We start from the raw sequence: 56,606 nt of genomic DNA, 5'->3' as shown, positions 1-56,606 counted from the left end.
GCGGGCGCATCGCCAGCTCGTTGACGAGGAGGCGGCCGTCGCGGGTCTGGAACAGCTCGACGGCCAGGTGACCGACGACGCCGAGCTCCTTGGCGATCGTCAGGGCCATCTCCTCGGCCCTCAGCGCCAGCGCCTCGTCCAGATCGGGGGCGGGCGCGATCACGGTGTCGCAGACCCCGTCGACCTGCTGGGACTCCACGACCGGGTACGCAACCGCCTGTCCGTGCGGGGACCGCACGACGTTCGCGGCCAGCTCCCGCACGAAGTCGACCTTCTCCTCGGCGAGGACCGGGACGCCCGCCCGGAACGGCTCCGCGGCCTCCTCGGGCGACGTCACGACCCATACGCCCTTGCCGTCGTAGCCGCCGCGGACGGTCTTCAGGACGACGGGGAAACCGTCGCCCTCCGCCGCGAAGGCGACGACGTCCTGCGGATCGCTCACGATGCGGTGGCGCGGGCACGGCACCCCGATCGAGTCGAGCCTCGCCCGCATCACGCCCTTGTCCTGGGCGTGCACGAGCGCGTCCGGGCCGGGGCGGACGGGGATGCCGTCCGCCTCCAGGGCCCGCAGGTGCTCGGTGGGCACGTGCTCGTGATCGAAGGTGATCACGTCACAGCCCCGCGCGAAGGCACGCAGGGTCTCCAGGTCGCGATAGTCGCCGACGACGACATCGTGGACGACCTGCGCCGCGGAGTCCTGGGGGGTGTCACTGAGGAGCTTGAACCTGATGCCGAGCGGGATGCCCGCCTCGTGTGTCATACGAGCGAGCTGTCCACCGCCGACCATGCCGACTACCGGAAACGTCACGCACCCAGGGTATCGGCCACGCGGACACGGCCGGTTTCCGTCCCCGCGGGACGGCAGCCCGCGACCGGACGGCGTCCCGTCGGCCCGCTTCCCTGCTGCTTTCTTTCCGTCCTCATGAACCGGTCCACAGGCGGCGGCCACCTGCGCTGGTTAGCATGGCGGAGTTGACGGAACCGCTCGGCGCGTCCTGCCGGGCCGGCGCACTCGACCGACCGAATCGACGACAGGACCGACCCGACGGGGGCTGGCAACACCATGGGCAGTGGTTCCACAGGCCTCAAGAGCGAGCCCCCCGGTGCGATGCGCCGGCAGTTCGACCAGCTCATACGTGAGATCGCCAAGTTCGGCGCGGTCGGCGGTGCGGGGCTGCTGGTCAATCTGCTGGTCTTCAACCTCGTGCGGCACGCCACCGGGCTCCAGGTGGTCCGTGCCAGTGTCATCGCCACCGTCGTGGCGATCGTCTTCAACTACATCGGGTTCCGCTACTTCACCTACCGGGACCGCGACAAGAGCGGCAGCACCCGTGAGATATCGCTGTTCCTGCTGTTCAGCGCCGCGGGCCTGGTGATCGAGAACGGCGTCCTGTACATCGCGACGTACGGGTTCGGCTGGGACACCCCACTGCAGAGCAACATCTTCAAGTTCCTCGGGATCGGACTCGGCACGCTGTTCCGGTTCTGGTCCTACCGCTCCTGGGTCTTCCGGACGCTGCCGGCCGGTGAGGCCGTGGCAGGTGCGGAGTCCATCCTCGAGGCGGCCGAGCGGCAGCGCCGTCAGGGCCAGCACGTCAACCGCTGAGCCGGCTCCTCGTCCGACCCGGTGCCGCGGGCGGCCTCCGGCACCGGTCGGCCCGTCCCGGTTCCCGCCCGCGCCGGACACTCATCTGACCGTGGTCCCCGGCTCGTCCGGCTCGTCCCCCTGGGACGCCGTCTTCAGAGGCGTGCGGGACAGGAACAGGCCGAAGACCGGCGGCTGGGTCTGGAGCATCTCCAGCCGGCCGCCGTCCGCCTCGGCGAGATCGCGGGCGACCGCCAGCCCGATGCCCGTGGAGTTGCGGCCGCTGATCGTGCGCTCGAAGATGCGGGAACCCAGCTCCGCCGGCACGCCGGGTCCTTCGTCGGTCACCTCCACGACGGCCTGGTTGCCCGTGACACGGGTGCGCAGGGCGACGGTGCCGCCACCGTGCATGAGCGAGTTCTCGATCAGGGCGGCCAGCACCTGGGCGACGGCGCCCGGCGTGCCCACGGCCCGCAGATGCCGCTTGCCCGAGCTGACGATGGCCCGTCCCGCGCTGCGGTAGGCGGGGCGCCACTCGGCGAGCTGCTGCTGGATGACCTCGTCGAGGTCGAAGGAGACGGCGGAGCCGGTGCGTGGGTCGCGGGCGTTGGTCAGCAGCCGTTCGACGACGTCCGTGAGCCGTTCCACCTGCGTGAGCGCGATGGTCGCCTCCTCCTTCACCGTGTCCGGCTCGTCGGTGAGGGTGATCTCCTCCAGCCGCATGGAGAGCGCGGTGAGCGGTGTGCGCAGCTGGTGGGAGGCGTCGGCGGCCAGTCGGCGCTCGGCCGTGAGCATGCGCGCGATCCGCTCGGCGGAGGAGTCGAGGACATCGGCGACCCGGTCCAGTTCCGGGACTCCGTACCGCTTGTGGCGCGGCCGAGGATCGCCGGAACCGAGGCGTTCCGCCGTCTCGGCGAGGTCGGTGAGCGGGGAGGCGAGGCGGTTGGCCTGGCGTACGGCGAGCAGGACCGCGGCGATGATCGCGAGCAGTGCGACCAGGGCGATGATCAGCAGCGTGCGGCCCACTTCCCGGGTGACCGTGGAGCGGGGTTCCTCCACGCGGACCGTCTCACCCTCCTCGCCCTTGGCCGTGGAGTGGATGACGTCCCCCACGGGCTTGGTGCCCACCTCGATGGGAGGCTGGCCGGGGATGCCGATGACCGCGTACCGGTCGCCCGTGACCTGGGCCTTGAAGACCGCGGCGGTGACCTTCTCGTCGCCGAGGAGCCGGCTGTCCACGATGCTGGCGAGCCGCAGCGCCTCGGAGTCGACACGTTCCTGCGCGCTGTTGCTGATCGTCCGGGTCTCGACGATGACGAGGGAGATGCCGAAGACGGCGATCACCACGAGGACGACGGCGAGGGTGGACTGGATGAGACGACGACGCACGGGGCCCTCCGGGCAATGGCTCTACGACGACCAGTGTGCCCCGGGCACCGCCTGTGCCGCGGGCCGGGGCAGCGGCCTCGTGACGGGAGGGGCGCCCCCACGACCGGCCACGAGCGCCGCGGGCCCGCGCCCGCCGCGCGGCCATGAGCGCGGCAGCGGTCGGCGCGCACGACGGCCGGCCCGGCCGAGCCCGGCGGCGGCGACCGGGGTCCGTCGTCCGGATCGGGTCGGCTGAGAGGGACTGCGCCTTTCGGTCGACCCGAGCGGGGCGTGGCGACGCGGAGCGGCGGCGGCCGTCGACAACGCGGCAGCCGCGTGTGCCGCACCCCGCGGCGCCGGCCCGACCCGGACGACCGGCCCTAGCTCTTCTCGAAGCGGAAGCCCACTCCCCGTACCGTCGCGATGTAGCGCGGGTTGGCGGCGTCGTCCCCCAGCTTCTTGCGCAGCCAGGAGATGTGCATGTCCAGCGTCTTCGTGGACGACCACCACGTGGTGTCCCAGACCTCGCGCATCAGCTGGTCGCGCGTGACGACCCGGCCCGCGTCCCGGACGAGGACCCGCAGCAGATCGAACTCCTTGGCGGTGAGCTGGAGCTCCTCGTCACCCATCCACGCCCGGTGCGACTCGACGTCGATGCGCACCCCGTGCGTGGCGGGCGGCTGCGCGGGCTCGGCGGAGCCGCGCCGCAGCAGCGCCCGGACGCGGGCGAGCAGCTCGGCGAGCCGGAAGGGCTTGGTGACGTAGTCGTCGGCACCCGCGTCGAGACCGACGACGGTGTCCACCTCGTCGGCGCGTGCGGTCAGGATCAGGATGGGGACGGTGTGGCCCTCGGCACGCAGCCGGCGGGCCACCTCCAGGCCGTCCATGCCGGGCAGGCCGAGGTCCAGCACGACCAGGTCGACGCCGCCCTGCATTCCGGCGTCGAGCGCGGTGGGTCCGTCCTCGCGCACCTCGACCTCGTACCCCTCCCGGCGCAGGGCACGGGCCAGGGGCTCCGAGATGGACGCGTCGTCCTCGGCGAGCAGTACACGGGTCATGGGGTGATGGTAGTCCGCCTGGGACAAGAGCAAAGGTGTGATCCAGGGTGTGACCGGCAGGGGGTATTTCTTACCTTCGTGTGCAGACACGCACCGCCGTCGGCGCCGGTCACGGAGCGCAGTCGCGCCCGTTCGCCACGGGTGTCATTCCGTGTGGAGACCTTCGAATGGGCGCCCCCAGTTCCGGTCTCACCTGTGATCCCGGTCTCGGTCCTTCCGTTCGCGCCGCTCCGATGACGTATGGTGACCGGAACGCCTGTAGCACCACCCGGGACCTTTGGCGGGCACTTGACGCTGAAGGTCTCTTTTGCGTGCGAGCTGGTTCTCACCAGCCTCGAAAGGAATGACCTATGGCCGGGCCTTCGGCGCTCTGACGCGCGTAGAGGCGTGGATCCCGGTGGTCGCCGTCCACCGCTCCTCCGTGAGCGGACACCCCGTGGGCGTGGGGCGGACGGCCGATCCCGCCGGTGCCGGCCGCCAACCGGGCATGCGACCCCCGGGCTTCGGCCCCGCCCGATCCGGGGACCCCCACGCGCATGCCCCGACCAGCAAGGAACGACCATGGCGTCCAGCCTGACGAAGGACTCGGTCCGACCGGGCAATCCCGGTTCCGAGAAGACCTTCTTCGGCCACCCCCGCGGACTGGCCACACTCTTCATGACCGAGATGTGGGAGCGCTTCTCCTACTACGGCATGAGGGCCCTTCTCCCGCTGTACCTGGTCGCCCCCGGCGGCCTGCACCTGAGCGCGGCCAGTGCGACCGCGATCTACTCGGTGTACGTGTCGCTCGTATACCTGCTCGCCCTGCCGGGCGGCTGGTTCGCGGACCGTCTCCTCGGCCCGCGGAAGACGGTCGCCCTGGCCGGCTTCATCATCATGCTGGGTCACCTCACCCTGGCCCTGCCGTCCGCCGGCACGTTCTACGCCGGTCTCGGACTCGTCGCCATCGGCTCGGGTCTGCTGAAGGCCAACATCTCGACGATGGTCGGCCACCTCTACAACGGCCCGGACGACGCGCGCCGCGACGGTGGCTTCACGATCTTCTACGTCGGCATCAACCTGGGCGCCTTCGCCGCACCGCTGGTCATCGGCACCATCGGCGAGAACGTCAACTGGCACCTGGGCTTCGCGCTCGCCGCGCTCGGCATGGCGCTCGGCCTCGGCCAGTTCCTGCTCGGCGGCCGCCACCTGAGCGAGCGCTCCAGCCACGTCCCGACCCCGCTGACCGCCGAGGAGAAGGTCTCCACGCTGCGCAAGTCCGCGCTGTGGGCGGCCGTCGCGATCGTCTTCTACGCGATCGTCGGCTTCTCCGGTGCCTACACCCTGAACTGGCTGCTGGTCCCGATCACCGTCGCCGGCCTGGTGATCCCGGTCCTGGTGATCGCCCGGATCAAGCGGGACAAGGACCTCGACCGCACCGAGCAGTCCCGGATGACCGCGTACATCTGGTTCTTCGTGGCCGCGGCCGTGTTCTGGATGATCTACGACCAGGGTGGCTCCACCCTGTCGATCTTCGCCGACTCGTCGGCCAAGAACACGATCTTCGGCTGGGACTTCCCGGTCTCCTGGTACCAGTCGGTCAACCCGGTCATGATCATGGCGCTGGCCCCGGTCTTCGCGTGGCTGTGGCTGGCACTCAACCGCCGCGGCAAGGAGCCCGGCACCGCGGTGAAGTTCGCCTCCGGCCTGGTCCTGGTCGGCGCCTCCTTCTTCCTGTTCCTCGCCCCGCTCGGGATCGCCGACGGCGGTCACAAGGCCGCGGCGCTGTGGCTGGTCGCGATCTACTTCGTGCAGACCGTCGGTGAGCTGACGCTCTCCCCGGTGGGCCTCTCGGTCACCACGAAGATGGCCCCGGCGAAGTACGCCTCCCAGATGATGGGTGTCTGGTTCCTGGCCGTCACCGCCGGTGACGCCACGACCGGTCTGCTGTCCATCGCGGGCGTCGACCTGAACACGACGGGCATCGTGACCCTGGAAGCGGCGGTCGCCGTGGTCGCCGGTGTGGCGGTGCTGATGTACCGCAAGAAGGTCAAGGAGCTCATGGGCGACGTGCACTGACGTCGCTCCCGAGCCGGCGGAGGGCCGCCGCACCCGTGCGGGTGCGGCGGCCCTCCGCCGTTTCCGGGGTCAGCGGGCACGCCGGGCAGGACGGCACCGGCGTCTCCGTACGACCGCGGCCGCCCCCACGGCTGCGAGCAGCCCGGCGGCGGACGCGGCGGCCGTCCCCCAGGGCACGAACCGTGCCGACGCCGACGCCGAGCCGTGTGCCCCGCCCGCCGCCGTGACGGTGAGTGTCACGTCCACCGCGTCGAGCGCCGGCTGGTGCGGCCACGGCTCGGTGAGCCGGACCCTGCGGCCCGGCGGCAGTCGGAGGTGCAGGGCGTGCGGGGCGCGGTCCAGGACCCGTCCGAGCACTCCGTCGGCGCGCACCGCGAGCCGCGGGGCCAGCACCGTGGTGCCGCGGTTGACCAGCTCGTAGGTGACGCGTCCGGCGCGCACCCGCACGTGCTCCACCGTCAGCGCGGACAACGCGGGCCCCGTGACACGGAGCCGGACGCGTACGGCCGACGAGCGGGTGCCCGCGCTCGCCACGATCACGGCGGGGTGGTCGCCGGGTGCGGCTCCCGAGGGGACCGTCACACTGAACGGAACATCGGCACGGGTGCGGCCGGGCACCGTGACCAGGACCGCGTGCGCCGCGATCCTCCGCCCGCCCGTCGTCCGGGCGAATCCGATCCACGCGCCGCTGCCCGCCGGCACCGACCGGGCCGGGGAGCCGTCGTCCGCGGTGTCGTCGGCGCCGCTCAGCCGGACGGTCAGCGGTCCGCTGCCCGGATTGACCACCGACACCGCGTCCTGCATGACCGTGCCGGGCTCACCCTCCGCGTAGACGTACGGCCGCCCGCCCGCGCCCCCCGTCGCGGGCGCGAGGGACCAGCCGTCCTCGGCGGGTGCGGCGGCCAGCAGGCCCGAGGCGGCGGCGAGGGTGAGCGCGAGGCGGACGGACGGCATCGGCGGCTCCCGACGGAAAGGAGGCGTGTGGCGCCTCGGTGCGGGGCGGTGTGGTCGGGCGACGGGCCGGCGGCTCGTGCGGATCCCGGATACGCCTCAGCGGCGTACCGCCTGGTTGCGGCGCGTCAGCCAGAGCGCTCCGGCCGCTCCCGTGAGCAGGACCGTGCCGCCGAGGGTGCCCAGGGCGATCGCGGAGTCCTCGGGACCGGTCTGCGGCAGCCGTCCGCCCGCGCCGGTGCCGCTCCGGGCGGCGCCGGTCGAGCGGCCGCCCGCGGCGGTGACGTCCAGGGTGAGCGAGGGACCCGGGTTGCCGGCGGGTGTGCATGTGGTCGTCGTGCCGAGCGCCTTGATGGTCAGCACGCCCGCGGTGAAGGTGACCTTGCCGGTCTTCGTCGGCGTGTACGTACCGGTCAAGTCATTGATCTTGATGGGGGTGTTGGCGGGGATCGCGGCCTGGTTGGCCGGTCCCGTCACCGTCAGCGCCCCGCTCTCGGCGCCGCCCAGCTTGATGGTGGCGCTCGGGCTCATCGCGCCCTTGCCCAGCTCGACCGGGCTGGAGGAGACGCCCTTCTGCCAGGACACGGTGATCTTGTAGTTGCTGCCGCTCCTGACGCCCTTGATGTCGATGGGCGACACCGCGCTCTTGTCGCCGATCGGCGTCTTGCACTGGTAGTTGACGTCGACGACCTCGGCCCGGGCCGCCGGAGCCGCCATCAGCACCGCCGAGCCGGCCAGGGCGGACGCGAGCACAGCGCTTCGTTTGTGGTACGACACGGTCCCCTCGTTCCTGACGGCACATCAGATCGGCCGTCAAGGTACGCCCGGGCCCTTACGGAGGGAAGACACAGCGCACACCGGATCCATGGCGATCCGGCGCGAGGGAAGTGATGTGTGCGGCGTCGTACGAAGAAGGGTTCGAACTGTGTCCACCGAGGGTGAGCGGCAGACGGGTACGGACGGACGCTAGGCGGGAGCGCCGAGTTCCGCCCACACCCTCTTGCCGGCGACCCCCGGCGTGCGCGCGACCCCCCAGTCGAGGCAGAGTCGCTGCACGATGAACATCCCGTGTCCGCCGGGGCGTCCGGCGCGGTGCGGGTTGCGCGGCGCGGGCTGACCCGCCCCCCGGTCGGAGACCTCGATCCGCAGCACCTTGTTGTCGCACGCGATCCACAGCTCCTCCGGCCCCTCGGCGTGCAGACACGCGTTGGTGACGAGCTCGGAGACGACGAGCAGCACGTCCTCGGCGGCGGCCCGCTGATCGGCGCCGGCGGCCGGCAGCCAGCCCCACGCGTACAGCGCCTGGCGGGTGAAGTCGCGCGCGAGCGGGACGACACCGCTCTCGCCCGCGAGGCTCAGCCTGCGCACCCGCCGGCCGGGCGGCGGGACGCCCTGCTCGCGCGCAGCCGAGGACGCACCCCCGCCGGACGGACCCTCCACGGGCGTTCCGGAAGCGCCGCTGGGCTCGGGGCCGCGGTCGCCCGGCGAGTAGGGCCGGGTGGTGCTCATCAGCGCTTCACCTCACCGATTCGCCAGTTCACGATTCAAGACTCAGTACGTGGATGGACGGCATTACCGTCAGTTGTTCCTTGCGCCGTTCACGTAGAGGGACGCTTCCTGCGGCTTTGGTCCCGGCTGCCGACATATTCAGCATGTCTCCTGCCCGACCGCGCGGCCGGAACACCCATGGATTCAGCCCGGAACCTGTGACGCGCGTAACGCGCTGGTCACACAGTGACATCCGATGACCCCCCGGCCGCATCAGTCGGCCAAGGCCGTGTCCAGCGTGTCGTGGACGGTGAAGACGGCATCCGCGCCGGTGATCGCGAAGACTCGCGCCACCACGGGCTGCATCCCCACCAGATGGACCCCTCCACCCGCGGCCTCGGCCTTCAGCCGGGCGCCGAGCAGCACGTTCAGCCCGGTGGAGTCGCAGAACTCCAAACGTGAGCAGTCCACGACCAGGCGCGAGAACCCCTTGCCCAGGCAGTCCTCGAGTGGTTCACGCAACAGGTCGGCGGTGTGGTGATCCAACTCACCCGCCGGGGTCACGACAGCACTCGTGCCCTCCTGCCGCACCTCGACCAGAAGCCGGCCCGACTGTGCGCTGCCGACCGTCCCGCGGTCCATGCCGTCTCTCTCCCGACCGTCGTGACTGTTGATGGACGCCCTCGAACATTACGCCTTCCTCACGCCCCTTGACACCCGAACAACCCCACTAATTCGGACATTTACCAACAGAATGCACTTGCGGTGGGGTGACAAAAGCGGGTAGGGCTAGAGGTACAGCCATTCGACACGGCCGGCTTCGGAGGCGCCGCACACCGTAGTGCACGTATTGGCATCGGCAGCCATATGCCGAGAACGATGGAGGACATCATGTCACCCCGGCTCGACGCATCGCAGACCCAGAGGGCGACGTCGGCACTCCCCCTGGCACAACCGCACGACCACACCGACGACCTCGCCCAGCAGAACGGTCTCACCGAGCCCGAAGGCCTCGAGGGCCTTCCGGAGATCCCCCCGTACGACGAGGTGGGAGCGGTGGACGCGCGAGCCCTGTCCAAGACGCTCTTCCAGCGGCTGGAGTCGCTCGAGGAAGGCACGCACGAGTACTCGTACGTGCGCAACACGCTCGTCGAGCTGAACCTCGCCCTGGTGAAATTCGCCGCGTCGCGCTTCCGCTCGCGCAGCGAGCCGATGGAGGACATCATCCAGGTCGGCACGATCGGCCTGATCAAGGCCATCGACCGCTTCGAGCTCAGCCGCGGTGTGGAGTTCCCGACCTTCGCGATGCCGACGATCATCGGCGAGATCAAGCGCTTCTTCCGCGACACGTCGTGGTCCGTGCGGGTGCCGCGCCGGCTGCAGGAACTCCGCCTCGACCTCGCGAAGGCCGGCGACGATCTCGCCCAGAAGCTGGACCGCGCACCGACGGTCGCCGAGCTGGCCGAACGCCTCGGCATCTCGAACGACGAGGTCGTCGAGGGCATGGCGGCGTCGAACGCCTACACGGCGAGCTCCCTCGACGCGCAGCCCGAGGAGAACGACTCCGAGGGCACGCTCGCGGACCGCATCGGTTACGAGGACCACGGGCTCGAAGGCATCGAGTACGTCGAGTCGTTGAAGCCGCTGATCGCCGAACTGGCGCCGCGCGACCGCAAGATCCTCTCGCTGCGCTTCTACGCCAACATGACGCAGTCGGAGATCGGCGACGAACTGGGCATCTCCCAGATGCACGTGTCGCGATTGCTGTCCCGGACACTGGTGCGTCTGCGCAAGGGACTCACCGTCGAGGAGTGACGGCCTCCACGTGACCGCCTCCGTCCGGTGTCCGCAAGGGCACCGGACGGACTGCTGTCCGCGCCCGGACGTCCCGCGCCGCATCCCGTCGGCACGCCCCCTGTTACCCGGGGAAACCTCTTTCCCCACGGGCCTCGGTCCACCACTATGGTCACCCCCAAACTGGTCGGTAGGTCAGGAGCGCGGCGAGCGGCGTCGCCTGGGTGCGAGGAGGCGGGCGGATGACTCGGGCCGACGGGACGGACAGCGGCGCCGGGGCCGGGACGTCCGCAGCGGACACCGCGGGCGCCGGGGCCTTCGGCCCGTCCGACGCACGGCTCACCGAGTTGCTCCGCGCCGACACCGCGACCTCGTACCAGTCACTGCAGGAACTGCGCACCCGTCACCGGCACTCGGTCCTCGCCTACGCGCGACTGTGCACCACGAGCGAACCGGCCGCGCGGCAACTGGCCGGACAGGCCTTCACCCTCGCGGCCCGCGAGACGGCGCGCGGTATCGACCCGGGCCTGCCCTGGCGGCACCGACTCCTGCTGCTCACCGTCCGGTCCGCCCTGTCGTGGGCCACGGACGAGCGGGCCGCCGGCCTCGACGCCGGTCTGCTCCTGGTGATGAACACGGCCGGCCCCGGCGGCCCGGTCCCGCCCCTGCTCCCCGCGTTCCAGTCCCTGGCCTCCCGCACCCAGGGCCTGATCTGGTACGGCGTCGTGGAGGGGGAGAGCGCGGACAGGACGGCGGGATTCCTCGGACTCGGAATGGAGGACGTGGAGTACGGCACCGAACAGGCGCTCAACGCCATGGGCCAGGCCTGTCTGAGGTCCCGTCTCGCCGCCTCGGACGATCCGCGTTGCGGGGACTTCCGGCGGCTGATCGAGGAGTCGGTACGGCCCGACAACCCCCGGTTCAGCGGCGACCTGCACGCCCATATGGTCCGGTGCGCGCACTGCACGGCCGCCTACGAGGAACTCACCGCGCTGCGGGACGCCCCGCGCACCGCGCTGGCCGAGGGACTGCTGCCGTGGGGCGGCACGGCCTACGTAGAGCTCGGCACGAGTGAGCCGCCCGCCCATCCGCGAGCGGCGCAGGCGACCTGGCCCCCGGGCCGCCGGCTGGCCCTGGCCTCGGCGGCCCTCGGCCTGGCCCTGGCACCACTGCTGGTCTTCCTGCTGTCCTCGCAGGGCTCGCCCGGCCGGCACGCGGCGGACGCCTCCGTCGGCACCCCGCCGCAGCCTCCCGCGGTGACCGTCACCGCGACGGTCTCGGTGCACCCCCCGGCCTCGCCGACGCCGTCGCCCTCGTCCTCGGTGGCCTCCGAGCACCCGTCGCCGACGCGGAGTTCCAGGCCGCCGAAGCCGACGCCGAAACCCACTCCCACGGCACACGCGCCCGACGGCTCCTTCGCACAGGTCGTGAACGCCGCCTCGGGTCTGTGCCTGGAGGTCGCCGGCGACTTCGACAACGGCACGGACGTGGCCGTCGTCCCCTGCACGTCCTCATCGAGCCAGCGGTGGCGCTTCGACTCCGGACGCAGCGTGCTGCAGTCGTCGGCCGATCCCGACTTCTGCCTGGACAGCCGTGGCTCGGTGGACAACGGCGTGGGCATCTGGCACTGCGACTCCGTCCACGGCCGCAACGGCCAGAACCTCCGCTTCACCGTCGACGACGACGGAGTCGTCCGCCCGGAGATCGACGTCGGGACCGCGCTCACCCAGGACGAGGACGGCAGTCTGTCGCTGCGTCCGCTGACCGGCGGCACGGATCAGCGGTGGCGGGCCGGGGCCTCCTGACCGGCTGAGGCCGCCGGCCCGCGCGCCCGGTCAGGCCACGCGGCTGCCGTGCCGCCACACCTCGGTGACGAGGGGCACGCCCGGCCGGTAGGCCAGATGGACATGGCTCGGGGCGTCGAGGACCGCGAGGTCCGCGTACGCGCCCGGGACCAGCCGGCCGACGTCCGTGCGGCGCAGGGCGCGGGCGCCGCCCGCCGTGGCCGACCAGACCGCCTCGTCCGGGGTCATGCCCATGTCCCGGACGGCCAGGGCGATGCAGAACGGCACCGAGGACGTGAAGGACGAGCCCGGGTTGCAGTCCGTCGACAGCGCCACCGTCGCGCCCGCGTCGAGGAGGCGGCGGGCGTTCGGCCACTCGGCGCGGGTCGAGAACTCGGCACCGGGCAGGAGCGTGGCGACCGTGCCGCCCTGCGCGAGCGCGTCCACGTCGGCGTCCGTCAGATGCGTGCAGTGGTCGGCGCTGGCGGCGTCGAGTTCCACTGCCAGCTGGACGCCCGGGCCGTACGACAACTGGTTGGCGTGGACCCGGGGATGCAGTCCCCTGCGCTTTCCCGCGGTCAGGACCGCACGGGCCTGGTCCCCGTCGAAGGCGCCCTTCTCGCAGAAGACGTCGATCCACCGCGCGTGCGGCGCACACGCCTCGAGCATCTCGCCGGTGACCAGGGCCACGTATCCGGCGGGGTCGTCGGCGTAGTCCGGGGAGACGATGTGGGCACCGAGGTAGGTGACCTCGTCCGTGTGCGCGGACGCGATGCGCAGCGCACGTGCCTCGTCCTCGACCGTCAGTCCGTAGCCGGACTTGGTCTCGAAGGTGGTGGTGCCCTGGCGGAGCGCCTCGGAGAGGTAGCGGACGAGGTTGGCCTCGAGCTCCTCGTCCGTCGCCGCCCGCGTCGCGGCCACGGTGGTGCGGATGCCGCCCGCCGAGTAGCTGCGGCCCGACATGCGGGCGTTGAACTCCTGCGTGCGGTCGCCCGCGAAGACCAGGTGCGAGTGGGAGTCGACGAAGCCCGGGATCACCGCCCGGCCGCCGACGTCGACCCGGTTGTCGGCGGCGGGTGCGTTGCCCGACTCACCGGTCCAGGCGATGCGGTCGCCGTCGATGACGACGGCCGCGTCCTGGATCAGCCCGAGGGGGGAGTCCGCGCTTTCGCGGGAGGGGTCGTTGGTGACCAGGCTGGCGATGTTGGTGATGACCGTGCTGCTCATGGGTTCCTCGTGGGTGACCGGGCCGGTTTCGGGTGTCAGGAGCGCAGCGCCTGGACGGCGTCCGCCAGCGCCCGTGGTACATCCGGCAGACGTGTGTGCGCCCCGTCGCGCACGACATGCCGACCGCCTACGACCGTATGGCGCACGTCCGCAGCGGTCGCGGCGAACACCGCCGTCTCGGCGCCCAGCCCCGGCGGCGGTCCCGCGGTCCTGACCGAATCGAGCGCGATCGTCGTGAAGTCGGCGAGCGCCCCGGGCTCCAGGACGCCCGCGTCCTGCCAGCCGAGCGCCGCGTGTCCGTCGGCGGAGGCCGCCCGCAGCAGGCTCGCCGCGGTCCAGTGGCCCCGGGTGCGGGTGCGCAGCCGCTCGTCGAGCTCCATCGCGCGCGCCTCCTCGAGGAGGTCGATGACGGCGTGGCTGTCGGAGCCGAGCGAGAGGGGGGAGCCGGCCGCCTGCAGGGCCTTGGCCGGGCCGATGCCGTCGGCGAGGTCCCGCTCCGTCGTCGGGCACATACAGGTGCCCGTGGAGCCGGCCCCGATCAACCGGATGTCCTCGTCGGTGAGATGGGTGTTGTGCACACCGGTGGTGCGCGGGCCCAGGACTCCGTGGTCGGCGAGCAGTCGCGTGGGGGTGCAGCCGTGGGCCCGGTGGCAGGCGTCGTTCTCCGCCGTCTGCTCGGACAGGTGCACATGCAGCGGGGCCCGCCGTTCCTCGGCCCAGCGTGCCACCGTCGCCAACTGCCCCGCGGGAACCGCCCGCACGGAGTGCACGGCGGCCCCGATCCGTGCGTGCGCCCGCTCTTTCAGATCCGAGGAGCGTTCGGCCCAGCGCTCCGCGGTGCCGTCGGAGAAGCGGAGCTGGTGGTGGTCCGGCGGCTGCCCGAATCCGGAGGAGAGGTAGGCGGTGTCGAGCAGGGTGATGCGGATGCCGGCCTCGGCGGCGGCGTCGATGAGGGCCTCGCCCATGGCGTTGGGGTCGGCGTAGGGGGTGCCGCCCGGGGCGTGGTGCAGGTAGTGGAACTCACCGACCGCGGTGACACCGGCGAGCGCCATCTCCGCGTACACGGCGCGTGCGAGTGCGTGGTACGTCTCGGGGGTCAGCCGGTCGGCGACCGAGTACATGACCTCCCGCCAGGTCCAGAAGGTGCCGGAGCCCACCTGGACCACTCCGCGCAGGGCGCGGTGGAAGGCGTGCGAGTGCGCGTTGGCGAGCCCGGGGAGGGTGAGTCCGCGAAGGATCTCGGCGCCCGGTGGCGGGGCTTCGACGCCGGTACGGACGGCGGTGACGCGGCCGTCGGACACTTCGAGGGCGACGCCCGTCTCCACGCCCGGGTCGAGCCAGGCGTGCTCCAGCCAGTACGTCCGGGTCACCTGCACACCAGCCCTTCCAGTACGTCGGCGAGTGCGCTCACACCGGCGACGCAGTCCTCCTCGGCGGCGTCCTCGGCCGGGGAGTGCGAGACGCCCGTGGGGTTGCGCACGAACAGCATGGCGGTCGGGACGGTCCCGGACAGGATCCCGGCGTCGTGCCCGGCACCGGTGCCCAGAACGGGCACGGTGAGTCCGCGCTCCTGCTCCCGGCCCAGGATGCGGGCGAGTTCGTCGCGCAGGACGTGGTCGAACTCCACGACGGGGGTGAAGGACTCACGGACGACGTCGAGGTCGACGCCGTGTGCCTCCGCGTGCTCGCGGGCCGCCTTCTCGATCCCGCTCAGCACGGTGTCGAGGCTCTCCTGGTCGGCGGCGCGGGAGTCGAGCCAGCCGCGCACGAGCGAGGGGATGGCGTTGACGCCGTTGGGTTCGACGGCGATCTTGCCGAAGGTGGCGACGGCACCGGCGAGTGCGGCCTCGCGGCGGGCGGCGAGCACGGTCTCGGCGTACGGCAGCATGGGGTCGCGCCGGTCGACCAGGCGCGTGGTCCCGGCGTGGTTGGCCTCGCCCCGGAAGTCGAACCGCCACCGCCCGTGCGGCCAGATGGCGCTGGCCACGCCAACCGGGTCCCCGCTGAGGTCGAGGGCACGGCCCTGCTCGATGTGCAGTTCGACGAACGCCCCGATACGCCCCAGACGCTCCGGGTCGGGCCCGATCGCGTCGGGGTCGTGGCCGGCGGCCTCCATGGCCTGCGCCAGCGTGACGCCGTCGCCGTCCGTGAGCCGGTGCGCCTGCTCACGGGTGAGCTGTCCGGCGGCCAGCCGCGACCCGACGCAGGCGAGCCCGAACCGCGCGCCCTCCTCGTCCCCGAAGTTGACGACGGCGAGCGGTCTGCGGAACTCCACGCCCCGCGCGCGCAGCTCGTCGAGCGCCGTGAAGGACGACACGACCCCGAGGGGACCGTCGAAGGCACCGCCGTCGGGCACGGAGTCGAGGTGCGACCCCGTGACGACGGCGTCGCCCGCTGCGGGATCCCCCAGCCAGGCCCACTGGTTGCCGTTCCAGTCCACCTCGTGGGCGAGCCCGCGGCTCCGGGCCTGCTCCTCGAACCAGGCCCGGCACTCGCTGTCGGCGGCCGTCCAGGCGAAGCGGCGATAACCGCCGGAGGCGGAGCTGCGGCCGATCGGCAGCAACTCCGCCCACATGCTGTGGAAGGTCACGCGTCGTCACCTTCGCGCATCGGAACCCGCACGCCCCGCTCCCCGGCCACGGACTCCGCGATGTCGTATCCGGCGTCCACGTGCCGGATGACACCCATGCCCGGGTCGTTGGTGAGGACCCGGCGGATCTTCTCGCCGCTCAGCGCGGTGCCGTCGGCCACGGTGACCTGTCCGGCGTGGATGGACCGGCCCATGCCGACCCCGCCACCGTGGTGGATGGACACCCACGACGCACCGGACGCCACGTTCACCATGGCGTTGAGCAGCGGCCAGTCCGCGATCGCGTCCGAGCCGTCCAGCATCGCCTCGGTCTCGCGGTACGGGGAGGCGACGGAACCGCAGTCGAGGTGGTCGCGGCCGATGACGATCGGCGCGCTGAGCTCACCGCTCGCCACCATGTCGTTGAACCGCTCACCGGCCTTGTCCCGCTCGCCGTAGCCGAGCCAGCAGATGCGTGCGGGCAGGCCCTGGAAGTGGACGCGCTCGCCCGCCATCTTGATCCAGCGGGCGAGGGACTCGTTCTCGGGGAACAGCTCGAGGATCGCCCGGTCGGTCTTCGCGATGTCGGCCGGGTCGCCGGACAGCGCCGCCCAGCGGAAGGGGCCCTTACCCTCGCAGAACAGGGGCCGGATGTAGGCGGGGACGAAGCCGGGGAAGGCGAACGCACGGTCGTACCCGGCCAGTTGCGCCTCGCCGCGGATCGAGTTGCCGTAGTCGAAGACCTCGGCTCCGGCGTCCATGAAGCCGACCATCGCCTCGACGTGCGTGGCCATCGACTCACGGGCGCGGGTGGTGAAGCCGGCCGGGTCCTTGGCGGCGGCGTCGGCCATGTCCTCGAAGGCGACGCCGGTCGGCAGGTACGCCAGCGGGTCGTGGGCCGAGGTCTGGTCGGTGACGATGTCGATGGGGGCGCTCATGGCGAGCATCTGCGGCAGGAGGTCGGCGGCGTTGCCGAGGAGACCGATGGACAGCGGACGGCGGGCGTCGCGCGCCTCGACGGCCAGCTGGAGCGCGTGCTCCAGCGAGTCCGCCTTCACGTCCAGGTACCGGTGCTCGATACGGCGGTCGATGGCACGCGGGTCGCAGTCGATGCAGATCGCGACGCCGTCGTTCATCGTGACGGCGAGCGGCTGGGCGCCGCCCATGCCGCCGAGTCCGGCCGTCAGGGTGATGGTGCCGGCGAGCGTCCCGCCGAACTTCTTCGCGGCCACGGCGGCGAACGTCTCGTAGGTGCCCTGGAGGATGCCCTGGGTGCCGATGTAGATCCACGAACCGGCGGTCATCTGCCCGTACATGGTCAGGCCGAGGGCCTCCAGCCGGCGGAACTCCTCCCAGTTGGCCCAGTCGCCGACGAGGTTGGAGTTGGCGAGGAGCACGCGCGGCGCCCACTCGTGGGTCTGCATGACGCCGACGGGACGGCCGGACTGGACGAGCATCGTCTCGTCCTGCTTGAGGCCCTTCAGCGTGCGGACCATCGCGTCGAAGGAGCGCCAGTCGCGTGCGGCCTTGCCGGTGCCGCCGTAGACGACGAGCTTGTCGGGGTGCTCGGCGACCTCTGGGTCGAGGTTGTTCTGCAGCATCCGCAGGGCGGCCTCCTGCTGCCATCCCAGGGCGCTCAGTTCCGTGCCGCGCGGCGCTCGGACGGGGCGGGGTCCTGACATGGTCTGCCTCCTGGGGTACGGCCGCACGCGGCCGGGGGCGCGCGGGGACTGTTGCAGTGGTTATTCACATCCTGGCCACCTGAATAGAACTAGTCAATACATTCTTGCGCCAGCGTGGTGGCGGCAGGGATGTTTGGCTGGAGATACGACCACAGACAGTGGCACGGGGACGGGGGACACGGTGGTGGACATGAAGGACTTCGGGACGGGACACACCGGCGCAGAGGGACACCCCGAGGACGCCGAGCGGGTGGCACGCCGGGACGAGGCCGTGCGCGCCGCGGTCGAGCAGGGGCTGCTCGGGCCGGACGCTCCCATCGTCGGCCTCCTGGACGTCGCCGGCATCCGCGACTCGGCGGCGGCGCTGCGGGCGGCCTTCGACGCGGTCATCGCGCCGGGGACCCCGGTACTGCACGCCTTCGCCGTGAAGGCGACACCGCTGGTACCGGTGCTGTCCCTGCTGCGGGCCGCCGGTATCGGCGCGGAGGTGGCGAGCGCCGGGGAGCTGGCCCTGGCCAGGGCGGCCGGCGTCGCACCTGAGCACATCGTGCTGGACGCGCCCGCCAAGACCCCCGCGGAGCTGCGGGAGGCCCTGGAGCTGGGCATCGCCGTGAACGCGGACAACCCGCAGGAGCTGGCGCGGATCGACGGCCTGGTCCGCGCGGCGAAGACGTCCTCCCCTCTCGGGATCCGGGTGAATCCGCAGCTCGGGGCGGGTGCGATCGAGGCGCTGTCCACGGCGACCGCCACCTCCAAGTTCGGGGTGGCGCTGCGGGACGAGGGAGCGCGCGAATGGCTGGTGCGCGCCTGCACCGAGCGGCCCTGGCTGACCCGGCTGCACGCGCACTCCGGCTCACAGGGCATCCCGCTCTCGCTGATGGCGCAGGGAGTCGCGGAGACCTACGCACTCGCCGAGGAGGTCAACCGGCGGATCGGGCGGCGCCAGATCGACACGATCGACATCGGCGGCGGACTTCCGGTCAACTTCTCCTCCGACGTGACGACGCCGACGTACGCCCAGTACGCACGGCTGCTGGCGGAGGCAGTGCCCGGGCTGTTCGACGGGCGGTACGGGCTGGTCACCGAGTTCGGGCGATCGCTGCTCGCCAAGCACGGCACCGTGGTGGCCCGGGTGGAGTACACCAAGCGCGCGGGCGGCCGGGCGGTCGCGGTCACGCACGCCGGTGTCCAGGTGGCCACCCGCACGGTCTACGCACCGGCGTCGTGGCCGCTGCGGATCTTGGCGTACGACGCGAAGGGGCGCCCCAAGGAGGGACCCGAGGTGGTCCAGGACGTGGCCGGACCGGCTTGTTTCGCGGGCGACCTGCTGGCCACGGGGCAGGCGCTGCCGCTGCTGGAACAGGGCGACCACGCTGCGGCGCCGGACACCGGGGCGTACTACTTCGCCCATCACTACGCGTACAACTCCCTCACACGGCCCGGCGTGTACGGCTACGCGCCGGGCGTGGACGGCGGCATCCGGTTCGCCGTCGTACGGGAACCGCAGACCCTCGAGGAGGTCGTGGCGGAGTCGGGTGGAGGCCACACGGGCGCGCTCACGGCGCTCTGAGGAGGCGCACCCCCCGGGTCGAGCGTTCCCATCGGCCGTATGAGCACACGCCGGTGGACGCACGTCACAGCGGCCCCGACACCCCCATAGGTGTGCACAGCTGACCCACCCTAGCGGGACGGCTGCATGTTCCACCGGAAAATGCCAGATCCCTCACCCCTCGCGCACACGTTGCGTAGCCTCGTGGTCACTCAGCCGAACCCGAGGCGGGAGGGGAGCCACGGTGCCCGGAATCGACGAGTGCCTACTGGAAGCCATGCGACTGCCCGGTGCCAGGGGTGCCTCGGTGGTCGACTGGACCAGCGGGCTCGCCCTGGGCACGGTCGGGGACTCGCCCGGCGGTGACCACGAGACCACCGCGGCGGAGGCGGCGGAACTGGCCCGGCTCGCCGCCGAACACCGCGCGTTCGCGCCGGAGGACGACGCCGGCTGGTCCGGCGAGGCGTGCCCGGTCGAGGACCTGATCATCGCCAACCGGGACAGCTACCACCTGCTGCGGTTCGTCCCGACCACCTTCGACAGCAGCGTCTTCCTGCACCTCTGGCTGGCCCGCGCGGAGGGCAACCTCGCCCTCGCCCGCATCCGGCTCGGCGAGATGGCCGGACGGCTGGTGCTGGGATGACGACGGTCAGGATGCCCATGCCGCCCCCGCTGCCCGTCCGCCGGCGGACCGAGATCCCCAGCGTCGGCGTCTCCCCCATGCTCAGCAGGCTCGCGGCCGAACGGGCCACGGGGGTGCTGATGCGCGAAGGAGGCATGCTCCATCTGCTCGAGGGTCAGGTGGTGTACGCCGAGAGCCATGCGACCCCCGGACTCGACGTCCTGCTCGTCGCGCGCGGCGCGCTGGACGAGGAGGGCTGGCGGGAGGCGGTCGCCGAGGCGGGGGCGCACCGGCTGGTCGGCCGGTTCCTGGTCGACAGCGGCCGGATCGGACAGGGGGCACTGGAACTGTGCCATCTGGGCGCACTGTACGACGCGGCGTACTTCGTCCTCGGTCCGAGCAGCGCGCCCGCCCGCTTCCGGTACGGGGACGGCCATTGGCTCGGCCCTGTCCGCCCGGTTCCGGTGGCCGCGGTGGAACGCGAGACGCTTCGCCGCCGGGAGTTGCTGCACCGCATATGGCCCGATCCGGAGACGGACCGGGCTCCGCTCGTCCGCGCCGCCCGCCGGGCGGGCCCGGCCGTCACGTCCCGCCAGGGAGCGGTGCTCGACCGGATCGACGGCGTGCGGACGGCCACCGACATCTCACGAGAGCTGGGCCGCCCCGCCTTCCACACGCTGGTCGACGTACGGCGGCTGGCCGCCGCGGGTGTCGTCGCGGCCCGACCGGCCGCGCCCGCGCCCCGCGCCGAAACCCTTGTGCCCACCGCGCAGCCGGCGCCCTTCGCCGACCCCCACATCACGTTGCTGAAGAGGCTGAGGGATGCGCTGGAGGCCCTTTGACCGGATCGAACGGGACACCCCCGCCGAGAGGAGACCCCTGATGGACGCGGAGCCCGAGGTCCTCGACGAACTGCGCCGGCTCAGATCCCGCATCCCTCAGCTGACGGGCGCCCTCGTCGCCAGCGTCGACGGACTGGTCCTCGCCCAGGACGCGCCCGGCGTCGAACCCGAGGGCGTCGCCGCGCTGACCGCCGCCGCGCTGGGCGTCGCCATGCGGCTCGCCGACGCGACGGGCCAGGGCGACTTCCGCGAACTGCTCGTCCGCGGCATCCACGGCTATGTGGCCACGTACGCGGCGGGCCGCAGTGCCGTGCTCACGCTGCTGGCCCAGGACCGGGTCAACGTCGGCCGGCTGCATCTGGAGGGCAGGCGCGCGAGCACACGCATCGGCGAACTGGTCGACGAGGCCGCCCTCCGGGCCGGAGCGGCGCAGTCCCGCGCCGCAAGGACCCCCACCAGGACCACCACCAGGTCCGCACCCACGCGGACCCGCACCGCGCGCACCCCCGCGAGCCCTCGATCGGCCGCGGACGCGCGTACCACCACGGAAAGTTGAAAGGACACCACACCTCATGGCGAACACCGAAACCACGCTGAAGGAAGCCCTCGCCTCCATCGAAGGCGCCACCGGGGCCGCCCTGGTCGACTACACCAGCGGCATGGCGCTCGGCACGATCGGCGGCAGCAAGAGTTTCGACCTCACCGTCGCCGCCGCCGGCAACACCGATGTCGTACGGGCCAAGCTGCGCACCATGGAACACCTCGGGCTCAAGGGGCAGATCGAGGACATCCTGATCACCCTGAGCGATCAGTTCCACCTGATCCGCCTGCTGACCGGCCGGGGCGGCAACGGCCTGTTCCTCTATCTGGTCCTCGACGCCAAGCGCGCCAACCTGGCGATGGCCCGCCACCAGTTGAAGAAGATCGAGGAGGATCTGGAGGTCTGAGCCCCGGCCTGCCCGCTCCCCGCGTACTACACGAGTTCGGCCGTCCGGCGGCGCGCCCCGCCAGGGGCCGCGTCGCCGGCCGCGATGCCGGTGCTGCGGTAGCCCTTCACGGGCTTGCCCGCGGGCGCTCCGCCACGGCGGCCGAGCCAGTCGACGCGCACCCACAGCAGTACGTCGTCGGCGCGTTCGCGGCGGCCCAGCCAGGCCGCCTTCAGCCGCAGGCCGACGCCGGTGCCGGCGAGCAGCATGCCGCCCGCGGCGGGCACCGCGAAGGAGCTGCCGAGCGCGACGGCGACGGCGAGAAGCAGCCACCAGCGGTGCCCGCGCCGCCAGGTCCGGGTGGTGACCGAGCGGTCCTGCAGCACGTCGTACTTGCCGGCGCGGGCGGCTGCGCGGGAGAGCGCGGCGTAGCGCCTTCGGCGCGCCAGTGCGACGACTGCGGTCGCGACGACGAACAGCGCGGCCCCGGCCATCACCCCGATCCGGCGTCCGGTCAGTCCCGGTACCAGCACTCCGATACCGGCCGCGAACACCCCCAGCCACCACAGCGGTGCGGCTCCGGCCCGTGCGACGACCGCCACCCTCGCCAATCCCTGTCCTCCGCGCGCCACGCCCAGCCTCCCGTCCGTTGCGGTGCCGTGTTCCGGTTCGCGCAGGCTAGCGAGCAAAAGTGAGACGAGTCTGAAAAACCCGGCACCCATCGGCGTGGACCGCCGGCCGTCCGGACTACTCCACGAACAGCCCCCGGGCCGCCGCCTGTGCGTCGAACTCCTCCAGCCGCGCCTGGGCGTCGGGCAGGTCGTCGCACATCGCCTCGAGCAGGACTCGGCCGAGCAGCATCGGCGCGCAGGCCGTGTCGAAGGCGAGCCCCGTACCGACGGCGGCCGGCAGCAGCAGGTCCGAGACCTTCGCCACCGGCGCGAAAGCCGAGTCGGCGACCGTGACGACGGTCAGTCCCGCCTCCTTGGCGTACGCGAGGGCGTCGACGACCTCGCGCGGGTGGCGCGGCAGCGCGAAGCACAGCAGCGCGCTCGCGCCCGCCCGAACGGCCGCGTCGATGCGGTCGTCGAGCATCGTGCCGCCCTCGCGCAGCAGCCGGACGTCCGGGTGGACCTTCGCCGCGAAGTACGCGAAGCCGAACGCCTGGGAGGCGGCGGCCCGCAGGCCGAGGACCGGCAGTGGGCGCGAGGCGGCCAGGATCCGCCCGGCCCGCTCCACGGGCCGCGGGTCGGCCAGTATCTCCGCCAGGTGCCTGAGGTTCTCGATCTCCGCCTCGACCGCCTGCTGGTACTCGTTGTAGGCCCCCGCGTCCGGTGCGGGCTCCGCGGGGGCGACCTCGCGCAGGTGCTTGCGCAGCGCCGGATAGCCGTCGAATCCCAGGGCCACCGCGAAGCGGGTGACGGACGGCTGGCTGACTCCGGCGAGTTCGGCCAGCTCCACGCTCGACAGGAACGGCACGTCGGCGGCGCGTCGCACCATGCTGTGGGCGATGCGTCGCTGGGTCGGTGTGAGCCGGTGCCCCTCGAAGAGCGCCTGCAGCCGTGCGGCAGGACTGTCGGTCACGCTCATGACGTTCTCCCCCTCCAGATGTCGGTGAACCGGTCGAGCAGTCGGGCCGCCGCCGTCACGTCGTCCGTGAGCGGCCGGTCGGCCAGGTCGGCCTCCAGCACCGACTCGGCGAGCTCCAGCGCCCGGCCCACCGGAAGCTCCGGCTCGGGCCTGAGACCGCGCAGATGCAACGCCCGTACGGCGGCCACCAGTTCACAGCCGACCACCAGACGGTACGCGGAGCACGCGCGCAGCGTTTGACGCGCGGCGAGTGAGGCGAAACTGGCCTGCTCCTCGACGCCTCGGGAGAGTACAGCGTGTCCGAGGGACGCGGGTGCGGAGAACGCGCGCAGATCGCCGAGGGCGGCCCCCGCGGCGTACTCCAGGATCATCACGCCGGAGGAGGCTGGCTCGTTGTCGGCGAGGAAGGGGCGCAGCCGGGTGTAGGCCGGTTCGTTCAGTGTCGACAGGCGGGAGGTGGACAGCCGCGCCACCTGCGTCACGGCCAGCCGGAAGTGGTCCAGGGCGAGGGCGAGCTGGGCCTGGTAGAAGCCGCCGTGGTGATACGCGGCCATGTCCTCGGGCGAGATCAGCGGGTTCTCGGCGGCCGCGTTGATCTCGATCGCGAGAACCTCCTCCAGCGCGTCCGCCGCGTCGTGTGCGGGACCGTGGATCTGCGGCAGGCAGCGGAAGCCGTACGGGTCCTGGATGCGGCCGAGCGGCGGTGTCGGGCGGTCGGCCGCGCCGATCAGCCGCCGCATCCGGCGGGCGACCTCGGCGGATCCGCGATGCGGCCGGGCGGCGTGCACGGGGGCGGCGTACGCCTCGTGCGAGCCGTCCACCGCGAGCAGCGAGAGCGCGGCCACCACCTGGGTGGCAGCGACCAGGCCCCGCAGCTCGTGCAGTGCCAGGGCGGCCTGACCGAGGGTGAGGGCGTTGCTGCTGATGAAGGCGAGGGCGTCGTTGTTGTCGAGGGGCTGGGGCTGCGGCGCCCCGGCCCCCTTCCAGGGGTGTTCGCCGGCGAGCGCGAGTCCCGCCTGCGCCAGCGCCGCGATGTCGCCGGTCCCCACCGACCCGAACTCGTTGACGACCGGATACGCCCCGCTCTCCAGCGCATCGCACAGCGCCGTGACCACGCTGGGGCGCAGGCCCGCGCCTCCCGCGAGCAGCTGATTGGCCCGGACCGCCAGCATCGCGCGGACCTGACGCGCCGGCAGCTCCTCGCCGATCGCCCCGGCATGGCTGCGCAGCAGGCGCAGACCGTGCCCGGCGGCGGCCTCCGTCGGCACGTCCTCGGTGCGGTTCGCGCCCACGCCGGTGGAGCGGCCGTACACGCGCCCGGTCGCCGCGATCTGCCGGGCGGCGTCCCAGGACTCCTCCACCCGCTTCATGGCCTCCGTGCCGGGGACCGGCCGTGCGGCGCCCTCGGCGAGGCGTACCACGTCCTCCACGCCGAGTCCCACGCCGTCGAGGATCACGAGGTCGGAATACCCGGGGCTCGGCTTGTCCACGATCCGAGACGACATCAAGCCTCAAACTCCCCTCAACCCGGACATCCCATCTTGCTCTGCGGTCATCTGTTACCTCGGATTGGCGCCGAAGCGTTGACAACCTATTCACACACCAAGAACTCTGCATGACGTTATACAGCCGGGCAAGGGACATCTCATGATCCAGTTCGATGCGGTCCACAAGCGCTTCCCCAACGGCACGACGGCGGTCCACGACCTCTCCCTGGAGATGCCGGAGGGCGGTGTGACCGTCCTGGTCGGATCCTCCGGCTGCGGCAAGACGACCACCCTGCGGATGGTCAACCGCATGGTCGAGCCCACCTCCGGCACCATCCGCGTGGGCGGCCGGGACGTCACCCGGCAGGACGCCGCCGAGCTGCGCCGATCCATCGGCTACGTCATCCAGCAGGGCGGCCTCTTCCCGCATCGCACGGTGCTCGACAACATCGCCACCGTGCCCCTGCTGCTCGGCTGGAACCGAAGGAAGGCACGCGCCCGGGCGGCCGAGCTGCTGGAGACCGTCGGCCTCGCCGCTGACGCCGGCAAGCGGTATCCGCACCAGCTCTCCGGCGGCCAGCAGCAGCGCGTCGGAGTCGCCCGCGCGCTCGCCGCCGATCCGCCCGTCCTGCTGATGGACGAGCCGTTCGGCGCCGTCGACCCGGTGGTGCGCACCCAGCTCCAGGACGAACTGCTGCGTCTGCAGAAGGAGCTGAACAAGACCATCGTCTTCGTCACCCACGACATCGACGAGGCCGTCCGCCTCGGCGACCGCATCGCCGTCTTCCGCACCGGCGGGCATCTGGTGCAGTGCGCCGCACCCGAAGAGCTGCTGGCACGCCCCGCCGACGACTTCGTTGCCGAGTTCCTCGGCGCCGAGCGAGGGCTGAAACTGCTCTCCCTGAGGACCCTGGCGGCGGTCCCGCAGGGCCCGGCCCCCGACTCCGGCACCTGGACCCTCGTCCTGGACGAGGCGCGCAGGCCCCTCCACTGGCGTTCCACGGACGACGCCGAACGTCCCGTACGACCGCTCGCGGACTCCGACTCCCTGCTGTCGGCGCTGAACGAGTCCGTCGCCTCCCCCACCGGCCTGATCGCCCGGGTCGACGCGGACGGCGAGCTCACCGGCGTAACGTCCCGCGACGACATCCTCGAGCACGCGAACCGCGCCCACGCGGAACTGGGCGTGGCGGCATGACCATCGACTGGTCCTGGATAGCGGACCACACCGACGACCTCACCTCCCTGACCCTCTCCCACCTCGAGGCCGCCCTCACCGCCGTCCTGCTCGGACTGCTGATCTCGCTCCCCCTCGCGGTGATCGCCCACCGTGTCCGCCCCCTGCGCGGCTTCCTGCTCGGCGCCTCGAACGTCCTGTTCACCATCCCGTCGATCGCGATCTTCGTTCTCCTGCTGCCGGTCAGCGGCCTCACGCGCACCACGACCGTGATCGGTCTGACGGTCTACAGCCTGGTGGTCCTGCTCCGGAACACGGTCGAGGGCCTCGACTCGGTCCCGGTCCGGGTGAAGGAGGCGGCGAAGGCGATGGGCACACGCCCGCTGCGCACCCTGCTGACCGTGGAGCTCCCCCTCGCCCTGCCCGTGATCATGGCGGGCGTCCGGATCGCGACCGTCATGTCGATCTCGCTGGTCTCGGTCGCGACCTACATCGGCGACGGCGGCCTCGGTCAGCTCTTCACCGACGGCTTCCAGCGCAACTTCCCGACCCCGGTGATCGTCGGAGTGGTCCTCACCCTCCTGCTCGCCGTGGTCGCGGACGCGCTGCTGGTCGCCCTCCAGTACGTCCTCACCCCGTGGAAGAGGCGGCGAGCCTGAGATGTACGAACTGTTCAAGAACCTCGGTACATGGCTGGTCAGCGGCTCCCAGTGGTCCGGCCCGGACGGCATCGCCCACCGCCTCGCCGAGCACCTCCAGTACTCGCTGCTGGCCACGCTCATCGCGGCCGCCATCGGCCTTCCGCTGGGCCTGCTGATCGGCCACACCGGCAAGGGCGCGTTCCTCGCGATCAACCTCGCGTCCTTCGGCCGCGCCCTGCCGACCGTGGGCCTGGTGGTCCTGGTCTTCCTGGCCGGCGGCCTGTCCATGCTGCCGGTGTACGTCGCCCTGGTCGCCCTCGCGGTCCCAGCGATCGTCACCAACACCTACGCGGGCATGACGGCCGTCGACCCGGACGTGAAGGACGCGGCGCGCGGGCAGGGCATGCGCGGCCGTCAGGTGCTGCTCCGGGTGGAGTTGCCGCTCGCCCTCCCCCTGGTCCTGACGGGCCTGCGCCTGGCACTGATCCAGGTGGTCGCGACGGCCACCATCGCCGCCTATGTCTCCTTCGGCGGCCTGGGCCGCTACGTCTTCGACGGGCTCGCCCAGCGTGACCTCGTCCAGGTGCTCGGCGGCGCGGTGCTGGTCGCCGCGGTCGCCGTAGTCCTCGACCTGGCCCTGTCCGGCCTTCAGCGCTTCCTCTTCCGCCACCGCACTGCCTAGGGATCGAAGAATGAATCGTCGTGCTCTCCTCGGCGGCCTGTTCGCCGCCGCCTCCGTCCCGGCGCTCTCCGCGTGCGCGAGCGGCATCACCTCACTCGACGGCCAGGGCGACGCCGCGGGCGGCGGGGGCTCCAGCAAGGGCGGAGTCACCATCGGCACCGCCAACTTCACCGAGAACCAGGTGCTCGGCTTTCTCTACGCCGCCGTCCTGAAGGCGGCCGGGGTCAAGGTCACGGTCCGCCCCAACCTCGGCACCCGGGAGATCGTCATCCCCGCGCTCAAGGGCGGCGACATCGACCTGCTGCCCGAGTACCAGGGTGCTCTGCTCAACTACCTCGACCCGAAGGCCACGCCCACCGAGGAGGGCGCCATGCAGAACGCCCTGACCCTGGCCCTGCCGGCCGGTCTTCAGGTGCTGCCGTACGGCACGGCCGAGGACTCGGACGCCTTCGTCGTCACCCGGGAGACCGCGCGGAAGTACGGCCTGGCCTCCCTCGCCGACCTGAAGAAGCAGAACGGCAGGCTGGTCATCGGGGCGGCCCCCGAGGTGAAGAAGCGCCGGGTCGGCGCGGTCGGCCTGAAGGACGTGTACGGCGCCGAGTTCAAGGAGTTCAAATCGCTCGACTCCGACGGCCCGCTGGTCAAGGGCGCTCTGAAGAAGGGTGATGTGGACGTGGCGAACCTGTTCACCACGGACACCGACATCGAGGCCGAGGACTGGGTGGTGCTCGCCGACCCCGAGCATCTGATCCCGAGCCAGCACATCGTCCCCCTCATCGCCGACCGCAAGGCCGACGACACGGTCCGCAAGGCTCTCGCCCGGCTCGGCAACGTCCTGACCACCGCCGATCTCACCGCGCTCAACCGCCAGGTGGACAAGGACAAGAAGGACCCGGAGGACGTGGCCGACGCCTACGCGGAGCAGCACGGACTGGCGAAGTAGCCGAACGGCCGGGGCCTGCAGCGCCCCCTCGAGCACGCCCCCGGGGCAAGAGGGGGGGTATCCCCAGTGCGGCCGGGTCCCCCGATCCTTAACGTGCTCTGTATGACCGGTATGGACGCACAGGACGCCGACCTGAAGAAGGAACTCAACGCCACGCTGCAGGCCCGCAGGGAGCTGGGCGAGGAGTACGAGTCGGCGCTGGTCGACTCCTTCCTGGAGAAGGTCGACCAGCGCATCGACGGCGCGATCGACCGCCGGGTACGCCGGCAGCTCGCCGAGCAGCAGATGGTGATGGCCCGCGGCGCACGCTCCTCGCGGGCGACGGACTCCTGGGGTGAGCGCTTCGGCTTCGGCATCGTTTCGCTGGTGCTCGCGATCCCGCTCTCGGCGATCGGCGGCGGCGTCGCGCACCTGCCCGGCCTGCTGATCACCTGGGTGGGCATCGTCGGCGTCAACGCGGTACAGGCCGTCCGCACCAACCCCGGCCTCTTCACCCGACGCCGCACGTCCTCGGGGGACGGCTGGGAGGACTGACCCCCGGGCCGCGACCCACCACGGACCTCACGGCGTCCCACGTCGACCCGAAGGCCGGCCGCGCGCTCCCGCCCGACCAGCGCGGCGAAGATCGGTCACCGCCGCCGACGGCCGGAAAAGACGGCGGCCGGCCCTCCGCCGTCATGGCGGTGAGCCGGCCGCATGAAGCATGCGCGGGGACCGCCGCACCCCCGTTGCCGGGGGGCGGGACGACGGCGGTCCCCGCGAGGGACGCGGGCCGGGTCAGGGCCGGGCTTGCGCGTCCGTGGCGTCCATGGAGGTCCGGGAGCCGCTCCGGAGGTTCCTGGCGCCGTTTCGGCCGTCGGCCGGGGCGGGGAGCCGCTCCCGCCCTGCCGACACCCACCAATGTGCCGGACGCGTGTTAAGCGGGTGCTGCGCGGACGTGACACGCTCGTACCACTTCCGAGAAGCCCGTGCCTCCCCGCGTCACCGGGCGTTCCCCGGCGTCACGGCCGGTTCACGGAGCGTGACGCCGGAACGGTCCGAGCGACGGACCCTAGTGCCTTCCGCCCTTGGCCAGGAACGACAGCAGGTCCTGCCGGCTGACCACACCGGTCGGCTTGCCCTCGACGAGGACGATCGCCGCGTCGGCGGTGCCGAGCACCGACATCAGGTCCCCGACCGGCTCGCCGGAACCGACCTGGGGCAGCGGGGCGCACATGTGCTTCTCCAGCGGGTCGTCGAGCGAGGCGCGCTTGGTGAACAGGGCGTCCAGCAGCTCACGCTCGACGACGGATCCCACGACCTCGGCGGCCATCACGTCCGGGTGCCCAGCGCCCGGCTTGACGATCGGCATCTGCGAGACGCCGTACTCGCGCAGCACCTCGATGGCCTGGCCGACCGTCTCGTCGGGGTGCATATGGACCAGGGACGGGATGGAGCCGCCCGCCTTGTCGCTGAGCACGTCGCCCACACGGGCGTTCGGGCCGGTGTCCTCCAGGAAGCCGTAGTCGGCCATCCACTCGTCGTTGAAGATCTTGCTGAGGTAGCCGCGCCCGCTGTCGGGGAGGAGGACGACGACCACGTCGTCGGGGCCGAGCCGCTCGGCGACCCGCAGCGCGCCCACGACCGCCATGCCGCAGGAACCGCCGACGAGCAGCCCCTCCTCCTTCGCCAGCCGCCGGGTCATCTGGAAGGAGTCCTTGTCGGACACCGCGACGATCTCGTCGGGGACCTCCGCGTCGTACGCGGTGGGCCAGAAGTCCTCCCCGACGCCCTCGACGAGGTACGGCCGCCCGGACCCGCCGGAGTACACCGACCCCTCGGGGTCGGCGCCGATGACCTTGACCTTGCCGTCGCTGATCTCCTTCAGGTAGCGGCCGGTGCCGGAGATCGTCCCGCCCGTGCCGACACCCGCGACGAAGTGGGTGATCTTCCCCTCCGTCTGCTCCCACAGCTCGGGGCCGGTCGAGTGGTAGTGCGAAAGAGGGTTGTTCGGGTTGGAGTACTGGTCCGGCTTCCAGGCTCCGGGCGTCTCACGGACCAGCCGGTCGGAGACGTTGTAGTAGGAGTCCGGGTGCTCCGGGGCCACCGCCGTCGGGCACACCACCACTTCGGCGCCGTACGCGCGCAGCACGTTGATCTTGTCCGTGGACACCTTGTCGGGGCACACGAAGATGCACTTGTAGCCCTTCTGCTGGGCCACGATCGCAAGGCCCACGCCGGTGTTCCCGCTGGTGGGCTCGACGATCGTGCCGCCGGGCTTGAGCTCACCGCTCTGCTCGGCCGCCTCGATCATCCGCAGGGCGATGCGGTCCTTCACCGAACCGCCGGGGTTGAAGTACTCGACCTTCGCCAGCACGGTCGCCGTGATGCCGGCGGTCACGCGGTTGAGCCTCACCAGCGGGGTGTTGCCGACCAGGCTGATCATCGAGTCGTGGAATTGCACCGTTGTCTCCGGTTGCTGCAAAAGAAGTGGTCGTGATGGTGCCGCCAGCGTAAGGGCTCCGGCGTCCGGACGGTCGGCAAGCGCGGGCCGTCCCGGGCGTTCACGTCGGGTTGAGATTGGACGACAGGGCGTACGGGGCAAGCACAGTTTGTACGGCTACTAGGAGGTGGCGGCGACGCATGTCGAGCATGTCGAGGGCGAGGGTGGCCCGGCGCATCGCGGCGGGCGCAGCGTACGGCGGCGGTGGTATCGGTCTGGTCGGTGCGGCCGCCGTCGGGTTGCTGGTCGCCGAGGTGCAGATGGCCAAGCGCCATGTGGGCAACGGTCACAGCCCGTTCCCGCCGAGCGCGAACGGGCTGTACGGCCGGGGGTACGAGGGGTCGGCGCTGAGGCTGATGATGCTCGGCGACTCCACGGCGGCGGGACAGGGGGTGCACCGCTCCCGGCAGACGCCGGGAGCGCTGTTGGCCTCGGGTCTGGCGGCGGTGGCGGAGCGCCCGGTGGAACTGAGCATCGTGGCGCTCCCTGGAGCGCAGTCCGACGATCTGGACCGCCAGGTGGGACTGGCACTGGAGGATCCGAACCAGGTGCCCGACGTCTGCGTGATCATGATCGGCGCGAACGACGTCACCCACCGCATGCCCGCGACACGCTCGGTGCGCCATCTGTCGTCGGCGGTACGCCGGCTGCGCACGGCGGGTGCGGAGGTGGTGGTGGGCACCTGCCCCGACCTCGGCACGATCGAGCCGGTCCAGCAGCCCCTGCGCTGGCTCGCCCGCAGGGCCTCCCGCCAACTGGCCGCGGCCCAGACGATCGGGGTCGTCGAGCAGGGGGGCCGTACGGTGTCGCTGGGCGACCTGCTCGGACCCGAGTTCGCGGAGAACCCGCGTGAGCTCTTCGGTCCCGACAACTACCACCCCTCGGCGGAGGGCTACGCCACGGCGGCGATGGCGGTCCTGCCGACCGTCTGCGCGACTCTCGGCCTGTGGCCCGCGGAGGAGGAGCGCCCGGACGCCTCCCGCCGCGAGGGCTTCCTGCCGGTGGCCCGCGCCGCGGCCGAGGCCGCCTCGGAGGCAGGCACGGAGGTCACGGCCGCGATGCCGACAGGCCCCCGGGGCCCCTGGGCCCTCCTCAAACGGCGCCGGCGGCGGCGCCTTCCCACCCCGGACGCGACCCCTGCCCCGGCCGCGGAGCCGACCCCCTGACCCACGCGCTCCCGCACCGGGTCGGGGATCTCACGCCCTCCCCCGGAGGGGGCGAGCCGCCGTCCGCGGCCCCACCGGGGCGACGCGGCCGACGCTCGCGGGCCGGTCGGCGGCCCGAGGCCGGATGCCTCCTGCCGCCGCCGCCCCGAACGAAGAAAGCAAGCGCTTAGAAAAGTGCGGTCCGAGTCACACCCCACTTCCCGTGACCTCTTCCGTACGTACGGGTAACTTCCCCCACAGCCCTGCCTCCCTCGTGCAATGGAGCCGTGATGCCCGAAGCCGTCATCGTGTCGACCGCCCGTTCGCCCATCGGCCGTGCCTTCAAGGGCTCCCTGAAGGACCTGCGTCCGGACGACCTCACCGCCACCGTCATCCAGGCCGCCCTGGCCAAGGTCCCCGGGCTGGACCCCGAGGACATCGACGATCTGATGCTCGGCTGCGGCCTCCCCGGCGGCGAGCAGGGCCACAACCTCGGCCGCATCGTCGCCGTGCAGATGGGCATGGACCACCTCCCGGGGTGCACCGTCACCCGGTACTGCTCCTCCTCCCTGCAGACCTCCCGCATGGCACTGCACGCCATCAAGGCCGGCGAGGGCGATGTGTTCATCTCCGCCGGCGTCGAGATGGTCAGCCGCAGCGTCAAGGGCACCTCCGACGGCCTCCCCGACACCCACAACCCCCTCTTCGCCGACGCCGAGGCCCGCACCGCCGCCGTCGCCGCGTCCGAGGGAGCCGACTGGCACGACCCGCGCGAGGACGGCCTCCTTCCCGACCCGTACATCGCGATGGGCCAGACCGCCGAGAACCTCGCCCGGCTGAAGGGCGTCACCCGCGAGGAGATGGACGAGTTCGGCGTCCGCTCCCAGAACCTCGCCGAGCAGGCCATCGCCAAGGGCTTCTGGGAGCGTGAGATCACCCCGGTGACCCTCCCGGACGGCACGGTCGTCAGCAAGGACGACGGTCCGCGCGCCGGCGTCACCCTGGAGGGCGTGGCCGGGCTGAAGCCGGTCTTCCGCCCCGACGGCCGTGTCACGGCCGGAAACTGCTGCCCCCTGAACGACGGGGCCGCGGCCGTGATCATCATGAGCGACACCAAGGCCCGTGAGCTGGGGCTGACGCCGCTGGCACGGATCGTCTCCACCGGTGTCTCCGGCCTGTCCCCCGAGATCATGGGATACGGCCCGGTGGAGGCCAGCAACCAGGCCCTCAGGCGCGCCGGCCTCACCATCGACGACATCGACCTCGTCGAGATCAACGAGGCCTTCGCCGCCCAGGTGATCCCCTCCTACCGCGACCTCGGCATTCCGCTGGACAAGCTGAACGTCAACGGCGGCGCCATCGCCGTCGGCCACCCCTTCGGCATGACCGGCGCCCGAATCACCGGCACGCTGATCAATTCCCTCCAGTGGCACGACAAGCAGTTCGGCCTGGAGACGATGTGCGTCGGCGGCGGCCAGGGCATGGCCATGGTCATCGAGCGCCTCAGCTGACCGCAGCACCCCGTACGACGGCCCGGAGCCCTCTTCCCTCAGGGCTTCGGGCCGTTTTGTGATCCAATCTCCCCCAGGATGTGACCTATCTCCCCCTGAAGGGGGTTTACGCAGGTCACGGCAGTTTCATGAATAAACCCCACCCCCGGGTTCCTGTCCGTTTCGTGACGTTACGCACTGACAACTGGATAGTCCACCCTTCAAGCTGATGTAGGAAGTCGAGGGTCGACTTTGAACCGGGAGTACGTCAGTGAGCGCCATGCCGATAGCTCTGCTGCTCACCACGTCCGCAGCCGCGGGCGTGGGCGTCGCCGTCCTGTGCAGCGTGCGGGCGCTGCGGCGGCAGTTCGCGGCCCTGCAGGCCGAACTCGCCGAGAGCCGCGCCACGCAGCCACGCGGTGTCGTGCCCGCTGCCCGCTCCACCGCCGACGCGGAGGAGATTCGCGCCGCGGTGGCCGAGGCACTGGCCGACGAGCGGGAGCGCGAGCTTGCCGAGGCGCGCGCCTTCTGGGCCGCCCAGGAGGCCCGTGACATCGCCGACGCGCCCTCCCTGTTCGGGCTGTCCGACAACGACCTCTTCCTGCCCCGCCAGTCGGACTTCGCGGGCCTGGAGCACGACAGCCTGGAGCCGGTGATCGAGCCCGTATCCGACGACAGCGAGTTCGCCGGCGGCACCAGCGCGGAGGGAGTCCTCGGCGGGGAGTCCCCGGAACTGGCCGCCGCCCGCCGCCGCCACCCCTCGCACCCGGACTTCGTACCGGCCCCGTCCCCGGTCGTGAACGACCACGAGCGCACGGTCGCCTGCCTCGAGGAACTGGCCGCCTCGCGGACCGAGCTGACCGACGTCCGCCCGGGCCCGCTGGGCACCCTCGATGTCTATGTCTTCGCGGACGGCACGACGCTGTGCATGACACCGGGCCACCGCGAGACCGCCGAGCGGCTCGCCGACGCTCTCGACGACGGCCACACCCCGGTCCTGCTGGGCGGCTCGGGCGTCTCGGGCGCGTACACACTGACGTTCGCCTGCGGCGAGGAGACCGTCTACATCCTGGCGGACCGGGTCATCGCGTCGCGGTAAGTATCGGTTCCGGACGCCGGACGTCACACTCCGGCGCGTTTCTGTGCCTCCCCCACGAGCGCCACGGCCTCGGCGAGTTGCGCCGCGTCCTCCAGGACGACCGCCAGGTCGTGTCCGGCCACCGTGATCTGGTCGGCCGCCGCGAACATGCCCGCGTCGGGCATCTCCCGGGGCTCGGCCGAAGGCTCCTCGAGGAGTTGCGCACGGCGCGCCAACTCCCTGGCCAGAGCCAGTGCCTCGGCTGCGGCGCCGCGTTGCAGCCGACTCTGCGGAGCGGCCCGCAAGCGGTCGGCGAAGTGATCCACTGCCTGGGTCAAAGGCGTCGTATCGAGCACGCCGCGAGAGTACGCGTTGGGGCAGGACTGTTGCCAACAGGCGAACGCTCAGGCACGGTGACCTGAAGGACCGGCTTCATCGAGTGCGTCCGGAGGCGCCGATGTCCCAAGTCTTCTCCGAGGAGACCCATCGCAATCTGCTCGCCCGCATCCCCCACTGCACCGGTCGTGAAGTGTCCGACTGGCTTCGTACCGTCGACGAAGGACCCGCTCTCGGCTTCGAGGAGAAGGTCACCTGGCTCCGGCACGAGCACAATCTCGCGTACGGCCACGCCAAGGCGATCATCCATGAGTACGACCTGAGAAGGGCCGCACGCAAACTGCTCTGAGCGCGCACCACCGGTTCCGTCCGCGATCAGGCATCACCACGACGAAGGGCCCGTGCACCCCGTAGAGGGGTTCACGGGCCCTTCGTGGCCTCGGGCGTCCCGCGCCCCGAAAGGGCGCGGGCGCGGTCAGTCGTTGCTGCTGAAGATGGCGACCAGCCGCAGCATCTCCACGTAGATCCACACGAGGGTCATGGTCAGGCCGAACGCGGCCAGCCAGGCCTCCTCGCGCGGCGCGCCGTAGGCGATGCCGTCCTCGATCTGCTTGAAGTCGAGGGTGAGGAAGAACGCGCCGAGCAGGATCGCGATGATGCCGACGATCGCGCCCAGCGGGCCCATGCTGCGCAGACCGCCGTCGGGGGCGACCCCGAAGGCGACCAGCAGGAGGTTGACCGCCATGACCAGGACGAAGGCCACGGCGATGGCGAGACCGATCCGGGCGTACCGGGCGGTGACCCGGACCCAGCCCGCCTTGTACACGAGCAGGGTCGCGCCGGAGACGGCCATCGTGCCGAGCACCGCCTGGAAGGGCGCGCCGTTCCACTGCGCGTTGTACATCTCGCTGATGACGCCCAGGAAGACGCCCTCGAAGGCGGCGTACGCGAGGATCAGCGCGGGCGAGGCGGTGCGCTTGAAGGACTGCACCATCGCCAGGACGAACGCGATGAGCGCCGAGCCGATCGCCAGAAAGTAGCTGGTGGACGAGACCGGCAGCAGGGCCCAGGCGAGGACCGCACCCACCGCGACCGTGCCGAGCGTCATGGCCGAACGCATGACGACGTCGTCCATCGTCATCCGGCCGGTGGTGGCCGGGGCCTGCGGCGGGGCCCCGTACTGCTGCTGGGCGTAGGGATTCTGCGCGTAGGGGTTCTGCGCGTAAGGGCTGCCTTGCGCGTAGGGGTTGCCCTGCGTGCCGACGGCGGCTCCCCCGGCCTGCGGCGCGGTGTTGAAGCCCGCGTAGCCGTTGTCGCGGCTGAACCCCCGTCGCGAGAAGACCGGGTTGCTGCTCCTCATTTCACTCCTCCATGGCCACCCTGCGTGGCCTTGGCTCAAGAGTAATAGGTAGGCAAAGGATTGACCCTAATGCTTGGGGAGGATCTTTCCCTCGTCCTTGCGCCCAACACGCTACGCGGGTCCTTGATTCCCCGGGAGGACCCCCCTCGACCCATGACCAACCTGGGACAGAGTCGAGACCGGCCGCTGATCCCGCGGGCGCGGGACCCGGCCGGCCCGGCGCGGCGCCATCGGCCGTCCGGGTGATCTCGGGGCGCTGCCGCCGACGCGGACGATCACTCGAGCGGAAACCCCGTGTAACCGTGCGCGAGGTCCGTCTCGGCGGCGCGCGAGGCGGTGAGCCGTGCCAGGCGGGCCAGCTGTATCCGCTCGTCGAACGGTGTGGCATCCGGGGCACGGTGCAGCATCGAGGTCATCTCGTAGGAGAACCGCTCGGCCTGCCACACCCGCCGCAGACATGTCTCGGAGTACGCGTCGAGCCGCTCCCGCGACCCCGTCTCCCGCTGGTGCGTCAGGGCGCGCGCGAAGGTGACCACGTCGCCCACGGCCAGGTTGAGCCCCTTGGCACCGGTGGGCGGCACGATGTGGGCGGCGTCCCCGGCCAGGAACAGCCGTCCGTGGCGCATGGGCTCGTGGACGTAACTGCGCATCGGGGTCACGGACTTGGAGGTGATCGGCCCGCGGGCGAGCGCCCAGTCGTCGGCGGTCTCGAAGCGCCGCTCCAGCTCCTCCCAGATCCGGTCGTCGGACCACTCCCCGGCGTCCGTGCCGGCCGGCACCTGGAGATAGAGGCGGGAGACGGACGGGGAGCGCATGCTCAGCAGGGCGAAGCCGCGCTCGTGGCGCGCGTACACCAGCTCGTCGTGCGACGGCGCGACATCGGCCAGTATGCCGAGCCAGCTGAAGGGATACGTACGCTCGAAGACACGGGAGACCCCCGACGGCACCGCCGTGCGGGACACACCCCAGAAGCCGTCGCATCCGACGACGTACTCGCACTCCAGGACGTCCTCGCGGCCCTCGTGGCGAAAGCGGATCCGGGGCCGCTCCGTGTCCGCGTCCTCGACGGCGAGCGCCTCCGCCCCGAACAGCAGCGGGCCGCCCTCCTCCAACTGGAGCGCGATGAGGTCCTTGCAGACCTCGGTCTGCGCGTAGACCATCACGGACCTGCCGCCGGTGAGGGCGGGGAAGTCGACACGGTGGCGGCGGCGCGCGAAGCGCAGTTCGATCCCGTCGTGGGGCAGCCCTTCGCGGTCCATGCGGTCGCCGGCCCCGGCGGCCCGCAGCACGTCGACGGTGCCCTGCTCCAGGATCCCGGCGCGCTGCCGCTGCTCGACGTACTCCCGGTCCCGGCTCTCCAGTACGACCGATTCGACGCCCGCCCGGTGCAGAAGCCGCGCCAGCAGCAGCCCCGCGGGCCCCGCTCCGATGATGCCGACCGTCGTGCGCATCCCGACGCCCCTTTGCGCTTACGCTCGTTCGTCCAGTGAACTTAATTTCACCTGGCCCGAGTGTCCGGCCGCGGGGACCCGCTGTCAACGGTGCCGCCCCCGCACAACCGGCGGACCCGAGCGCGCCAGCCGCCCCTGGCACCCCATGTGCAGGAACCGTACGGGAGTTGTTCTTCCGGCCCCACGGCTCCGGGCGGTGAGACCGCGCCCCTCGGCGTGGACCGCAGCATCCATTCGCCCCCGTCCCCGGTGTGTTCGAAGCTCACCCCGGGGGCGGAGGCGCAGGATCCGGCAGGCCGCGGCCACGACCCGCACCCTGCGTCCGGAACGTGTGCCGTGGACGACGGACGGCCCGGAGGTGCCCCGGACGCCGCGTCGGGCGTGAGGGACGCACCATCGGCCCGACCCCGGGCAGGCCGCGTCACGGCGGCTGAACCGTCGTCAGCCGGGTCTCGCCGCCATGGGCCGGCAGGCCCCGGCGGGGGCCGGTCCGCGTCCCGAGGCGGCCGAGTCGGGCGAGGAGGGCGGACGGCACATCGGCGCGGAGGCGGAACCCTCCGACTCGGCTCCGATGCCGTTGCGGTCGCGGTGCGTCAACGGCGGCGCAGGCGCTTGTCGGTGATGGGCGGGGTGGGGTCGATGTAGAAGTCGTCGGGGTTGACGTCGACGCCGGGCGGCACGATGGCGTCGATGCGGTCGAGGATGTCGCCGTCGAGTTCCACATCGGCGCCGGCGAGGAGATCGTCGAGTTGCTCGGGGCGGCGGGGGCCGATCAGCACGGCGGTGACGGCCGGGTGGGCACGTACGAAGGCGACGGCGAGGTGGGCGAGCGGCAGCCCGGCCTCGGCCGCCAGGGCACCGAGCTTCTGCACGGCCTCGGCCTTGGCCCGGACGCCGGGCCGGGACAGATCGAACATCTTCGCGCCGAGCCCCGCGTTGCGGTGCCCCGCGGTGGGGTCGGTGCGGCCGGAGAGCCAGCCGGAGTTCAGCGGGCCGAAGGTCAGCACACCCATGCCGTACCGCTGGGCCGTGGGCAGCACACGGCTCTCCACACCCCGGGTGAGGACCGAGTACGGCGACTGCTCGGTACGCAGGCGGTGGTGACCGCGGCGCTCGGCGGTCCACCGGGCCTCCACGGTCTCCTCGGGCGCGAAGAAGGAACCGCCGACGGCGCGGACCTTCCCGGCGCGGACCAGGTCCGACAGTGCGGCGAGGGTCTCGTCCACATCGGTGCCCGGATCCGGCCGGTGCATCTGGTAGAGGTCGATGTGATCGGTGTCCAGACGCCGCAGGCTGTCCTCGATCGCGCGACGGATCCAGCGGGCCGAGCCGCCGCGGTGGTTGGCGTCCTCCCCCATCGGGAGCCCGAACTTGGTGGCCAGCACGACCTCGTCGCGGCGGCCCTTCAGAGCCTTGCCCACGATCACCTCCGACTCCCCGGCGGAGTAGACATCCGCGGTGTCGATCAGATTGACACCCGCATCGAGGGCCGTATGGATCATGCGGATGCTCTCGTCGTGATCGGTGTTGCCCATCGCTCCGAACATCATCGCCCCGAGCGCGTACTCGCTCACCGACATGCCGGTACCGCCGAGAATCCTGCGCTTCATCGCAGATCACCTCCTGGTGTTCGTGGTTGTGTCCGCGTTCGAGCCAAGCACGGCGGACGAGGGAGGTGAGAGGCCTGATCGAACAGGGGGTCCAGCAGTGCCCCCTTCGCCGATCCGCATCGGGGCCGCCGCAACTACCCTGGTCGCATGGGTCGTGAGCCGAATGTGGCGCTGCGCGAGTTCCTGCGCTCACGTCGCGCGAAGATCACTCCCGAGGAGGCCGGGCTGCCGCCGCATCCCGGTACGCGGCGAGTGCCCGGCCTGCGGCGCGAGGAGGTCGCCCAGCTCGCCGGCGTCAGCATGGACTACTACATCCGTCTCGAACGCGGGCACCAGGCGGGAGTCTCGGAAGCGGTCCTGGAGGCACTCGCCCGCGCCCTTCGACTCAGCGAAGTGGAACGCGCCCACCTGTTCCGGATCGCACGGCCCACCCCTGCCCGGCACCGCCCGTCGGCGCCGCAGCGGGTCCGCCCGGGCCTGCGGCTGCTGCTCGACACGCTCACCGAGGTTCCGGTCCTGGTGCTGGGGCGGCGCCTGGACGTGCTGGCCGCCAACCACCTCGCCCGGGCCCTCTACACCGACTTCGACGCGCTGCCCCTGCGCCACCGCAACATGGCCTGGCTCCTCTTCCTCGACGAACGGGTGCGCGCGCTGCACACGGACTGGGCGGAAGGCGCCCGCGGCACGGTCGCCTCTCTGCGCCTGTACGCAGGGCGCCACCCCGACGACCCCGCCCTGGACGAACTCGTCGAGGAACTCTCCCTGCGCGATCCGGACTTCCGCCGCTGGTGGGCCGATCACGACGTCCTCCAGCGCAGCCACGGCGTCAAGCGCTACCACCATGTCCTCGTCGGCGACCTCGTCCTCGGCTACGAGGCCTTCACCGCCACCGACGACCCCGAACAGACCCTCGGCATCTACACCGCCGAGCCCGGCTCCCCCTCCGAGGAGCGCATGCGGCTCCTCGCGGGCCTGAGCGCCCCTTCGCGACGGCCGGGCCACCCCCTGCTTCCGCCGCACGGCTGAGCGGCACCCGGCGGTGGAGGTGGGGCCGTGGTGCGCCTGGCGGCACGGAGGGCGCCGACGTACCCTCATATCCGGAACGGGTTCCGGTTGCAGGTGGCGGCAGGAAGGACATCGGCAGTGACCGACCACGAGGGGGACACGGCACGGCACCGCCGGCCCCTGCGCGCCGACGCGCAGCGCAACGAGGACAAACTGCTGGAAGCAGCGGCCACCGCCTTCGCCCGTGAGGGAGCGGGCGCCTCGGTCAAGGACATCGCCCGCGCAGCCGGCGTCGGTGTCGGCACCCTCTACCGCCGCTTCCCCTCCAAGGAACTGCTCATCGAGGCCGTCTACCGGCAGGAAGTGCAACGCCTGTGCGAGGCGGCGCCGCATCTGACGGCCACGCTGCCGCCCAGGGACGCGCTGCGGACCTGGATGGAACACTTCATCGACTTCATGACCGCCAAGCAGGGCATGGCCGACGCACTGGCCGTGGTACTGACCGACGACAACGAGAAGCTGCACACCCGAGCCCTGCTCGCCGACGCCATCGCCCACCTCCTCGCCCCCGGAACCGGCACTTCGGTGACCCGGCCCGGTGTCGACGCACAGGACGTACTGATGGCGCTCGGCGGAATCAGCCTCATGGCCGCCGGCGAGCAGCAACGCGACCTGGCCACCAGACTCATCGACCTGCTCCTGCACGGTGTCGTGACCGGATGACACGACCAGGGAGCCATGCCGTGCCCGGGTCGAACGCCGGCCGCCGTTCCGCCTCGAAGCCGGCGGCCGGGTGCGGACCCCGGACGTCACCGAGGCGGTCGAGGTGGTCGTCGCCCGGCTGCGTTCGGGCGGGACGCCGGAGCACACGACCGCGATCGTGGACGCATGAGGGAACCCGGAGTGCCGCAGCCACCGCCCAGCCGTGAGGACGTGGCCGCTCGACGACATCGGCGGTGGACCGGCCCGTCGGCGGTCGGGATGCGATCTGCACGACGCGGACAAGGTCGACCGGACGGCTCCTGGAACCGTTTCGGCAGGTCCGGCGGGCGAGGGCGGCGACGCCGGAACTCCCGTACGAGGGAGGGGTTCCCCGAAGGGCGGGGGCCGGACGTTCCCGTGGAGCCGGCAGAGTGAACCGCCGACCGGTCGTCACTCCAGGTCAGCACGCGAGTACGCGGTGGTGCCCGGAACCGGACTCGAACCGGTACGCCCGCGAGGGGCAGCGAGGTTTAAGCTCGCCGTGTCTGCATTCCACCATCCGGGCAGGCCATGAGCGCCGCATCGAGCGTTCCGAGCCTATCGGGGGCGCCTCCCCCGAACAGCGGGCGGGCGACGCGATGTTGTCTTATTTTATTGATGTCTGAGGGTGCATCAGCACTCGGTACGGGCCATCCGCACTTGCCAATAGCCTCGCGGGCCGCCGGGGCCGCTGCACGGGGAATGACGGAATTTCACCGTCCCGATGGATGGCCGTGGAACGGGCCCCCACAGCACATGAGCAACCGCTTTCCCCGGGCGCCTTCTCGGGGGAGCCCGTCATACCCAGGTATGACGGGACGCGGGCCGGTCCGACTCGAGACTGCCCCGGGAACCGGAACAGCGGGTGACTACACGCCGCTGATCGGCCGCGACGATGGAACACGTCTTCATCACCGTCGCCGTCCCGACAGGAGCACCCTCCCGTGACCAGCACTCCCCTCGTCGACCGGACCACCACCGTGGCCGCCCGCGCCACGGATCTGTCGAAGGTCTACGGACAGGGCGAGACCCAGGTGGTCGCCCTCGACCGGGTCACCGTCGACTTCCAGCAGGCGCAGTTCACGGCGATCATGGGGCCCTCGGGCTCGGGCAAGTCGACGCTGATGCACTGCGTCGCCGGGCTCGACTCCTTCTCCTCCGGTTCCGTCCGTATCGGCGACGTCGAACTCGGCTCCCTCAAGGACAAGCAGCTCACCAAGTTGCGCCGGGACCGGATCGGCTTCATCTTCCAGGCGTTCAACCTGCTGCCCACGCTGACGGCCCTGGAGAACATCACGCTGCCCATGGACATCGCGGGCCGCAAGCCCGACAAGGCCTGGCTGGACACCGTGATCCAGATGGTCGGGCTGTCGGGGCGGCTGAGCCACCGGCCCTCGCAGCTGTCGGGCGGTCAGCAGCAGCGCGTCGCGGTGGCGCGCGCACTCGCGTCCAGGCCGGAGATCATCTTCGGCGACGAGCCCACCGGAAACCTGGACTCGCGCTCCGGCGCGGAGGTTCTGGGCTTCCTGCGCAACTCCGTACGGGAGTTGGGGCAGACGGTGGTGATGGTCACCCACGACCCGGTGGCGGCGGCGTACGCGGACCGGGTGATCTTCCTGGCGGACGGGCGGATCGTGGACGAACTGCACGAGCCGAGCTCGGAGGCGGTGCTGGACCGGATGAAGCGGTTCGACGCCAAGGGCCGCACGAGCTGACGCCGGGCGCACATCCCCTCGGGGCCCGCCCCACCCGCCCCTCGGGGCCACCCATCCACCGCACCCCCAGCCCTGGACAGAGAAATGTTCCGTACCGCCCTGCGCAACGTGCTCGCGCACAAGGCCAGGCTGCTCATGACCGTGCTCGCCGTGATGCTCGGCGTGGCCTTCGTGTCGGGCACCCTGGTGTTCACCAACACCATCTCCGAGGCCTACCAGAAGAGTTCCGCCAAGGGCCTCGACCAGGTCGACGTGGCGATCCGGCCGGAGGGCCGGGCGTCCCACGGCGACACGCTCGCCAAGCAACCCCGGCTGACACCGGCGCTCCTGGACAAGGCCGCCAAGGCACCGGGCGCCGGCACCGCCATCGGGGTCGTCAGCGGCTTCACCGCCATCGCCGACAAGGACGGCAAGCTCATCGGCGGTGACTTCCAGTCCCAGGGCGGGAACTACTGGGGGACCGAGGACCCCCGGTATCCGATCGTCGACGGACACGCGCCGCAGGGGCAGGACGAGGTCCTCATCGACTCCGAGACCGCAAAGCGCGCCGGGTACAAGGTCGGTGACACGGTACGGCTCTCCATCGACGGCCCCGTGCTGACGCCGAAGGTCGCCGGCGTCTTCACCACCGACGACGGCAACGTGGCCGCGGGCGGCAGCCTCGCCCTCTTCGACACGGCCACCGCCCAGCGCCTGTTCCACAAGGACGGCTCGTACGACGAGATCGATGTGAAGGCCGCATCCGGGACGAGCCAGATCGCGCTGCGCAACGCCCTCGACGAGATCCTGCCGAAGGATGTCGCCTCCACCACCACCGGCAAGCAACTCGCCGACGACCAGGCGCAGCAGATCGCCGCGGCGACGCGCGACCTGCGCACGGGACTGCTGGTCTTCGCGGGCATCGCGCTGTTCGTCGGCACCTTCATCATCGCCAACACCTTCACCATGCTGGTCGCTCAGCGCACCAAGGAACTGGCCCTGCTGCGCGCGGTCGGCGCGTCCCGCCGCCAGGTCACCCGGTCCGTGCTCATCGAGGCGTTCGTGGTCGGCGCGGTCGCGGCCGTCACCGGTCTGGTGGCCGGCATCGGCATCGGCGCCGGACTGCGCACCCTGGTGAGCCGGTTCGGCGGCACGATCCCGGACGGTCCGCTCATCGTCAGCCCGGGAACCGTCGCCACGGCCCTCGTCGTGGGCATCCTGATCACGATGCTCGCCGCCTGGCTGCCCGGCCGGCGCGCCGCGAAGATCCCGCCGGTCGCCGCCATGGGCAGCCTGCACGCGAAGGCCACCGCCAAGTCCCTGCTGCTCCGGAACACGATCGGCGCCCTGCTGGCCTCGGCCGGCGTCGCCGTCATCCTCTACAGCACCACACTGAACGCCTCGGACGCCCAGGGCCCGATGGGGCTCGGCGCGGCGATCCTCGTCATCGGCGTCTTCGTCCTCACCCCCCTGCTGTCCCGCCCGCTGATCGCGGCAGCGGCCCCTGTGCTGCGTGTCTTCGGGGTCGCGGGGAAGCTGGCCCGGCAGAACTCGGTGCGCAACCCGCGGCGCACCGCCGCCACCGCCTCGGCCCTGATGATCGGCCTGACCCTGATCACCGCTCTGACGGTGATGGCGGGAAGCCTGCAGACCGCGATCGACAAGATGGCGTCCTCCGCCCTCAAGGCGGACTACGCGGTGACGATGGCGAACGGCAACGACCTCTCGCCCGACGTGGAGAAGAGACTGAAGTCGGCCGACGGCGTCATCGCGACCAGCCCGCTGCGCAACGCGCCCTCGCGCATCAACGGCGAGACCGAGTTCCTGACCGGCGTCGACGGCGCCACCATCGGCAAGCTGACCGCGCTGACGGTCGACGCCGGCACCTTCGAGGTCGGCGGCACCCGGGTCGTCGTCGACCACGACACCGCCACGTCCCACCACTGGACGGCCGGCTCCCGGTTCACGGTGTCCTACGAGGACGGCAAGAGGCAGCAGTTGACGGTCGCCGGTGTCTACCGGAGCACCGAGATGATGCGCGGCATCATGCTGGACACCGCGACGCTCGCTCCGCACCAGACCGAGCCGTCCGACATGCAGGTCCTGGTCAAGACGTCCGGCGGGGCCACCGCCTCGGCCAAGGACGCGCTGGTGAAGGCGCTCGGCGACAACCCGGCCATCAGGATCATGGACAAGAAGGACATCTCCAACAGGATCGGCCAGATGTTCACGCTGATGCTGAACATGCTCTACGGCCTGCTGGCCATGGCCGTGATCGTCGCCGTGCTCGGCGTCATCAACACCCTCGCCATGTCGGTCTTCGAGCGCTCGCAGGAGATCGGCATGCTCCGTGCGATCGGACTGGACCGCAGGGGCATCAAGCGGATGGTCCGGCTGGAGTCCCTTGTGATCTCGCTCTTCGGCGGTGTGCTCGGTGTCGGCCTGGGGGTGTTCTTCGGCTGGGCCGCCGGTGAACTGCTCGGCACGAAGCTGGCGACCTACGAGCTGATCCTGCCCTGGGGGCGCATGGCCGTCTTTCTCCTCCTGGCGGCGACGGTGGGTGTGCTGGCCTCCCTGTGGCCGGCCCGCCGCGCGGCCCGTCTGAACATGCTCACGGCGATCAAGTCGGAGTGACGACCTACCGAAAGGGCCCCGTTCCGCAGTCGGAACGGGGCCCTTTCGCCGTGCCCGGGAAGGTCACCCGCCCCAGGTACGGGCGCGCAGGGGCATGCCCGAAGCGCCCGACTCGGGCGAGCGCACCGCCAGGACCTGGTTGACGCCGATGCGGTTGTGTTCGAAGGACAGCGCGGAGGCGGCCATGTAGAGGCGCCAGACGCGGGCCCGACCCGGGCTGGTGAGGCGCTGCGCCCGCACCCACTCGGCCTCGAGGTTCGCGACCCAGCGGCGCAGGGTCAGGGCGTAGTGCTCGCGCAGGCTCTCCACGTCGCGGACCTCGAACCCGGCACGCTCCAACTGAGTCACCGTGCTGCCGATGGGCGCGAGCTCGCCGTCGGGGAAGACGTAGGCGTCGATGAACACGTCGACCGAGTAGGCCGACTCGTCCTTCTGGGGCCGCCGCGCGATCTGGTGGTTGAGCAGCCGCCCGCCCGGCTTGAGCAGGGCGTACAGATCCCGGGCATACCCCAGATAGCGCTCGGCGCCCACGTGCTCGGCCATGCCGATGGAGGAGATCGCGTCGTACGGGCCGTCGGTGACGTCGCGGTAGTCCTGCACCCGGATCTCCACGCGATCGGTCAGGCCCTCCTCGGCGACCCGCTTGCGGGCGAACACGGCCTGCTCCTGGGAGAGGGTGATGCCGACGACGCTCACGCCGTACTCGCGAGCGGCGTGCACGGCCATGGAGCCCCAGCCGCAGCCGACGTCGAGGAGCCGCTGACCGGGCTTCAGGTCCAGCTTGCGGCAGACCAGTTCCAGCTTGTCGCGCTGGGCGTCCTCGAGGGTGGAACCGGGACCCGCCCAGTAGGCGCAGGAGTACACCATCGACGGGCCGAGGACGATCTCGTAGAAGTCGTTGCCTACGTCGTAGTGGTGGCTGATGGCGCGTCGGTCGCTGCGCCGGGTGTGGAGGTGGCCGCGGACTCTGCGGACCTCCTCGGGAGGCGGCGGAGGCGGCGGGAAGGGCCCGGCCATCCTGGCGAGGCCGCGTACCGCGGCGCGGACCTGCGGGTCGCGGGCCGCCTGGCTGAGGGAGCGGGCGTCCTCGCCGCGCTCCCAGATGAGGCCCGCCAGGAGGTCGAGGGCGGTGTACAGATCACCGTCGATCCCCAGATCCCCGGAGACCCAGGCCCGGACGAGGCCCAACTCGCCCGGTTTCCACAGAAGACGGCGCAGGGCACGGCGATTGCGCACGACGAGGGCGGGAGCGCCCGGCGGCCCGGACTCCGAACCGTCCCAGGCGCGGATGCGCACAGGGAGCGGGGCTCCCAGCAGTTGTTCCACGAGGCTCTTCAGCCGCGGCGCGGCGTCGGCCATGGTGCACACCTCCCATAGGGGCGTCCCCTTGCTCGAACACAGTCGAGAGCTCGGGGAGAGCGATCCCGGAATGCTCTACACCACGTAAACACCTGTAGGGCCGCCCCGCAGTCCCCCGTTGGCGTTACAGCTGGGCAAAAAGCCTGCGTGCACGCCGAAAGGGGCCGCCCGCACCACGGATGGCGGGCGGCCCCTTTCGGGTGTTGCCGGGGAGGGGACGCGAGGTCAGGAGGCCTTGGCCTTCTCCTCGGTCTTGACCGCGGCGGCGACGGGCGCCGGCTTGGCGGCCTCGTAGAACTCCTCGCGCGGCGACTCGATCGCGCCGAGGGAGACGACCTCGCGCTTGAGGAACATGCCCAGCGTCCAGTCGGCGAAGATCCGGATCTTCCGGTTCCAGGTCGGCATCGCCATGCCGTGGTAACCGCGGTGCATGTACCAGGCGAGACGGCCCTTGAGCTTGATCTTCATCTTGCCCATGACGATCATCGCGACGCCCTTGTGGAGGCCGAGGCCCGCCACCGCGCCCTTGTTCGCGTGGCTGTACTCCTTCTGCGGGAAGCCGCGCATACCGGAGACCACGTTGTCGCCGAGCACCTTGGCCTGGCGCAGCGCGTGCTGTGCGTTCGGGGGGCACCAGGCGTTCTCGTTGCCCGCCTTGCGGCCGACGAGGTCGGGCACCTGCGCGTTGTCGCCGGCGGCCCAGATGTAGTCCGTGCCCTGCACCTGGAGCGTTGCGGCGGTGTCGACGTGACCGCGCGGACCGAGCGGCAGCCCGAAGCGGGCGAGCGCCGGGTTCGGCTTGACGCCGGCCGTCCACACGATGGTGTTGGAGTCGACCTCGAGGCCGTTCTTCAGCACCACGTGGCCGTCGACGCAGGACTCCATCGAGGTGGAGAGGTAGATCTCCACACCGCGGCCCTCGAGGTGCTCCTTGCCGTACTGGCCGAGCTTGGGGCCGACCTCGGGGAGAATCTTGTCGGCGGCGTCGACGAGGATGAAGCGCATGTCCTCGCGGGACACGTTCCTGTAGTACTTGGCCGCGTCCCGGGCCATGTCCTCGACCTCACCGATGGTCTCCGCACCGGCGAAGCCACCGCCGATGAAGACGAAGGTGAGCGCCCTGCGGCGGATCTCCTCGTCGGTCGTGGAGTCGGCCTTGTCGAGCTGCTCGAGGACGTGGTTGCGCAGGCCGATGGACTCCTCGATGCCCTTCATACCGATGCCCTGCTCGGCGAGGCCGGGGATCGGGAAGGTGCGGGAGACCGCGCCGAGCGCGATCACGAGGTAGTCGAAAGGCAGCTCGTACGCCTCGCCGACCAGCGGGGCGATCGAGGCGACCTTGCGGTCCTGGTCGATGGTGGTGACCCGGCCGGTGAGGACCTCCGCCTTCGGAAGCACGCGTCGCAGCGGGACGACGACATGCCGGGGGGAGATGCTGCCGGCGGCGGCTTCGGGGAGGAAGGGCTGGTAGGTCATGTACGAGCGCGGGTCGACGACCGTGACGGTCGCCTCGCCGTAGCGCATCTTCTTGAGAATGCGACGAGCTGCGTACAGGCCTACGTACCCACCGCCTACTACGAGGATCCTGGGACGCTCCGTGGTGCTCATGGCATCGAGTATCCACCCGCCCCAGGGGGGTCGCTCGTGCGCCCCTTCACAAGCTTGGGCGGGGTGTCTGCTACACTGCGCCGCTCGCGTGACGGAGGTCATTCCGTCACGACATCATCCCCTCGTGGGGTGAACGGCCGTCAAGGCCACGTGAGCTGCCACGCAAGGCTTTCGGGGCGCCGAACGACGACTCCGCACCCTCGCCGGCGAGCCCTCCCGGAACGCTCGCCGGAGCACCCCCGACGACGCCTCACACCCCGCGGACGGCCGAGTGGACCCCCGCCGTCGCCCGGCCGGTGCGATTTCCTTGTGAAGAACTTCACGAAGTTTTCCGTGCGCCCTCCGCCAAGGGGGTCCCAGGGCCCCGCCGGCTACGCTCATACGTTAACCGACCTGCTCAGGAGAGGATACCCGCGGGTAGGAAATCCCCCTGCCGGAGCCCCCTGACCGCCCGTCAGAACCCGTGCACGCGCCGGGCGATGAGACACGTCTACGCGATGGACCAGGCGATGCCGTCGAGGATGTCGTGCTCGCTGACCACGACTTCGGCGGCCCCGATCCGCTCCATGATCGCGAGCAGGACGAGGGCGCCCGCGCCGATCACATCGACCCGGCCCGGATGCATGGAGGGGATCGCCGCGCGCTCGGCGTGCGTGGACCTCAGCAGCCGTTCGGTGATCTCCCGGACACGGTCCCGGGAGATCCGGGAGTGGTGGATCCTCGCGGAGTCGTACTCCGGGAGGTCCTGGTCGATCGCGGACACGGTGGTGACCGAACCGGCGAGCCCGACGAGGGTGCGCGCCTCGTGCAGCGGAACCGTCTTCTCCACCAGGTCCAGTGCGGCCTCGATGTCGTGTCGTATGGCCGCGATCCGCTCGGGGGACGGCGGATCGGAGACGACTCCCTCGTGCACGAGATGACGCTCGGTCATACGGACGCAGCCGATGTCGACGGACCGCGCCGCCCGTACGTGCTCCTCGCCCACCACGAACTCCGTGGAACCGCCGCCGATGTCCACGACCAGAAAGGGCTTCGCCAGGTCCGCGCGGCCCACCAGCTCCTTGGTCGCGCCCGTGAAGGAGAACTCCGCCTCCTGCTCGCCGGAGATGACCTCGGGCTCGACGCCGAGGATCTCCAGCACCCCGCGGACGAAGACGTCCCGGTTCTCGGCGTCTCGGGAGGCGGACGTGGCGACGAACCGGATCCGCTCGGCGCCGTGCTCCTTGATGATCCCGGCGTACTCCCGGCAGGCGGCGAACGTGCGCTCGAGGGCCTCGGGGGCGAGCCGCCCGGTCCGGTCCACGCCCTGGCCGAGCCGGACGATGGTCATCCGCCGGTCCAGTTCGACGAGTTCGCCGGTGGCCGGGTCGGCGTCCGCGACCAGGAGCCGGATGGAGTTCGTACCGCAGTCGACGGCGGCGACGCGCGTCATGAGCCCTCCTCCTCGGAATCGGTGCGCGCTGCGGCGGACCGGCCGGTACCGGACGGGTCCGCCTGCGCCTCCTCACCGTACGGCGGCTGCGCGGGTGTCACGCACGACCCCTTGCGCCACCACTGCGGCAGCATCGCGATCGCCTCGTCGCCCAGCGGGTTGACCCCGGGGCCGGCGACCAGGGAGTGCGCGACGAGCACGTGCAGGCACTTCACCCGGTCCGGCATGCCGCCCGCGCTCGGGAAGCCCGCCAGCACCTCGATGGCGTCGCGGCGGGCGATGTAGTCCTCGTGCGCGGCGCGGTAGGCGGCGGCCAGTTCGGGGTCGGTCGCCAGACGCTCCGTCATCTCCTTCATGACGCCGCCCGCCTCCAGCGTGCCGATCGCGGACGCGGCACGCGGGCAGGTCAGGTAGTACGTCGTGGGGAACGGCGTACCGTCCGGGAGCCGGGGTGCCGTCTCCACGACGTCCGGCTGCCCGCACGGGCAGCGGTGCGCGATCGCGCGCAGCCCGCGTGGGGGGCGCCCGAGCTGCTGCTCGATGGCCGCGACGTCCGCGTCCGTGGGCTCGGTGCGCGGGGTGGGCGGCAGATCGAACAACGTCTGCGCGCTGCGCTGCCCCTCAGGGGCGGCGGACGGTCGGCGGGCGGGAGTTTCCATGGCTGTCTTTCAGGCTGTCTTTCTCGTCGGTGCGCTGATCCGTCGGATCGGTGATGCGTCCGGTCATCGGGACGTCCGGCTCACAGCGCCTCTGCGTGTGCGACGGGGGCCCCGTGCACGTCCGCCCCGCCGGGGCGGCGGGCCGGTTCACCGGCCGGACTTGTCGGACCTGTCGACCCCGTCCCAGATGTTGTCGTACCAGGGGCGCGCGGCACTCGTGAGATCCGCACGCGACTGCCTGGCCGCGTCGGGGTCGATCACGATGTAGCCGGTCTCCCCCGGCAGCACATAGTGCAGCCGCAGCCGGATCTGCTGCTCCGCGTACGCGTCGTCCTGCCAGCGCGCCTTCAGGTCGCGCAGCTGCTCGACGCGCTCGCGGGCCTGCGCCTGCTGCCGCTCCAGGTCCGCGACCTCGGCCCGCTGGGAGACGTACTGCCTTATCGGGTACGCCAGTGCCACGATCAGCGAGCACAGGACGAGTGCGAGCAGCGCGGCACGGCCGGTCAGCCGGGAGCGGCGGGCCTGCCGCCTGGTCTGGGAGCGGTAGACCCTGGCCGCGGTCTGCTCCCCGAGCAGTCGCAGCCTGGTCGCGGTGGAGAACCGGTCACGGTCCTTCACGGCCATGTCCCCTCCTCCCCTTCCACACGTACGTACGTCCCCGCACACGGTACGGGACCGAGTACGGGGACGTACGGACGACTGGCTAAGGCGTGGCCCTGCCCGCTCAGCCCTTGAAGCGCGGGAACGCGCTGCGGCCCGCGTACACCGCGGCGTCGTCGAGGATCTCCTCGATGCGCAGCAGCTGGTTGTACTTGGCGACGCGCTCGGAGCGGGCCGGGGCGCCGGTCTTGATCTGGCCGCAGTTGGTGGCGACGGCCAGGTCGGCGATGGTGACGTCCTCGGTCTCGCCGGAGCGGTGCGACATCATGCACTTGAAGCCGTTGCGCTGGGCCAGCTCGACCGCGTCCAGGGTCTCGGTCAGCGAGCCGATCTGGTTGACCTTCACCAGCAGCGCGTTGGCGGTGCCCTCCTCGATACCGCGGGCCAGGCGCTCGGGGTTGGTGACGAACAGGTCGTCGCCCACGAGCTGGACCTTGTCGCCGATCCGGTCGGTGATGACCTTCCAGCCGGCCCAGTCGTCCTCGAACAGCGGGTCCTCGATGGAGACGAGCGGGTAGGCCGCGACGAGCTCCTCGTAGTACTCCGTCATCTCGGCGGCGGAGCGCTCCTTGCCCTCGAAGAGGTACTTGCCGTCCTTGTAGAACTCGGAGGCGGCGACGTCGAGGGCGAGGGCGATCTGCTCACCGGGGACGTACCCGGCCTGCTTGACGGCCTCGAGGATGAGGTCGAGGGCCTCGCGGTTGGAGCCGAGGTTCGGGGCGAAGCCGCCCTCGTCGCCGAGACCGGTGGACAGGCCCTTGCCCTTCAGCACCTTCTTGAGGGTGTGGTAGACCTCGGTGCCCCAGCGCAGGGCCTCGGAGAAGGACTCCGCACCGATCGGCGCGATCATGAACTCCTGGATGTCCACGTTGGAGTCGGCGTGCGAGCCGCCGTTCAGGATGTTCATCATCGGCACCGGCAGCAGGTGCGCGTTGGGGCCGCCCAGGTAGCGGAAGAGCGGGAGGTCGCTCGCCTCGGAGGCGGCGTGGGCGACGGCGAGGGAGACGCCGAGGATGGCGTTGGCGCCGAGCGAGCCCTTGTTGTCGGTGGCGTCCAGGTCGAACATCGCCTGGTCGATCAGGCGCTGCTCGGTGGCGTCGTAGCCGACGAGCTCCGGGCCGATCTGCTCGATGACGGCGAGGACGGCCTTCTCGACGCCCTTGCCCTGGTAGCGGTTGGGGTCACCGTCGCGGAGCTCGATGGCCTCGAAGGCGCCGGTGGAGGCGCCGGACGGAACGGCGGCACGACCCGTGCTGCCGTCGTCGAGGCCGACCTCGACCTCGACCGTGGGGTTGCCTCGGGAGTCCAGGATTTCCCGGGCTACGACGACGTCGATGGACGGCACGAGCATCTCCTTCTTGGATGTGACGCTGAGAGTGCGGGGCACTTGCGACTAGAGCCTATCCGCCCCGGAGCGGCGGCCGGCCGACCGACCGTCCCGTGGACAGGATGACGGTACACATTGTTTCAGCGCGGAACAAAGGGGCGGGGAAAGTCGCGGTGAAATGCACGGGACGGGCAAGCAAAAGCCCCGCTCCGATGCGTACGGGGGGTACACGCACCGGAGCGGGGAGCCCGTGGGGACGGGGGCTGTCCTCATGTGACCGCCGCGAAGGAGGTCACGCGCACGAGGACTCGGTGGACCGGCTGCCCGGCCGCTGTCACTTCAGGTGCAGCTGCTGACCCGGGTAGATGAGGTCGGCGTCCTCGACGACGTCCTTGTTCAGCTGGAAGAGCTTCTGCCAGCCGCCCTGGACGCCGTTCTTCGCGGCGATGGAGCTGAGGGTGTCGCCCTTGACGACCTTGTACTCGCCGTCGCCCTTCTCGACCTTCTGGCCGGCCGGGGTGGTGACGGTCTTCTTCGCGGCCGGACGCTCGGTCGAACGGGAGGCCGACTTCGGGGCCGTGCGGTCGGTGCCGCTCTTCGCGCTGCCGGAGGAGGCTGCGGCCGCACCGTTGTACGGAGTACCGGACAGGCCCTTGCCGCAGACCGGCCAGGCGCCCTTGCCCTGACCCGCGAGGACCTTCTCGGCTGTCGCGATCTGCTGCGACTTGCTCGCCAGGTCGGCACGCGAGGCGTAGGCGGTGCCGCCGTACGCGGCCCAGGTCGAGTTCGTGAACTGCAGACCGCCGTAGAAGCCGTTGCCGGTGTTGATGGACCAGTTGCCACCGGATTCGCACTGGGCGACGGCGTCCCACTCGGAGGCGGTGGCAGCGGAGGCGTTGCCGGCCGCGAGCAGCGGGGCCGCGACGGCGGCACCGGCAACACCGGCGAGCGAGATGACGCGGACGGCCTTGGACGGACGGCGGTGCTTGCCCTTGCCGGAACACAGCATGGTTCGATCCCCTCACCGACGCCTGCGAGGTGAGCTGTCGGGTTCGGGCCGGTTGAGTTGCCCGGCCGTGCGCAACTGGGCGCACGGCTCCACCCCAAGCCGGCCCGGTCGATGTCCGGGCGCGGCACTTACCTTGGGTCCCCCGCTCCTGCCTACGGCGCTTGACGCGACGACTGTTCCGCACGGCCGCTGGCAGGATTCGGCGTTGCGACCGTGGGGGCCCGCTGTGGCGAGCGGTCATGACCGTAAGCAGTCGATCCGCGGAATTTCAAAGACGATCAGGGCCTTTGAGACCCATCTCTCACTCTCGCCAAATCGGACATTAAGCCCGAAGTGGGATGTGAAGTACCGCCGGTCGACGGGCAGTTCAGTGCTTCCCGGCGGTCGGGTCCACGTCGAGCGCAAGGCTCTGACCGGGGAGGATGAGGTCCGGATCGGCGCCGACCGTCTGCTCGTTGGCCTTGTAGAGCGCCCGCCACCCGCCGGAGAGGTCAAGGGAGTCGGCGATGTCCGACAGATTGTCCCCGGGGCGGACGGTGTACGAGCCGTCGACACCGTCGCGTGCGACCCGGGAGTCCCGCGAGGCATGCCGGCCCGCCGAGTCGCCCGCACGGCTGCCGGAGTCGCCCTCGTCGGCGCTGCCACCGCGGTGACGTCCGACGCCGGACGCCTCACCCGCATCGTCACCCGAAGAAGCGCCACTCCGCCCGGACTTGTCCGACTCATCACCCTTCGCACCGGTGGATGAGTCGTCGTCGCCCCGGAAGGTGCCGGCGCCCGGACGGTCACCGTCGCTGTCATGGGACGTACCGGAAGAGGGGGACGAAGAGGAGGAGTCGGACGACTCCGACGAAGACGAAGAGGAGGACGGGTTCGTCGAAGCGGATGTTCCGGATGAGTCGGACAAGCCGGAGTCGAGCCCGAAGTCGGAGGAGCCTCCGTCCGACGAGTCGCCCGCCACGCCCGTGTCGACGTCCGCGGAGCCGGAGTCCTCGTTCAGTCCCGCGACCAGCGCGCAGGCGGACCAGACGGAGGAGCCCTGGTCGGCGAGAATCCTCTCGGCGACGGCGATCTGCTGCGAACGGCTCGCCCGGTCGGGGCTCGAGGCGTAGGCGAGACCGCCGTGCCGCTCCCAGTCCCGCTGCGTCAACTGCAGCCCGCCGTAGCGGCCGTTCCCGGTGTCGGCGCTCCAGGAGCCGCCGCTCTCGCACTGCGCGACCCGGTCCCAGGTGGTGCCGTCGGCCGCGCTCGCGCCGCCGGCGCCCAGAAGCGGAATCGCGATCGCCGAGCCGGTCACCCCTGCTGCGACGAGGAGGGCCGGAGCCTGGCGGGGGCGACGGTGACGACCGTTCCCGGAGAGCATGCGGTTGCCTTTCACACGACAGCAGTGAACCCCGCGGCGGCTGTGGCGTGCCGCCCCGTTGCTGCGTGAACGTATCGGCACTCGGCCGCTTGTCACAAGTTAATGCAGCGCAGATCACGTGAAGATCACAGTGGTGAGGGACCGTCACCCTCCTGTGACCGGCCGAGCGTTCACCGTGTCATTCGGTGGAGTCGGCGGTACGGAAATGATCTTTTTCCGGAATCGGTGTGAACTCCACGGGAAGCGTGCGCAATCCGCGCATAATGAGCCCGCCGCGCCAGCGCAGATCGGCGGAATCCACCGCAAGTCGCAGGTCCGGCAGGCGGGTCAGGAGGGTGGCGAGCGCCGTCTGCCCCTCGATGCGGGCGAGCGGAGCGCCCAGGCAGTAGTGGATGCCGTGTCCGTATCCGAGGTGCTGATTGTCACGACGGGCGAGGTCGAGCACATCGGGGTCCGCGAACCGCTCCGGATCCCGGTCGGCCGCCGCGAGCACGACGAGCACCGGGTCCCCGGGGGCGATGTCCTGCCCGCCCCCGATGGCGACCGGCTGTGTGGCGAAGCGCCAGGTGGCGAGCTCCACCGGGCCGTCGTAGCGAAGGAGTTCCTCCACGCCGGTCTCGAGCAGCGACCGCTCGCCGCGGGCGAGGGAGCCCTGGAGCCGGGCTCGCTGCTCCGGGTGGCCGAGGAGGGCGTAGGTGCCGTTGCCGATGAGGTTGACCGTGGTCTCGAACCCGGCGAAGAGCAGGATGAAGGCCATGGCGGCGGCCTCGTTCTCGGTGAGGTGCTCGCCGTGGTCCGAGGCGCGGATGAGCCCGGAGATCAGGTCCTCGCCGGGGCCGGGCGCCTCGGGCAGGGCCTCCCGCTTGCGGTGGATGAGGTCGGCGAGGTAGCCGCGCATCTTCTTGACGGACCGGGCGACTCCGCCCCTCGGCCCCCCGCCGTGCCGGATCATCATCCCCGCCCAGTCCCGGAAGTCGTCCTGGTCCTCGCGGGGCACGCCGAGCATGTCGCAGATGGCGTAGATGGGGAGCGGGAAGGCGAACTCGTGGATGAGGTCGGCGGAGCCGCGGCCCGCGAACCCGTCGATGAGCCGGTCGGTCAACTCCTGCACCCTCGGCGCGAACTCGGCGACGCGCCGGGGTGTGAAGGCCTTGGAGACGAGCCGGCGCAGCCGCGTGTGGTCCGGCGGATCGATGTTGAGCAGATGAGTCATCAGCTCGGCCTTGCGCTCGCCGGGGATGCCGGTCCTGCCCCTGGCGTGTGCCGGTTCGTCGTGATGCGCCGGGTTCTTGCTGAGCCGCTGGTCGGCCAGGGCCTGCTTGGCGTCGGCGTAACGGGTGACAAGCCAGGCCTCGACACCGCTGGGCAGCCTGGTCCGGTGCACGGGGGCATGCTCGCGGAGCCAGGCGTAGGCGGGATACGGGTCGGCGGCGAACTCCCAGGTGAAGAGCTCAGGGGTGGGGTTCGTGCGCGCGGGGCGGGGCTCGTCGGTCACCCGTCGACGGTATCCGGCCGCCCGCAGCGGGCCGCACCTCAGCCGCCGCTCTCCGCCTCCCGGATCGCGTCCCGGTAGGTACGGGCGGCCGCCCGCAGCGCCGCCTCGGGGTCCACACCCTCGGCCTCGGCGCGCGCGGCCATCGCCAGCAGTTCGTATCCGACGCCCTCCCCGTGCGGCAGCGGGACGTCGAGACCGGCCGTGCGGGCGCGGGACGACAGCTTGGCCGCGAGCGCCAGGCCCGGCTGGCCGAGGGGGACGCCCTCCGTCACCGAAGTGCGCTGCTTCTCGAGGGCCTTGGTGCGCAGCCAGTGCTCCTTGACCTCTTCCGGCGTCGTGGCGGTCTCGTCGCCGAACACATGCGGGTGGCGGTGGATCAGCTTGGCCACGATGCCGCCCGCCACGTCGTCGATGGAGAACGGGGCGTCCGGGTCCTCCTGCGCGATGCGCGAGTGGAAGACGACCTGGAGCAGGACGTCTCCCAGTTCCTCGCGCAGTTCGTCCCGGTCGCCCGCCTCGATCGCCTCGACCAGCTCGTACGCCTCCTCGATGCCGTACTTGGCCAGACCCCGGTGGGTCTGCCGGGAGGACCAGGGGCACTCGGCGCGGATGCGGTCCATGACCTGGACGAGGTCGAGCAGCCGG

51 protein-coding genes, 1 tRNA gene and 1 riboswitch (2 of these 53 cut by a window edge) are annotated in these 56,606 nt (G+C 71.3%); of the genes, 22 read left to right on the top strand and 30 right to left on the bottom strand.

Going from position 1 to position 56,606, the window contains the following annotated elements; genetic code table 11:
* Positions 1–808: the 5' portion of a 5-(carboxyamino)imidazole ribonucleotide synthase gene (locus RCR19_RS22080; RefSeq protein ID WP_331266696.1), read on the bottom strand. 332 nt of this gene lie to the left of the window's left edge; only the first 808 of its 1,140 coding nucleotides appear in the window; its start codon is at positions 806–808; its stop codon lies off the left edge, out of view.
* 255 nt (positions 809–1,063) lie between these two features.
* Here RCR19_RS22080 and RCR19_RS22075 point away from each other — a divergent pair, with 255 nt between their 5' ends.
* Positions 1,064–1,606, top strand: a complete 543-nt coding sequence (locus RCR19_RS22075; protein ID WP_331266695.1) for a GtrA family protein — start codon at positions 1,064–1,066, stop codon at positions 1,604–1,606.
* Between the two features lie 81 nt (positions 1,607–1,687).
* On the opposite strand, the gene RCR19_RS22070 is transcribed toward RCR19_RS22075, so the two are convergent.
* Positions 1,688–2,974: an ATP-binding protein gene (locus tag RCR19_RS22070; RefSeq protein WP_331266694.1), complete on the bottom strand. Its 1,287-nt coding sequence runs from the start codon at positions 2,972–2,974 to the stop codon at positions 1,688–1,690.
* A 359-nt stretch (positions 2,975–3,333) separates the two neighbouring features.
* Complete coding sequence (locus RCR19_RS22065; protein WP_331266693.1) at positions 3,334–4,011, bottom strand: response regulator transcription factor; 678 nt, start codon at positions 4,009–4,011, stop codon at positions 3,334–3,336.
* Between the two features lie 561 nt (positions 4,012–4,572).
* On the opposite strand from RCR19_RS22065, the gene RCR19_RS22060 reads away from it, so the two are divergent.
* Entirely contained in the window at positions 4,573–6,069 is a 1,497-nt protein-coding gene (locus RCR19_RS22060) for an oligopeptide:H+ symporter (RefSeq protein ID WP_331266692.1), read from the top strand.
* 69 nt (positions 6,070–6,138) lie between these two features.
* Here RCR19_RS22060 and RCR19_RS22055 read toward each other — a convergent pair whose 3' ends face one another.
* The 4 genes from RCR19_RS22055 to RCR19_RS22040 all read right to left on the bottom strand — a co-directional run bounded on the left by RCR19_RS22055 (position 6,139) and on the right by RCR19_RS22040 (position 9,150).
* A complete protein-coding gene (locus tag RCR19_RS22055; RefSeq protein WP_331266691.1) occupies positions 6,139–7,023 on the bottom strand; it encodes a hypothetical protein in 885 nt (294 codons plus the stop codon).
* A gap of 96 nt (positions 7,024–7,119) precedes the next feature.
* Positions 7,120–7,797, bottom strand: coding sequence for an LPXTG cell wall anchor domain-containing protein (locus tag RCR19_RS22050; RefSeq protein WP_331266690.1), 678 nt, complete (start codon positions 7,795–7,797; stop codon positions 7,120–7,122).
* Positions 7,798–7,986: 189 nt separating this feature from the next.
* Positions 7,987–8,529, bottom strand: a complete 543-nt coding sequence (locus tag RCR19_RS22045) for an ATP-binding protein (RefSeq protein ID WP_059130767.1) — start codon at positions 8,527–8,529, stop codon at positions 7,987–7,989.
* A gap of 252 nt (positions 8,530–8,781) precedes the next feature.
* Positions 8,782–9,150: an STAS domain-containing protein gene (locus RCR19_RS22040; RefSeq protein WP_059130766.1), complete on the bottom strand. Its 369-nt coding sequence runs from the start codon at positions 9,148–9,150 to the stop codon at positions 8,782–8,784.
* Between the two features lie 249 nt (positions 9,151–9,399).
* Between RCR19_RS22040 and RCR19_RS22035 the strand changes: the two genes are divergently transcribed.
* Both RCR19_RS22035 and RCR19_RS22030 read left to right on the top strand, forming a co-directional pair.
* On the top strand, positions 9,400–10,323 hold the full coding sequence (locus RCR19_RS22035; protein ID WP_331266689.1) for an RNA polymerase sigma factor SigF: 924 nt from the start codon (positions 9,400–9,402) through the stop codon (positions 10,321–10,323).
* 221 nt (positions 10,324–10,544) lie between these two features.
* Positions 10,545–12,107 (top strand): RICIN domain-containing protein, encoded by a 1,563-nt coding sequence (locus tag RCR19_RS22030; RefSeq protein ID WP_331266688.1) that lies wholly within the window; start codon positions 10,545–10,547, stop codon positions 12,105–12,107.
* A 30-nt stretch (positions 12,108–12,137) separates the two neighbouring features.
* Here RCR19_RS22030 and hutI read toward each other — a convergent pair whose 3' ends face one another.
* Genes hutI through hutU form a run of 4 tightly spaced genes read right to left on the bottom strand, consistent with a single transcriptional unit; the run spans position 12,138 to position 17,564 of the window.
* On the bottom strand, positions 12,138–13,313 hold the full coding sequence (gene hutI / locus RCR19_RS22025) for an imidazolonepropionase (RefSeq protein ID WP_331266687.1): 1,176 nt from the start codon (positions 13,311–13,313) through the stop codon (positions 12,138–12,140).
* 35 nt (positions 13,314–13,348) lie between these two features.
* Positions 13,349–14,683, bottom strand: coding sequence for a formimidoylglutamate deiminase (locus RCR19_RS22020; protein WP_331266686.1), 1,335 nt, complete (start codon positions 14,681–14,683; stop codon positions 13,349–13,351).
* The gene (locus RCR19_RS22015; protein ID WP_331266685.1) at positions 14,680–15,903 is read right to left on the bottom strand and encodes an allantoate amidohydrolase; all 1,224 of its coding nucleotides are present in this window, start codon (positions 15,901–15,903) and stop codon (positions 14,680–14,682) included. The genes RCR19_RS22020 and RCR19_RS22015 overlap by 4 nt, the downstream gene beginning before the upstream one ends.
* Positions 15,900–17,564 (bottom strand): urocanate hydratase, encoded by a 1,665-nt coding sequence (hutU, locus tag RCR19_RS22010; RefSeq protein ID WP_331266684.1) that lies wholly within the window; start codon positions 17,562–17,564, stop codon positions 15,900–15,902. The genes RCR19_RS22015 and hutU overlap by 4 nt, the downstream gene beginning before the upstream one ends.
* Before the next feature lie 190 nt (positions 17,565–17,754).
* Between hutU and RCR19_RS22005 the strand changes: the two genes are divergently transcribed.
* From RCR19_RS22005 to RCR19_RS21985, 5 genes are all read left to right on the top strand, one after another.
* The gene (locus RCR19_RS22005; protein WP_331266683.1) at positions 17,755–19,134 is read left to right on the top strand and encodes a diaminopimelate decarboxylase; all 1,380 of its coding nucleotides are present in this window, start codon (positions 17,755–17,757) and stop codon (positions 19,132–19,134) included.
* Positions 19,135–19,357: 223 nt separating this feature from the next.
* Entirely contained in the window at positions 19,358–19,756 is a 399-nt protein-coding gene (locus tag RCR19_RS22000; RefSeq protein ID WP_059130762.1) for a hypothetical protein, read from the top strand.
* Positions 19,757–19,773: 17 nt separating this feature from the next.
* Entirely contained in the window at positions 19,774–20,577 is an 804-nt protein-coding gene (locus tag RCR19_RS21995) for a transcriptional regulator (RefSeq protein WP_331269519.1), read from the top strand.
* 40 nt (positions 20,578–20,617) lie between these two features.
* Positions 20,618–21,133: a roadblock/LC7 domain-containing protein gene (locus RCR19_RS21990; protein WP_331266682.1), complete on the top strand. Its 516-nt coding sequence runs from the start codon at positions 20,618–20,620 to the stop codon at positions 21,131–21,133.
* Between the two features lie 16 nt (positions 21,134–21,149).
* Positions 21,150–21,524 carry a hypothetical protein gene (locus tag RCR19_RS21985; protein ID WP_059130759.1) on the top strand — a complete coding sequence of 125 codons (375 nt, stop codon included), beginning with the start codon at positions 21,150–21,152 and terminating at the stop codon, positions 21,522–21,524.
* Between the two features lie 26 nt (positions 21,525–21,550).
* On the opposite strand, the gene RCR19_RS21980 is transcribed toward RCR19_RS21985, so the two are convergent.
* The 3 genes from RCR19_RS21980 to RCR19_RS21970 form a co-directional block, all read right to left on the bottom strand.
* Entirely contained in the window at positions 21,551–22,135 is a 585-nt protein-coding gene (locus RCR19_RS21980; protein ID WP_331266681.1) for a hypothetical protein, read from the bottom strand.
* 115 nt (positions 22,136–22,250) lie between these two features.
* Positions 22,251–23,093: a MurR/RpiR family transcriptional regulator gene (locus RCR19_RS21975; protein WP_220293817.1), complete on the bottom strand. Its 843-nt coding sequence runs from the start codon at positions 23,091–23,093 to the stop codon at positions 22,251–22,253.
* Positions 23,090–24,598: an aromatic amino acid ammonia-lyase gene (locus tag RCR19_RS21970; RefSeq protein ID WP_331266680.1), complete on the bottom strand. Its 1,509-nt coding sequence runs from the start codon at positions 24,596–24,598 to the stop codon at positions 23,090–23,092. Before RCR19_RS21970 ends, RCR19_RS21975 begins: the two co-directional genes overlap by 4 nt.
* Before the next feature lie 142 nt (positions 24,599–24,740).
* Between RCR19_RS21970 and RCR19_RS21965 the strand changes: the two genes are divergently transcribed.
* The 5 genes from RCR19_RS21965 (at position 24,741) to RCR19_RS21945 (ending at position 28,557) form a co-directional block, all read left to right on the top strand.
* Positions 24,741–25,778, top strand: coding sequence for an ABC transporter ATP-binding protein (locus RCR19_RS21965; protein WP_331266679.1), 1,038 nt, complete (start codon positions 24,741–24,743; stop codon positions 25,776–25,778).
* Entirely contained in the window at positions 25,775–26,416 is a 642-nt protein-coding gene (locus RCR19_RS21960) for an ABC transporter permease (RefSeq protein ID WP_220293814.1), read from the top strand. The genes RCR19_RS21965 and RCR19_RS21960 overlap by 4 nt, the downstream gene beginning before the upstream one ends.
* 1 nt (position 26,417) lies before the next feature.
* On the top strand, positions 26,418–27,080 hold the full coding sequence (locus RCR19_RS21955; protein ID WP_331266678.1) for an ABC transporter permease: 663 nt from the start codon (positions 26,418–26,420) through the stop codon (positions 27,078–27,080).
* 10 nt (positions 27,081–27,090) lie between these two features.
* Positions 27,091–28,023 (top strand): ABC transporter substrate-binding protein, encoded by a 933-nt coding sequence (locus tag RCR19_RS21950; RefSeq protein ID WP_331266677.1) that lies wholly within the window; start codon positions 27,091–27,093, stop codon positions 28,021–28,023.
* A 111-nt stretch (positions 28,024–28,134) separates the two neighbouring features.
* Positions 28,135–28,557 carry a hypothetical protein gene (locus RCR19_RS21945; protein WP_331269518.1) on the top strand — a complete coding sequence of 141 codons (423 nt, stop codon included), beginning with the start codon at positions 28,135–28,137 and terminating at the stop codon, positions 28,555–28,557.
* A 517-nt stretch (positions 28,558–29,074) separates the two neighbouring features.
* Here the strand turns inward: RCR19_RS21945 and RCR19_RS21940 are convergent.
* On the bottom strand, positions 29,075–30,466 hold the full coding sequence (locus RCR19_RS21940) for a cystathionine beta-synthase (protein WP_331266676.1): 1,392 nt from the start codon (positions 30,464–30,466) through the stop codon (positions 29,075–29,077).
* A gap of 179 nt (positions 30,467–30,645) precedes the next feature.
* Here RCR19_RS21940 and RCR19_RS21935 point away from each other — a divergent pair, with 179 nt between their 5' ends.
* The 3 genes from RCR19_RS21935 to RCR19_RS21925 all read left to right on the top strand — a co-directional run bounded on the left by RCR19_RS21935 (position 30,646) and on the right by RCR19_RS21925 (position 34,239).
* Positions 30,646–31,671 (top strand): SGNH/GDSL hydrolase family protein, encoded by a 1,026-nt coding sequence (locus RCR19_RS21935; RefSeq protein WP_331266675.1) that lies wholly within the window; start codon positions 30,646–30,648, stop codon positions 31,669–31,671.
* 269 nt (positions 31,672–31,940) lie between these two features.
* The gene (locus tag RCR19_RS21930) at positions 31,941–33,161 is read left to right on the top strand and encodes an acetyl-CoA C-acetyltransferase (RefSeq protein WP_331266674.1); all 1,221 of its coding nucleotides are present in this window, start codon (positions 31,941–31,943) and stop codon (positions 33,159–33,161) included.
* A gap of 259 nt (positions 33,162–33,420) precedes the next feature.
* Complete coding sequence (locus RCR19_RS21925) at positions 33,421–34,239, top strand: hypothetical protein (RefSeq protein WP_331269517.1); 819 nt, start codon at positions 33,421–33,423, stop codon at positions 34,237–34,239.
* A gap of 23 nt (positions 34,240–34,262) precedes the next feature.
* Here the strand turns inward: RCR19_RS21925 and RCR19_RS21920 are convergent, their stop codons facing one another.
* On the bottom strand, positions 34,263–34,574 hold the full coding sequence (locus RCR19_RS21920; protein ID WP_181923066.1) for a hypothetical protein: 312 nt from the start codon (positions 34,572–34,574) through the stop codon (positions 34,263–34,265).
* Between the two features lie 101 nt (positions 34,575–34,675).
* Between RCR19_RS21920 and RCR19_RS21915 the strand changes: the two genes are divergently transcribed.
* The gene (locus RCR19_RS21915; RefSeq protein WP_059130829.1) at positions 34,676–34,903 is read left to right on the top strand and encodes a DUF4287 domain-containing protein; all 228 of its coding nucleotides are present in this window, start codon (positions 34,676–34,678) and stop codon (positions 34,901–34,903) included.
* A 126-nt stretch (positions 34,904–35,029) separates the two neighbouring features.
* Here the strand turns inward: RCR19_RS21915 and RCR19_RS21910 are convergent, their stop codons facing one another.
* The 3 genes from RCR19_RS21910 to RCR19_RS21900 form a co-directional block, all read right to left on the bottom strand.
* Positions 35,030–35,914, bottom strand: coding sequence for a Bax inhibitor-1/YccA family protein (locus tag RCR19_RS21910; protein ID WP_331266673.1), 885 nt, complete (start codon positions 35,912–35,914; stop codon positions 35,030–35,032).
* Positions 35,915–36,189: 275 nt separating this feature from the next.
* The gene (locus tag RCR19_RS21905) at positions 36,190–37,365 is read right to left on the bottom strand and encodes a 4-hydroxybenzoate 3-monooxygenase (RefSeq protein WP_331266672.1); all 1,176 of its coding nucleotides are present in this window, start codon (positions 37,363–37,365) and stop codon (positions 36,190–36,192) included.
* Between the two features lie 593 nt (positions 37,366–37,958).
* A complete protein-coding gene (locus RCR19_RS21900) occupies positions 37,959–38,975 on the bottom strand; it encodes an aldo/keto reductase (RefSeq protein ID WP_331266671.1) in 1,017 nt (338 codons plus the stop codon).
* A gap of 147 nt (positions 38,976–39,122) precedes the next feature.
* On the opposite strand from RCR19_RS21900, the gene RCR19_RS21895 reads away from it, so the two are divergent.
* Both RCR19_RS21895 and RCR19_RS21890 read left to right on the top strand, forming a co-directional pair.
* Complete coding sequence (locus RCR19_RS21895; RefSeq protein ID WP_331266670.1) at positions 39,123–40,001, top strand: helix-turn-helix transcriptional regulator; 879 nt, start codon at positions 39,123–39,125, stop codon at positions 39,999–40,001.
* A gap of 117 nt (positions 40,002–40,118) precedes the next feature.
* On the top strand, positions 40,119–40,703 hold the full coding sequence (locus tag RCR19_RS21890) for a helix-turn-helix domain-containing protein (RefSeq protein ID WP_331266669.1): 585 nt from the start codon (positions 40,119–40,121) through the stop codon (positions 40,701–40,703).
* Between the two features lie 458 nt (positions 40,704–41,161).
* Here the strand turns inward: RCR19_RS21890 and RCR19_RS21885 are convergent.
* Positions 41,162–41,247 (bottom strand) — tRNA-Leu (locus RCR19_RS21885).
* Between the two features lie 418 nt (positions 41,248–41,665).
* On the opposite strand from RCR19_RS21885, the gene RCR19_RS21880 reads away from it, so the two are divergent.
* Both RCR19_RS21880 and RCR19_RS21875 read left to right on the top strand, forming a co-directional pair.
* Positions 41,666–42,436 carry an ABC transporter ATP-binding protein gene (locus RCR19_RS21880; RefSeq protein ID WP_059130741.1) on the top strand — a complete coding sequence of 257 codons (771 nt, stop codon included), beginning with the start codon at positions 41,666–41,668 and terminating at the stop codon, positions 42,434–42,436.
* A gap of 84 nt (positions 42,437–42,520) precedes the next feature.
* A complete protein-coding gene (locus RCR19_RS21875; RefSeq protein ID WP_331266668.1) occupies positions 42,521–45,049 on the top strand; it encodes an FtsX-like permease family protein in 2,529 nt (842 codons plus the stop codon).
* Positions 45,050–45,112: 63 nt separating this feature from the next.
* Here the strand turns inward: RCR19_RS21875 and RCR19_RS21870 are convergent, their stop codons facing one another.
* The 10 genes from RCR19_RS21870 to RCR19_RS21825 form a co-directional block, all read right to left on the bottom strand.
* Positions 45,113–46,408: a cyclopropane-fatty-acyl-phospholipid synthase family protein gene (locus tag RCR19_RS21870; RefSeq protein WP_331266667.1), complete on the bottom strand. Its 1,296-nt coding sequence runs from the start codon at positions 46,406–46,408 to the stop codon at positions 45,113–45,115.
* Between the two features lie 225 nt (positions 46,409–46,633).
* A complete protein-coding gene (locus RCR19_RS21865) occupies positions 46,634–48,016 on the bottom strand; it encodes an NAD(P)/FAD-dependent oxidoreductase (protein WP_331266666.1) in 1,383 nt (460 codons plus the stop codon).
* Positions 48,017–48,506: 490 nt separating this feature from the next.
* On the bottom strand, positions 48,507–49,448 hold the full coding sequence (locus RCR19_RS21860) for a Ppx/GppA phosphatase family protein (RefSeq protein WP_331266665.1): 942 nt from the start codon (positions 49,446–49,448) through the stop codon (positions 48,507–48,509).
* Positions 49,445–50,107: a DUF501 domain-containing protein gene (locus RCR19_RS21855; RefSeq protein ID WP_331266664.1), complete on the bottom strand. Its 663-nt coding sequence runs from the start codon at positions 50,105–50,107 to the stop codon at positions 49,445–49,447. Before RCR19_RS21855 ends, RCR19_RS21860 begins: the two co-directional genes overlap by 4 nt.
* 147 nt (positions 50,108–50,254) lie before the next feature.
* Positions 50,255–50,731, bottom strand: a complete 477-nt coding sequence (locus RCR19_RS21850; protein ID WP_331266663.1) for a septum formation initiator family protein — start codon at positions 50,729–50,731, stop codon at positions 50,255–50,257.
* A 100-nt stretch (positions 50,732–50,831) separates the two neighbouring features.
* Positions 50,832–52,118 carry a phosphopyruvate hydratase gene (gene eno / locus RCR19_RS21845; RefSeq protein WP_331269516.1) on the bottom strand — a complete coding sequence of 429 codons (1,287 nt, stop codon included), beginning with the start codon at positions 52,116–52,118 and terminating at the stop codon, positions 50,832–50,834.
* A 310-nt stretch (positions 52,119–52,428) separates the two neighbouring features.
* The gene (locus RCR19_RS21840) at positions 52,429–53,103 is read right to left on the bottom strand and encodes a transglycosylase family protein (RefSeq protein ID WP_331266662.1); all 675 of its coding nucleotides are present in this window, start codon (positions 53,101–53,103) and stop codon (positions 52,429–52,431) included.
* A gap of 4 nt (positions 53,104–53,107) precedes the next feature.
* A riboswitch (cyclic di-AMP (ydaO/yuaA leader) is annotated at positions 53,108–53,273 on the bottom strand.
* Positions 53,274–53,470: 197 nt separating this feature from the next.
* Entirely contained in the window at positions 53,471–54,466 is a 996-nt protein-coding gene (locus RCR19_RS21835) for a transglycosylase family protein (protein ID WP_331269515.1), read from the bottom strand.
* A 178-nt stretch (positions 54,467–54,644) separates the two neighbouring features.
* Positions 54,645–55,961, bottom strand: coding sequence for a cytochrome P450 (locus tag RCR19_RS21830; protein ID WP_331266661.1), 1,317 nt, complete (start codon positions 55,959–55,961; stop codon positions 54,645–54,647).
* A 38-nt stretch (positions 55,962–55,999) separates the two neighbouring features.
* Positions 56,000–56,606: the 3' portion of a nucleoside triphosphate pyrophosphohydrolase gene (locus RCR19_RS21825; protein WP_331266660.1), read on the bottom strand. The gene runs 401 nt beyond the window's last position; only the last 607 of its 1,008 coding nucleotides appear in the window; the start codon falls outside the window, past its right edge; the stop codon is at positions 56,000–56,002.

Origin of the sequence: Streptomyces sp. WAC07094 (assembly GCF_036320405.1) — a bacterium.
Classification (GTDB): domain Bacteria; phylum Actinomycetota; class Actinomycetes; order Streptomycetales; family Streptomycetaceae; genus Streptomyces; species Streptomyces lannensis.
Note: the sequence above shows the minus strand (reverse complement) of the source record. Positions and strands in the feature narration are given on the sequence as shown.

Excerpts from the sequence above, each read along its gene's own strand:
- RCR19_RS22060 (WP_331266692.1), top strand. The coding sequence starts at position 4,573 with ATGGCGTCCAGCCTGACGAAGGACTCGGTCCGACCGGGCAATCCCGGT.
- RCR19_RS22045 (WP_059130767.1), bottom strand. The coding sequence starts at position 8,529 with ATGAGCACCACCCGGCCCTACTCGCCGGGCGACCGCGGCCCCGAGCCC.
- RCR19_RS21915 (WP_059130829.1), top strand. The coding sequence starts at position 34,676 with ATGTCCCAAGTCTTCTCCGAGGAGACCCATCGCAATCTGCTCGCCCGC.
- RCR19_RS22075 (WP_331266695.1), top strand. The coding sequence starts at position 1,064 with ATGGGCAGTGGTTCCACAGGCCTCAAGAGCGAGCCCCCCGGTGCGATG.
- RCR19_RS21875 (WP_331266668.1), top strand. The coding sequence starts at position 42,521 with ATGTTCCGTACCGCCCTGCGCAACGTGCTCGCGCACAAGGCCAGGCTG.
- RCR19_RS21850 (WP_331266663.1), bottom strand. The coding sequence starts at position 50,731 with ATGGCCGTGAAGGACCGTGACCGGTTCTCCACCGCGACCAGGCTGCGA.
- RCR19_RS21945 (WP_331269518.1), top strand. The coding sequence starts at position 28,135 with ATGGACGCACAGGACGCCGACCTGAAGAAGGAACTCAACGCCACGCTG.
- hutI (WP_331266687.1), bottom strand. The coding sequence starts at position 13,313 with ATGAGCAGCACGGTCATCACCAACATCGCCAGCCTGGTCACCAACGAC.
- RCR19_RS21860 (WP_331266665.1), bottom strand. The coding sequence starts at position 49,448 with ATGACGCGCGTCGCCGCCGTCGACTGCGGTACGAACTCCATCCGGCTC.
- RCR19_RS21905 (WP_331266672.1), bottom strand. The coding sequence starts at position 37,365 with ATGCGCACGACGGTCGGCATCATCGGAGCGGGGCCCGCGGGGCTGCTG.
- RCR19_RS21990 (WP_331266682.1), top strand. The coding sequence starts at position 20,618 with ATGGACGCGGAGCCCGAGGTCCTCGACGAACTGCGCCGGCTCAGATCC.
- RCR19_RS22040 (WP_059130766.1), bottom strand. The coding sequence starts at position 9,150 with ATGGACCGCGGGACGGTCGGCAGCGCACAGTCGGGCCGGCTTCTGGTC.
- RCR19_RS21865 (WP_331266666.1), bottom strand. The coding sequence starts at position 48,016 with ATGAGCACCACGGAGCGTCCCAGGATCCTCGTAGTAGGCGGTGGGTAC.
- RCR19_RS21970 (WP_331266680.1), bottom strand. The coding sequence starts at position 24,598 with ATGTCGTCTCGGATCGTGGACAAGCCGAGCCCCGGGTATTCCGACCTC.
- eno (WP_331269516.1), bottom strand. The coding sequence starts at position 52,118 with ATGCTCGTGCCGTCCATCGACGTCGTCGTAGCCCGGGAAATCCTGGAC.
- RCR19_RS21840 (WP_331266662.1), bottom strand. The coding sequence starts at position 53,103 with ATGCTGTGTTCCGGCAAGGGCAAGCACCGCCGTCCGTCCAAGGCCGTC.
- RCR19_RS21955 (WP_331266678.1), top strand. The coding sequence starts at position 26,418 with ATGTACGAACTGTTCAAGAACCTCGGTACATGGCTGGTCAGCGGCTCC.
- RCR19_RS21995 (WP_331269519.1), top strand. The coding sequence starts at position 19,774 with ATGCCGCCCCCGCTGCCCGTCCGCCGGCGGACCGAGATCCCCAGCGTC.
- RCR19_RS21870 (WP_331266667.1), bottom strand. The coding sequence starts at position 46,408 with ATGGCCGACGCCGCGCCGCGGCTGAAGAGCCTCGTGGAACAACTGCTG.
- RCR19_RS21895 (WP_331266670.1), top strand. The coding sequence starts at position 39,123 with ATGGGTCGTGAGCCGAATGTGGCGCTGCGCGAGTTCCTGCGCTCACGT.
- RCR19_RS21960 (WP_220293814.1), top strand. The coding sequence starts at position 25,775 with ATGACCATCGACTGGTCCTGGATAGCGGACCACACCGACGACCTCACC.
- RCR19_RS21900 (WP_331266671.1), bottom strand. The coding sequence starts at position 38,975 with ATGAAGCGCAGGATTCTCGGCGGTACCGGCATGTCGGTGAGCGAGTAC.
- hutU (WP_331266684.1), bottom strand. The coding sequence starts at position 17,564 with ATGTCAGGACCCCGCCCCGTCCGAGCGCCGCGCGGCACGGAACTGAGC.
- RCR19_RS21930 (WP_331266674.1), top strand. The coding sequence starts at position 31,941 with ATGCCCGAAGCCGTCATCGTGTCGACCGCCCGTTCGCCCATCGGCCGT.
- RCR19_RS22065 (WP_331266693.1), bottom strand. The coding sequence starts at position 4,011 with ATGACCCGTGTACTGCTCGCCGAGGACGACGCGTCCATCTCGGAGCCC.
- RCR19_RS21855 (WP_331266664.1), bottom strand. The coding sequence starts at position 50,107 with ATGGAAACTCCCGCCCGCCGACCGTCCGCCGCCCCTGAGGGGCAGCGC.
- RCR19_RS22005 (WP_331266683.1), top strand. The coding sequence starts at position 17,755 with ATGAAGGACTTCGGGACGGGACACACCGGCGCAGAGGGACACCCCGAG.
- RCR19_RS21975 (WP_220293817.1), bottom strand. The coding sequence starts at position 23,093 with ATGAGCGTGACCGACAGTCCTGCCGCACGGCTGCAGGCGCTCTTCGAG.
- RCR19_RS22035 (WP_331266689.1), top strand. The coding sequence starts at position 9,400 with ATGTCACCCCGGCTCGACGCATCGCAGACCCAGAGGGCGACGTCGGCA.
- RCR19_RS21985 (WP_059130759.1), top strand. The coding sequence starts at position 21,150 with ATGGCGAACACCGAAACCACGCTGAAGGAAGCCCTCGCCTCCATCGAA.
- RCR19_RS21835 (WP_331269515.1), bottom strand. The coding sequence starts at position 54,466 with ATGCTCTCCGGGAACGGTCGTCACCGTCGCCCCCGCCAGGCTCCGGCC.
- RCR19_RS21950 (WP_331266677.1), top strand. The coding sequence starts at position 27,091 with ATGAATCGTCGTGCTCTCCTCGGCGGCCTGTTCGCCGCCGCCTCCGTC.
- RCR19_RS21925 (WP_331269517.1), top strand. The coding sequence starts at position 33,421 with ATGCCGATAGCTCTGCTGCTCACCACGTCCGCAGCCGCGGGCGTGGGC.
- RCR19_RS21965 (WP_331266679.1), top strand. The coding sequence starts at position 24,741 with ATGATCCAGTTCGATGCGGTCCACAAGCGCTTCCCCAACGGCACGACG.
- RCR19_RS21935 (WP_331266675.1), top strand. The coding sequence starts at position 30,646 with ATGTCGAGCATGTCGAGGGCGAGGGTGGCCCGGCGCATCGCGGCGGGC.
- RCR19_RS21910 (WP_331266673.1), bottom strand. The coding sequence starts at position 35,914 with ATGAGGAGCAGCAACCCGGTCTTCTCGCGACGGGGGTTCAGCCGCGAC.
- RCR19_RS22030 (WP_331266688.1), top strand. The coding sequence starts at position 10,545 with ATGACTCGGGCCGACGGGACGGACAGCGGCGCCGGGGCCGGGACGTCC.
- RCR19_RS22055 (WP_331266691.1), bottom strand. The coding sequence starts at position 7,023 with ATGCCGTCCGTCCGCCTCGCGCTCACCCTCGCCGCCGCCTCGGGCCTG.